Here is a 56,977-nt window from a genome sequence, read left to right as displayed (position 1 = left end):
GCGCAAAGTTTGCTGCATTCAGCGACAGGTATTGCGTCATAAATGGCAGCGTAAAACCGATGAGAATCGCGTAACCGTTGAGGCCGAAAAACCAGAAAATCATCTCCAGCAGAATGATGATGAAGACCCCCCAGACGGAATCGATGCCACTGACGGCCGGCGCCAGCGCAGTCGTGAACAGTTCGGGCACAATCTGCTGGTTGAACAGGCTCTGGCTGGTAATGGTCATTGCGCAGGCTGCTATAACGACAAAAAGCAAAGGGAATATCGATTCGAAGGTTTTGGCAATCATATCTGGCAATCCGCCGATGCGGATGGTGATTTTCTTGCGATAGGCCCAACTAATAAATTCCACGGTTGCCAGTGAGGCAATAATGGCAACGAACAGGCCGCGAGAGTCTAAAAACGCAATATTAATATTACCCTCAACAATCTTGCTGTTCAGAATCATCGTTACCATCACCGAACTGATAATGGGGTAAAGGGGGGCAACGTTGATTTTTTGCGTGTGGTGGTAGCTAATGGTAATGGCACAATAAACCGAAAGCAGACCGAAGGTATAGGTAAAAGGCAGTTGAAATAAAGCCCCGTATTGCGCAAAAAAATGGCTGATAGCCGTATCGGGGGAAAACAAACTGCCTAACCCCGTAATGATTAAGCTGATGGAACCTACCATCAGAATCGCCATTAAGCTAATCATTCCATTTTTTATCGATGAGATAAAACGATTCTGCTCAATCCGGGTTGCAATATAGACCATGTGTTGCTCAAATTTCTTGAGAAACGGCTGTGAGGCTGTCATTTTACACCTTCCTTGGCAGGCCGATTAAGATGATATAAATAGAGTGCTTGTTTCAATATTAATGCGCCATCAGCAAGCCCGTAGGCCTGGCTGTCGATAACTTCAATGGGTTTAGCATATTGCCCGGCGATGGCCGCAAGCTCGGGAAATTTATGCTTCATCTGCGGGCCGACCATCACCAAATCGTAATCAGCGATATAGGTATTTAGATCGCCAGCGCTGCGGGCATCGATACGAATATTCTGGCCTTTCAGTACTTCACTGTTATCGACAACCTCGCGCATTTTACTCACCATCACGCTAGTCGATGCTCCGAGGTTACAGACGAGAAGAATGGATAAATTCTGATAGTTCATATTGGGGCCTCGATTATTTATTTTTATACAGTTCGATAAATTCGCGATAAATATTCTGCGCCAGCAGGACGTTCATTAAATGATCCTGGGCATGAACAAAAAGCAGAGAAAATGCGATCGGTTGGCCGCTGATTTCCCCTTGTAACGATTCACTTTGAATATGATGGGCCCGCTGAAGGTTAACTTCCGATTCGTGAAAATAAGCCTCAGCCTGCGTGATATCGCCGCTTTTGGCGGCCTGTAACGCGGCATTGAGCTGCGAAAAGCTTTCTCCGGCGCAGGCTATAATGCTGAACCACCGTTGTTCGTCGGTCATAGAATACTCTCCACGTTAAACACGGCATCATCCAGCAGCAGTAGCGTATTGGCGTGCTGTTTTAAGCTGGTGGCCGGGAAGTTTTCGTTCGGGGGCGTAAACAGCAGGCGCTGCACAATATTGCGTTTATGCGCGCCGCTAGCGGCAATGATAATGTGTTCACTGGCAAGAATATTACCAATGCCAAGCGTAATGCCCTGATGCAGGCGGGTGGCTGTCGGGAAATATTTCTGTGCAACGCGAATGGTTGTTTCGCTAAGGTTGGAGATGTGCGCCAGCGAGTTGAATGCGCTGCCGGGCTCATTGAGACCAAGATGGCCATTCTGACCTATCCCGAGTAGCGTCAGGCGCAGCGGCCGTTCGGCCAGCAGCTGGTTTATGCGGTGGCACTCGTGTTCCAACGCCTCTCCGGTATGCGTAGCGTCGAACTGCTGGAGTTGGCCGGGGCGCAGCGCTAAATGTTGATACAGGTCGTGATGCATTGCGTACTGGCAGCTGCCTTCATCCTGCTGACCGAGCCCGACCCACTCATCAAGCCCAACGAGCGTTGCGCGCAGCGGGAAGCGGCGACGTTGATATTCTGCGGCAACGTACTGATAGGCTCGCTGAGGCGTATCGCCCGAAGCCAGGCATACGGTGCCTTCTTGCTGAAGAGCATCAATGATGGCGTCGCCGAGCACGCGGGAAAACTGCTGTTGAGCACATATCGCCAGTTCCATTAGCGCCACTCCCCGGTGTAGGCCTGATATTCGGCGAGTAGCTCATTGAGAATCTGCGTGGCGATGGTGTAGTCATTAATCAGCGGATGTACCATGAGCGCCCGAATTGCGCTCTTTTTACAACGCTGCTCAATCGCGTGAATCGTCAGGTTTTCAAAGCGTTTGATCGTACTGATGATGTGGCTCTGATAGGCCGGCAGATCGTCGACGCGTCGCGGTATTATTTTGCCGTCATGCATATCGCAGGTTATCTCAATGACATCATCGGGATGCAACTGGCGGATGCTGTCGTTGTTTTTCACCAGAATCGTCATTGGCCACGCAGGTTTATTCTGTAATCCCCTGATAATATTCAGCGCGATTCCCGAGTAGCCGCCGGTATCTGGAGCGGCAATAAACTCCGGGAGGCTGAGTGCTTTATAGTGGTTATCCCGGCGGCCGTCGCTTTCAATCGCAAAGTAAGAGTTTTCTCGCTCCAGCAGATGGTGCGCAAAAATAGCAAATTGCTGCTCTATACTGGCTGATTGATTCGCGCGCAGCTCGTCCAGCATCCGCTGATTAATGTTTTGAATCGTCTCACCACGCGCGCAACCGTGGCGAGCTATCGAGGTAATAATGGCCTGATGGTTGAAATAAAAGTAGAGATACTCATTGGGGAGCTCTTGTTGTAAAACGTCGATGGTTGCTTCGTCGAACAGCTTCATCTCCGTCTCTTTGAACAACTGCTGATGGGCCAGGAGCTGCGCGCTGACGTCTTTACCGTCGACGGTGAAATCGCGGTAGAACGAGAGATGATTCAGACCATAGCAGGTTGCTGAGAAACGCATAATGTCGACGTCCAGCAGTTTTGCTATTTCACGCATGAAGCTCGCAGGGCCATCACAAATGCCATAAACATTGTCGTAACCGGCATTAATCAACGCCTGGGTAACCAGCCCTGATGGGTTGGTGAAATTGAAGAACAGTACCCCTTTGGCGGAAACCTGGCGGGCCAGTTCGAGATACTCTTTTAAGACAGGAATGGATCGCAGGGCCATCGCAAATCCGCCAATGCCGGTGGTTTCCTGGCCCAGAATATTGTATTTCTGAGCCAGTTTTTCATCAAAAACGCGCCCGGCATCCCCTTCAACGCGTAGCGTGGTGATAACATAATTTGCGTCGGTCAGTGCAGTCCGTGGGCTGGTGGTCAGGGAAATCGTTAAATCAGGATTTATTTTCTTTGCAATAGCCCGGGCTAGCCCGCCATAAATAGTCAGTTTCTCTTCGTTAATATCCATAAAGCATATTTCAGTCAGTGTGAGCTGCTTTGACTGTAATGCTAACGTCTTGGCAAGATATGGCGCGCGAACGCCGCCACCGCCTAATACGGTTAATTTCATTCAGGTCACTCCTTTATAATACGGTTAAATTAATTAACGGCTTATTAAAAAGGCGTGTGAGCAGGAATTGATCAAACAGCTGTAATTGATGAGTTCAGCGTCACGCCTTGTAATTCAATGGTGTATTCGAATTGACTACCGCGAGCTATTTCGACGGTGTATTCAATTGGTGTATTATCTAAAAATGCAATGCGCTCAATCTGCAAGCCAGGCGCACCAGGAGTTTCATTCAGATGTCTGGCAATATCTGGTTTAATATTTATCGCTCTGAATGTATCAATCGCCCGGCGAACGGAAATGTTATACTTTTCTTTTATAGCATTATATAAACCACACGTTTCAATATCCTCCTGCGTTAGCTCAGGGAAAAGAACACTAGTAAGATAGGTTTCTTCATATAAGATAGGCTCATAGTCGGCGGAGCGTAGACGAATAATATGATAAACAGGATTTTCAGTATTCAGTTTTTGCGCGATCCGCGTTGGCGCGCTGGTCAGACTGAAGTGGAGCAGGGTGGTGCCTGGCGTTTTATTTAAACGCATCATTTCTTCATGAAAACTATAAACGGTAATGAGGCTTTGCTTCACCGCTTGCTCGCGAACAAAAATACCTTTGCCGTGTATTTTTTTGATAAACCCTTCTTTTTCCAGCTCGGCCATCGCCTGGCGCACGGTAGTGCGGCTGATTTCATACTGCAAGCATAATTCTCGCTCAAAAGGTAATTGTTGGCCCGCCTTGAGTTCGCCAGCGTTAATTTTCTGCGTGACAATTTCAAAGAGCTGCGCATACATGGGCAATTTGCTTTTTTTATTGATCTTCATTGCACGACATCCTTAACAAGACCTGAGCTTTGATGTTGTAAGGATGTCATGATCTCTCATTGTCATGATGTTATCGCTGTCACAGTACAGCGTTATTTTTTAAGTTTTTTTCTTTTAAAACAATGCGTTAGTTGATTTCGTTAAAGCTTCAGATATAAAAAAGGCCCATGATGTCATGGGCCTTTTTCTATTGATGGCGGATTATTTCTTCGGCTCGGCCACGATATGACTTCCCACGCCGCGGTTGTTGTATTCCCACATGCGGTTGAAGTTACGGTCGTTGAGGTCGCGCTTCAGCTGACCTTTTTCGTCCTGCGCGCCGGTGTTGCCGCTGAACGGACGTTTAGAAACGGCGGCGTCAGCCCATGGTTTCGCGACGTTAAAGCCTTCGTTAATCACGCTATCGCGGATCACGACCTGGCCGTTGGTGTTGCTGTCGACGTCGAGCGAGCGGCCCAGCTGCGCTACGCCGTCACCGGAAGCGGTGAAGCGGCTGTTAGTGGCGAGGAAACCGTAGAAGATGTTGGATGACGTCGCCGGTGCGAAGACATAGCCTTCCTGCTGGGTACGCGAGTTCACTACGCGGAAATCGGTGTTGTCGAACACCACCGCGCCGCGGCCGGAAACGATATCCACATCGCCTTCGAGGTAGCTGTTGCTGACCAGCGTACGGGTCTGGCGATTGTTCTGCAGACGGTTATCAACACCGCTGTTGGTGACGAAGAACGTATTCTGACGGCCCAGCACATTGACGTTGTTAAGCTGGGTTTTATCGCCATCGGTACGCAGCGCGACCGCCTGGTGAGTCCCGGCATCGACGCTGTCGCCCAGGGTATTTTGAATCGTCAGGTTTTGCAGCTGCAGACCGTTGTTCTGCGACCAGACGACTGCCGAGCACATGACGCCAATCGTGGCGCTGCGCTTGCTCTGGCAGCTGTCAAACATGTACCACGCCGGTTTGCCCGGCATGTATTTACCGCCTGGGTTAACCAGCTTACGCCAGCTTGCCGGGTCGATTTCAGAATCGATGGCCAGACCGATTTTGACATCAATCGCTTTCTCGCCGGTACCGTAGATGGTCAGGCTGCCCGGAGCGGCCGGCACATAAACGGTGCCCTGATACTCACCTGGCAGCACGGCAATATAGATGCGTGAGCTGCTGTGGCGCGCGATAGCGGCATCAACGGCGGCCTGAATGCTGGTGTGCGTCACGCCCTGGGTACCGGCCGGGCCAACCACGAAGTCTGCTTTCGCCGGCACGGCGATAGACGACGGCGACCAGGCTGCAGCGTTAGGGTCAAGCGAAGCGAAGTAACGCGCGGCGGTAAAGTTTTGCGCTTCATCTGTCGACAGCACCGGGCGGGAAGAGGTCCCTGGCGCGGTCTGATCGGACGGACGCTGATCCGCAGGGGTTGAGCTGCAAGCCGTCAGTGTCACGCCAAAAGCCAATGCCAGCGCCAGACGAGAAACCGAGAAAGTGTTCATGTTGCTCCAGGCTAAGTAAGTGAAAGAGAATCCTGTAAAAGCAGCCTTTTTATACTAAGTTGAGCGAAACGGGAAGATGCGCTGATAAAAAAAACGCCGGTTTTTTGCCGACTTATGTCAACGAAAAGCAAAGAACTGCGGATGGCAAAGGCGAGGGCCCTATTACGGGTATTATCCATCCGCTGTCGACAGCGTTTAAAACGCTTTCTTATGCGCCAGACTGGTCACTAAATCCGTAATGCTGAGCACCAGCGTTGAGCGGACCATCTGCTGATAGCGCTGTTCCTGCATGGTTCTTAGCGCATCATCAACCACGTCTTCCGGCAGGTGTAGCGTAGGCGGCGGCGGGAGTGCTGTCATGCAGTGCAGCATATTGATAGGGCCCAGGATTTCATCGTCGGTAAAGCTGTAGATTTTGTTCTCATGCGCCAGCTCGTTATTCAGCGCCAGCAGCAGTTCGACGTCTTCGTATTCATCGCGGCTGATCACGCCCAGAGCGTAGATAAGCTTGAGCCGCACCGGCAGGTTTGCCAGCGGCCCGCTGCCTTCCAGCAGCGGCTCTACCGCGTATTTAACGGCGTAATCATCTTTACGAAAGGCCTGGAGGATGAGCTGATCCACCGCTTCGGACAGCAGCCCGACGGCGGTCTGAATAAAACCGGTCAACGTCTGGCGGGCGTTCAGCCGCTCCAGGATGCGGTTTTCCACCGCCTGATTCTGATTAAGGTGTGCGTCGTCCATTGGGGCCATCATCGTTGCGTTGCTTTTTGCAAATGGTGGCTTCTCTGGAGCCGAGTCCTTTGGGTGTGGCTTTTCGCTTTCGGGTTGCGCGTTCATGCGCAGGCGATTCAGTTTCATTTTACCCTTCTTATCGGCAGCGGCCGCCTACGGCAGCCGCGCCTGTCCTATGGGGTGACATCGTCGTTAACGTTGCATGGCGTTATACACATTCACGATCTGTGCGACAAGCTCTGGCTGGTCATGCAGCCCACAAACCTGATTAACCGTGCTTGTTACCCCTTTTTCCTCCAGCAGGTTTGCCATTTCTTGCGCCTGCGGGTCCTGGTGGCTGCGATAGCGTAACGCGGCGGCAATGCCGATTATCAGGTGCCGGTTCGGCAGCGCGTACTCCAGCGTGCCGCGCAGCGGTTTGATTAAGCGATCGTTCTCGCTCAATTTACGCAGCGGCTGACGGCCTACGCGTTCGACCTCATCGTGCAGGTACGGGTTTTCGAAGCGGGTCAGAATTTTGTCGATGTAGGCGGCATGCTGCTGCGAATCGAAGGCGTAGCGCTTAATCAGCACGTCGCCGCTTTCGGTCATGGCGTTTTTCACCACCTCACGAATAGCCGGGTCCAGAATGGACTCGCGAATGGTCCGGTAGCCGGCCAGTTGACCAAGGTAGGCCGTGATAGCGTGACCGGTGTTGAGCGTGAACAGTTTACGTTCGATGTAGGCCATCAGATTGCTGGTGGGTTCCATACCGGCAATCTCCGGTAGCGCCCCCTTGAACTGGGTGCTGTCGACGATCCACTCGCTGAAGGTTTCAACGGTGACGTCCAGTGGATCGTCGTTTGCCGCGGTCCCCGGTGGTACGATGCGATCGACCGCCGAATCGACAAAGCCAATGTGTTCTTCCACCCACCCGTGCAGCGCGATGGGCATTGCCTGCAGCACGTGCTGCTTGAGCTGGCTGGTACCGCGCACCATGTTTTCGCAGGCGATAATATTCATCGGCTGCGCGTTGCCGCGCTCAAAGCGGGCGATCAACCCCTGGGCCAGGGTGCTGGCGATTTTGCTGAGCACCTGCGGGCCTACGGCGGTGGTGATGATATCGGCCTGCGCAATCTGCGCGATAGCGTCCGGGCTGTTACTGTAGATGGCGCTAATGCGGCTGACCTGCTCGACGCGCGCATTTTCACCCACTACGTTGACCTGATAATGCTGCTGGTGCGCCAGCTGATCGACCAGCGGTTGATTAACATCGGCGAAGGTGAGCTCCGCCTGGGCGTCCGCCAGCAGTTTACCGATAAAGCCGCGGCCAATATTCCCTGCGCCAAAATGAATTGCTTTCATTGCTGTTTACCTCGAAAAAAATCCGTAGCCGGGGGCTGAGGCCCCCGAGACCTTATGCCGCTTGCTCGCCGGACAGGAGTTGTAAAATCTCCTGGACGCTGGTGGTTTGCGCCAGGCGCTCAATCACGTCCTTATCGTCCAGCGCGTTGGCCAGACGGGCGATAACCTGAACGTGCTCGTTGTTGCGTGCGGCAATGCCGATGACCAGGCGGGCGATATCGTCCGGTTCATCGCCAAAGCGGACGCCCTGCGGGTACTGGCAAATAACAATCCCGGTGCGCAGCACGCGGTCTTTGGCTTCTACGGTGCCGTGCGGCACGGCAATGGACTCTCCGAGGTAGGTGGTGGTTAACGCTTCCCGCGCCAGCATGGCGTCAACGTAATCCGGCTCGACGTAGCCGCCGGATACCAGCATTTCGCCAGCAAAACGAATGGCCTGTTCTTTATTGGCGGCGGTCAGGTTGAGGAAAATGTTATCGGCGCTGAGCTTAAACAGGTTTTCCTCGCGCTCGCCAGGCGTGAATGCATCGTCGTTGGCGGCGATAATGGTCTGATTAATCAGTCGGCTATCGTTGGCTGCGGGCGGTAGCTTCGCGGCCAGCAGACGGGTGGTGAGATCGGTGTACAGGCCGCTGTCGAGGAAGTTGCTCAGCGACATATGCATCGCCTGCGGCGCAAAGCGCATGGCGCGTTCGGTAAGGTCCTGGTGGGTGATGACCAGGTCGACATCCTCCGGCAGGCTATTGATGGCGCAGTTGGTCACCGAAATATGGTTCAGACCAGCATCCTTCACCTTTTTGCGCAGTACGCCTGCACCAAGGGCGCTCGAGCCCATTCCGGCATCGCAGGCTACGATAATTTTACGCACGTGGTGCAAATCTTTCGCCAGATCCAGCGCCGGCTGCGGGATTTCGCCAGACGGTTTGCCGCCGGTTTTAGACTGCTGTTTCAGGCTCTGCATACGGCGGGTGGCTTCCGCCAGGCCGTTGCTCTCTTCATCACCCACGCGAACGCGTTTAAGCAGCATCGAGGCCGTGAGGAAAGAGACCAGCGTTGACGCCAGAATCGACAGTACTACGCCAATCAGCGACGCTTTCGGCGTCATCAGCAGCACCGCAAAGATAGAGCCCGGAGAGGCCGGGGAAACCGGGCCTGCGTTGAACAGCGTCAGGGTAAAGACGCCGGTCATGCCGCCAAGAATGACCGCCAGAATTAAACGCGGGTTCATCAGCACGTATGGGAAATAAATTTCGTGAATACCGCCGAAGAAGTGAATGATCGCTGCACCGCCTGCCGACTGCTTGGCGCTGCCTTTACCGAAGAACATGTATGCCAGCAGAATACCCAGACCCGGACCCGGGTTGGCTTCAATCAGGAAGAAGATAGACTTGCCGGTTTCCGTTGCCTGCTGAATGCCCAGCGGTGAGAAAATGCCGTGGTTGATCGCATTATTGAGGAACAGAATTTTCGCCGGTTCGACAAAAATCGAGGTTAACGGCAGTAGGTTGTTCTGTACCATCACGTTGACGCCGGTCGCCAGTGCTTTAGACAGCAGCTCGACCATTGGCCCGATGGCCAGGAAGGAGAGCATTGCCAGCAGCATGCCGATAATCCCGGCGGAGAAGTTGTTCACCAGCATCTCAAAGCCGCTTTTGATCTTACCGTCGACCCAGCGGTCAAAGCGTTTGATTGCCCAGCCGCCCAACGGCCCGGCAATCATGGCTCCCATAAACATCGGCATATCGGCACCGACGATCACGCCCATGGTAGTAATTGCGCCAACGACGCCGCCGCGCTCGCCGCCAATCAGGCGACCGCCGGTGTAGCCGATGAGCAGCGGCAGCAGATAGGTGATCATCGGGCCGACCAGTTTGGCCAGCGTCTCATTCGGCAGCCAGCCGGTAGGAATAAACAGTGCGGTAATCAAACCCCAAGCAATGAATGCGCCAATATTGGGCATCACCATATTGCTGAGGAAGCGGCCAAAATTCTGTACCTTGACCTTGATATCTGGTGATAACATAAAAACACCCCTTGTGGTGCGCGTTAGATGTTGCGCGCGTAATAGTTGTGGTGGTTTCGCCAAAAACCATCCAGTCGTTCTGTATGCAAAATCGACTCTATCACGCCGTTTTCGTCTCGCGTACCCCAGGGGGTGTTTGTGATCTGCGTCACTATCAAGGGGTCGATTAAAGGGTGTTTTTGGTGATGTTAGTCACATAAAAAGCCTGTAAGTCGGCTACAAAGTTAAAATATCGCGCATGTTGAGCTTGGTTTTGTGACTAAAATCACTTTTTGTGTTGGCGTGTTTGTTTTTGAATTGTGATCATATTCACAAGATAATTTTACCTTCTTCTCGCCCCGTCTTTTGACTCTCCTGGTTCATCGTTTTTTCGTCAGAAAATTACACCGTGCGGCTGTCGGCATAAAAAAGCCCCGCGAGGTTTCCCTGCGGGGCTCAAAGTATAGGCCGTGAGATTAGCTAAAAAGCGCGGTCAGCGATGCGCTGCCCAAACTATGGAAATGGACGTTAAAGCCGACCATTGCGCCGCTTGCACCTTCATCGACGTCTATCTTATCTACGTCCAGCGCGTGGACGGTAAAGATATAGCGGTGAGTTTCGCCTTTCGGTGGTGCTGCGCCACCATAGCCAGCTTTACCAAAATCGGTGCGGGTTTGCAGCGCGCCGGCGGGCAGGCCGACCAGACCAGAGCCAGCGCCGGTGGGCAGTTCGCGGGTGTCCGCTGGCAGGTTGGCAACAATCCAGTGCCACCAGCCCGAGCCGGTTGGCGCGTCCGGGTCGAAGCAGGTCACAACAAAGCTTTTGGTCCCCGCCGGCACGTCATCCCATGCCAGATGCGGTGAAAGGTTTTCGCCGTCGTAGCCCATCCCGTTGAACACCTGGCGCTGGGGGAGTTTCTCGCCGTCACGCAGGTCGTGGCTGACTAATTTCATCAACTGCCTCCTTGGTTAATCTACTGATTAACCAAGGAGTGTAGCGGTTAGCCGCGCAGATTACCGCAGCTTATTGGATAAAAAATGTTTCCTGCTCGACGGCGAGGCAGACCGCACGGGTCAGGCGCGTCAGCTGCTGCGTGGTGATGAGGTACGGCGGCATCAGATAAATAAGGCGGCCAAACGGGCGAATCCACACGCCTTGCTCCACGAAGAAACGCTGAAGCTGGGCCATGTTCACCGGGTAGCGCGTTTCCACGACGCCAATAGCACCCAGTACACGCACATCGGCAACCAGCGGTGCATCGGCAGCAGGGGCCAGTTCGCGCTTAAGCTGTCGCTCGATGGCGGCGACCTGCGTTTGCCATTCGCCGCTTTCCAGCAGCGCCAGACTTTCGGCAGCCACGGCGCAGGCCAGCGGGTTGCCCATAAAGGTCGGCCCATGCATAAAGCAGCCGGCTTCGCCGTTGCTGATGGTTTCGGCCACCTCGCGGGTAGTGATGGCCGCTGACAGCGTCATCGTTCCGCCGGTTAACGCTTTGCCCAGGCACAGAATATCGGCGCTGATGCCCGCATGTTCGCAGGCGAAAAGCTTGCCGGTGCGGCCAAATCCGGTGGCGATTTCGTCAGCAATCAGCAAAATTCCCTCCCGGTCGCACATTTTACGGATCCGCTTCAGCCACTCAGGATGGTACATCCGCATGCCCCCTGCGCCCTGCACGACCGGTTCGAGGATCACTGCCGCAATTTCATGGCGATGTGCGGCCATCAGGCGGGCAAACGCCACCATATCGTATTCGTCAAATTCGCCGTCAAAGCGGCTGTGCGGTGCGGGTGCAAACAGGTTCTCCGGCAGATAGCCCTTCCACAGACTGTGCATGGAGTTATCCGGATCGCACACCGACATCGCGCCAAAAGTGTCACCGTGGTAGCCGTTACGGAAGGTGAGGAAACGCTGGCGCGGCTCGCCTTTGGCCTGCCAGTACTGCAACGCCATTTTCATCGCGACTTCGACCGCAACGGAGCCAGAGTCAGCAAGGAAAACGCACTCCAGCGGCGCGGGGGTCATCGCGACCAGTTTACGGCACAGCGCCACGGCAGCAGGGTGGGTAATGCCGCCAAACATCACATGCGACATCTGGTCAATCTGCGTTTTCATCGCCGCGTTCAGGCGCGGGTGATTGTAGCCGTGAATCGCCGCCCACCACGATGACATACCGTCAACCAGGCGTTCGCCGTCGGCCAGCTGCAGTTCGCAGCCTTCGGCAGAAACCACCGGATAAACCGGTAACGGAGTGGTCATGGAGGTATAGGGATGCCAGATGTGGCGGCTATCAAAGGCGAGATCGTCCGTTGTCATAATCGACTTGTAAACCATTTTGAAAAGTTTTAGGTTTACGAGTATAAACCGAACCGAAAATTAACAAAACCCCGGAGAAGCCAATGGCTCACCCTTTACGCTGGACAATGTCGCAGGTCACCGCTCTTTTTGAAAAACCGCTGCTGGATTTACTGTTTGAAGCTCAGCAGGTTCACCGTCAGCATTTTGATCCCCGCCAGGTGCAGGTCAGCACGCTGCTGTCGATTAAAACCGGCGCTTGCCCGGAAGACTGTAAATATTGCCCGCAGAGTTCGCGCTACAAAACGGGCCTGGAAAGCGAACGTCTGATGGAAGTGGAGCAGGTGCTGGAGTCAGCGCGTAAAGCCAAGATGGCGGGCTCAACCCGTTTTTGTATGGGCGCGGCGTGGAAGAACCCGCACGAGCGCGATATGCCTTACCTCGAGCAGATGGTACAGGGCGTGAAAGCGATGGGACTGGAAGCCTGTATGACGCTGGGGACGCTCTCCGACGGTCAGGCGCAGCGTCTGGCTTCGGCCGGGCTGGATTATTACAACCACAACCTCGATACCTCGCCGGAGTTTTACGGCAACATCATCACCACCCGTACCTACCAGGAACGCCTGGATACGCTGGATAAAGTCCGCGATGCCGGGATCAAAGTGTGTTCTGGTGGGATTGTCGGGCTGGGAGAAACCGTTACCGATCGCGCGGGCCTGCTGCTGCAGCTGGCGAACCTGCCGACGCCGCCGGAAAGCGTACCCATCAACATGCTGGTGAAGGTGAAGGGGACGCCGCTGGCCGATAACGAAGACGTCGATGCGTTTGATTTTATTCGCACCATTGCCGTTGCTCGCATCATGATGCCAACCTCGCATGTGCGTCTATCCGCTGGCCGCGAGCAGATGAACGAGCAGACGCAGGCCATGTGCTTTATGGCCGGAGCCAACTCTATTTTCTACGGCTGCAAGCTGCTGACTACGCCGAACCCGGAAGAAGACAAAGATTTACAGCTGTTCCGTAAGCTGGGCATTAATCCGCAGCAAACCACGGTGACGGCCGGTGATAATGAACAGCAGCAGCGTCTGGAACAGGCGTTGATGACGCCGGATACCGACGATTATTACAACGCGGCGGCGGTATGAGCTGGCAGCAGCGAATAGAACAGGCCGTCACTGAGCGACGCGACGCGCAGGCTTTTCGCCAGCGTCAGCCGCTGGAACAGGGGACGGGGCGCTGGCTGCTGCACGCCGGGCGTCGCTACTGCAACTTTTCCAGCAATGATTATCTTGGCCTCAGCCAGCATCCGCAGGTGATTCGCGCCTGGCAGGACGGGGCTGAACGCTACGGCGTCGGCAGCGGCGGGTCCGGTCACGTCACCGGCTATCATCTGGCGCATCAGCGGCTGGAAGAGCAGCTCGCTGACTGGCTGGGCTACGACCGCGCGCTGCTGTTTATCTCAGGCTTTGCCGCCAACCAGGCGGTCATTGCCGCGCTGGCCGGGCGTGAAGATCGGATAGTCGCAGACCGGTTAAGCCACGCTTCGCTGCTGGAGGCTGCCAGCCAGAGCCCGGCTCAGCTGCGCCGTTTTCAGCACAACGATAGCCATCATCTGGCTTCGCTGCTGGCCGCTTCTGTCAGCGGCCAGCAGTTGGTTGTGACGGAAGGTGTTTTCAGTATGGACGGCGACAGTGCGCCGTTGGCCAAAATCGCCGCCGCCGCGCGCACTGCTGATGCCTGGTTAATGGTCGATGATGCGCACGGTATTGGCACGACCGGTGAGCGCGGGCGCGGCAGTTGCCATCAGCAGGGCGTTCACCCTGAACTGCTGATCGTTACCTTCGGCAAAGCTTTTGGCCTGAGCGGCGCCGCCGTGCTCTGCAGCCATGCGGTGGCCGATTATTTTGTGCAGTTTGCTCGCCATTTGATTTACAGCACCGCCATGCCGCCCGCTCAGGCGCAGGCGCTACAAATGGCGCTGGCGGTGATTCAGAGTGACGATGGTCAGCAGCGTCGGGAAACGCTGGCGCAGCACGTGGCTGACTTTCGCCTCGGCGCCCGCGGCCTCGCTTATACGTTAACCGACTCAGCGAGCGCTATTCAGCCGCTTATCGTCGGCGATAACGGGCAAACCCTGCGGTTGGCCGAGCGTCTGCGCGAGCAGGGATGCTGGGTCACCGCGATTCGCCCGCCGACCGTTCCGGCTGGCACCGCCCGTTTGCGCCTGACCCTAACCGCAGCGCACGACGCACAGGACATCATGCATCTGCTGGAGGTGCTGCATGGCGAGCGTGGATAAACAGGCGGTCGCGGCGGCGTTTGGTCGCGCGGCAACGTCGTATCATCAACACGATGAACTACAGCGTCTTAGCGCGACGCAGCTGCTGTCCCAGCTACCAGCGCAGGCGTTTCCTCGCGTGCTGGACGTCGGCTGCGGGCCGGGCGGCTACAGCCGCTACTGGCGAGAACGCGGCAGCCACGTTACCGCGCTGGATCTCAGCGAAGAGATGCTCCAACAGGCACGCAAGCAGCAGGCCGCGGATTGCTACCTGCTCGCCGACATGGAGGCCATTCCATTGTCCGGCGACGGCTTCGAGCTGGTGTGGAGTAACCTGGCCATTCAGTGGTGCAACGATTTGCCCGCTGCGCTAGCCGGGCTTTATCGCCAGCTCGCCCCCGGCGGGACGCTGGCGTTCACCACGCTGACCGCAGGCTCGCTGCCGGAGCTGAACCAGGCCTGGCAGGCGATTGATAACCATCCGCACGCCAACCGTTTTTTGCCTGAATCGGCGCTCTCCGAGGCGCTGGCGGGGTACCGCAGCCGAAGTCGTGCAACCACCATCACGTTGTCATTCCCCAATGCGCTGAGCGCCATGCGTTCGCTGAAGGGGATTGGCGCGACGCACCTGCACCAGGGGCGCAGCCGTCAGCCGTTAACGCGCGGCAGGCTACAGCAGCTCGAGCTGGCCTGGCCATCGCAGGCGGGAAAATGCCCGCTGACTTACCACCTTTTTACTGGAGTGATTACGCGTGACTGAACGCTTTTATGTAACCGGAACCGATACGGAAGTGGGCAAAACCGTGGCCAGTACCGCGCTATTGCAGGCTGCGCGTTTGCTGGGGCGTCGAACGGCAGGCTATAAGCCGGTCGCCTCCGGCAGCGAAATGACTGAGGAAGGGTTGCGCAACAGCGACGCGCTGGCGCTACAGCGTAATAGCGTCGTGCCGCTGCGCTATGAACAGGTCAACCCCTATACCTTTGCGGAGCCGACCTCTCCGCATATCGTTAGCGCCGATGAGCAGCGGCCGATCGAGGCCAGCGTACTGTCTGCCGGGCTATGCGCGTTGGAATCGCAGGCTGACTGGGTGTTGGTCGAAGGGGCTGGCGGCTGGTTCACGCCGCTTTCCCCGACCTTGACTCTCGCCGACTGGGTGCGAGATGAACGGCTACCGGTGATTCTGGTGGTCGGGGTGAAGCTCGGCTGCATTAACCACGCGGTTCTGACTGCGCAGGCGGTACAGCAGGCAGGGCTGCGGCTGGCGGGCTGGATAGCGAATGACGTCACGCCGCCGGGACGTCGCCATGCCGAATATCTCAGCACCCTTCAGCGAATGCTGCCAGCCCCGATGCTGGGGGAAATTCCCTGGCTGGGTGAGGCGGTCGATACCCAACCGCTGGGCGGCTATCTTGACCTTAGCGCACTGTGAGTCCTGCTGTCGGGGGCGGGATTCGCGCCGGTGGTCATCTTCATTCGTAAATGCTAAACCGTGGAAAACGTAAGGGAAAAGGCGCAGAAACGAAGGAAAACAAGCGCGCTTTTTCGCTGATACATATCAAAATTGGCGAGAAAATATTTTTTTGCTCGAGCATTGACAGGATGTTGCGCAAATCGCCGCGTGGCGGGGGATAGGGGCTAGCGGCAGTTATCCACTATTCCTGTGGATAACCCTGTGTATTAGAGTTAGAAAACCCACGGTAAACGAGAGAGCATGCGGTCTGCGCCTGAATTGATGCGAAACGCGGCTTTTCTGTGTTTTTGTTGTTAATCAATAAGTTAAAATAAAGCAATGGCGTAATAAAAAGTGCCTTAGGTTGCCATAAAACTTTCATGACCTATATTGACAAATGTTAAAAGAGAAAAAATTCTGGGGATAACCCAATTTGGCCAGCGTTTTATCTTGTCACGGGTTAAATTTTCGCGGCGTGCGTCCGCCATTTCGTCGATTGTGCAAACTACAATAGGTGATTACTGTTTTTATATCCAGTATTTTTTATTGGCAATTCGGCGGGCGGCGAGTAGAATTAATTCCCAGCCCGGCCCATTCGTCATCAGGTAGCGTCGCCCATGAGTAAACCGTTTAAGTTACATTCCGCATTCAGCCCTTCCGGCGATCAGCCGGCTGCCATCGCGCGCCTTAAAGAGGGGCTTGAGGACGGCCTGGCCCACCAGACGCTGCTTGGGGTGACCGGCTCGGGGAAAACCTTCACCGTCGCCAATGTGATTGCCGACTTACAGCGCCCAACGATGGTGCTGGCGCCGAACAAAACGCTGGCTGCGCAGCTGTATGGTGAAATGAAGGCCTTCTTCCCGGAGAATGCGGTAGAGTATTTCGTTTCTTACTACGACTACTATCAGCCTGAAGCCTACGTCCCAAGCTCGGACACCTTCATCGAAAAAGACGCCTCGGTGAACGAACACATCGAGCAGATGCGTTTATCCGCCACCAAAGCGCTGCTTGAACGCCGGGACGTGGTCGTCGTGGCATCGGTGTCGGCGATTTATGGCCTGGGCGACCCGGATCTTTATCTTAAAATGATGCTGCACCTGACCGTGGGCATGATTATCGACCAACGTTCTATTCTGCGTCGTCTGGCCGAGCTACAGTACACCCGCAACGATCAGGCGTTTCAGCGCGCAACCTTCCGCGTACGCGGCGAAGTCATCGACATTTTCCCGGCCGAGTCGGACGATCTGGCGCTGCGCGTAGAGCTGTTTGACGAAGAGGTTGAACGTCTTTCGCTGTTCGACCCGCTGACCGGTCACGTCGAGTCGACGATTCAACGCTTTACCATCTACCCTAAATCGCACTACGTCACGCCGCGTGAACGTATCGTGCAGGCGATGGAAGAGATCAAAGACGAGCTGGCAGATCGCCGCAAGGTGCTGCTGGCCAACAACAAGCTGCTCGAAGAGCAGCGCCTGAGCCAGCGCACCCAGTTTGACCTGGAAATGATGAACGAGCTTGGCTACTGCTCGGGCATTGAAAACTACTCGCGCTTCCTGTCCGGGCGCGGGCCGGGCGAGCCGCCGCCGACGCTATTTGACTATCTGCCTGCCGATGGCCTGCTGGTGATTGACGAATCACACGTCACCATCCCGCAAATCGGCGGTATGTATCGCGGTGACAGGGCGCGTAAAGAGACGCTGGTCGAATACGGTTTCCGTCTGCCGTCGGCGCTGGATAACCGTCCGCTGAAGTTTGAAGAGTTTGAGGCGCTGGCGCCGCAAACTATCTACGTTTCGGCAACGCCGGGCAACTACGAGCTGGAGAAATCCGGTGGCGAAGTGATAGACCAGGTCGTGCGCCCAACCGGGCTGCTCGATCCGCTGATTGAAGTGCGGCCGGTGGCGACACAGGTCGACGACCTGCTGTCTGAAATTCGCAAGCGTTCGGTGATTAACGAACGCGTGCTGGTCACCACCTTGACCAAGCGCATGGCGGAAGACCTCACCGAATATCTCGAAGAACACGGCGAGCGGGTACGCTACCTGCACTCGGATATCGACACCGTCGAGCGCATGGAGATCATTCGCGATTTGCGCCTCGGCGAGTTTGATGTGCTGGTCGGCATCAACCTGCTGCGTGAAGGGCTGGATATGCCGGAAGTATCGCTGGTGGCGATTCTCGACGCCGATAAAGAAGGTTTCCTGCGCTCTGAACGTTCACTGATTCAGACCATCGGCCGCGCCGCGCGTAATATCAACGGTAAGGCGATTCTTTACGGTGACAAAATTACCCCGTCCATGGCGAAAGCTATCGGTGAAACTGAACGTCGTCGCGAGAAGCAGGAACGCTACAACGAAGAGCATGGCATCGTGCCGCAGGGGCTGGTGAAAGACGTCGTCGATATTCTGGCGATGGGCGAGGGGCTGGCGAAGACCAAAGCGAAGGGCCGCGGTAAGTCGCGCTCCGCGTCGCCAATCGTTGAGCCGGACGTTCAGGCGCTGACGCCGAAAGCCTTGCAGCAGCAGATTCAAACGCTGGAAGCGCAGATGCTGAAACACGCACAGAATCTTGAGTTTGAGGAAGCGGCAGACATCCGCGATCGCCTGCATCAGCTGCGCGAGCTGTTTATTGCAGCGTCATGAGTCGGTGCATGAATATCGCGTCGGCCTGATAAGCGTTGCGCTATCAAGCCGCGTGGCGGAGGGGGCGCAAAGCCTTCTCCGGCCTGCTGGCTAGAGATGGGGCACTATTTTTCTGAATTGCGGCATCCATCACGAGCCAGCAGCCAGCCTTAATGTTCACTTAATAAATTGTGCTGATACTATCTGCAAAATCATTGAGGGTAGTGTCATGTCAAAACTGAATATCCAGCAGCTGTTCACCTTACTCATCTCTGTTGCCATCGTTGCCGGTTTCCTGAGCCACTGGATGCTGACCTTCTGAGCGCGCTTTAGCGCCTGGTGAGCTGAAACTCTACCCATGCCCGCGTGCCGGTTCCGGTCTCGCGGTTTTGCAGGAAGAATGCGGCTTCATGGAGTTGGGCAATGCGCGTGACGATGCTCAGCCCAAGCCCAATTCCGCCGTAGCGGCTGTCCATACGTACAAACGCCTGGCTAAGCTCACCCACCTTCGACTCATCAATCCCCGGCCCCTCATCTTCCACAATAAGCATCGGCTTCGAATCCCTCGCCAGCGACACCGTGATGGTTGACGATGGCGGGCTATAGCGGTGAGCATTCTCAATCAGATTACGCAGCAGCAGCCGCAGCAGCGTGGCGTCACCGGCCACGGTCACCGTCGGTACGGGCTCAGCGATGGCTAATGTCTGCTCACGTGATGCGAGCATCGTTTCCAGCTCTCCCTTCAGCGGTTCAATCACATCGCTCAGCAGATTAACCTGCTGATAGCTGCCTGCTGAGAACGATTGTCCGACGCGGGCCAGCAGTAAAAGTTGCGCAACGCTTTCGGTCATCTGGTCCAGACGCTGTAGCAGCGGCGCCAGATTCAGGTGCTGGGTTTTCTCCAGTAGCTCCAGATGCAGCTTCAGGCCCGCCAGCGGCGTGCGCAGCTCGTGGGCGACATCGGCGGTAAACAGGCGTTCGCGATCGAGCGTCTGGGTCAGGTTTTCCACCAGTTGGTTGATGGCATGGGTAACTGCTTCAACCTCAACGGTGGTCTGCTGCAGGAAAATGGGCTGCAAATTCCCCGGGGTGCGCGCATCCAATTCCCGCTGCAGGTCGGCGAGCGGCTGGGTGATGCGTTTTACCGCCTGCAGACACAGATACAGCGCCAGGCCGATAATCACCACGCTCGGAACCAGCAGGCTGGCGATGGCTTCACGAACCTCATGACGGATATGTTTAACGTTATTGTGGTTGTGCATCAGCATCGCCACTTCCAGCTCAATCTGCTCTTTGCTTTCATGCCATAGCCAGAACACGCTGATGAGCTGGAACACGACCAGAATCAGGCCAATTGCCAGCAGCAGTTGGTGGCGGATCGGCCATTTACGGACGGAAAAAAGCGCCATGCGTTATTCTGCCTTACCGGTATTCACCAATTGATAGCCAAAGCCTCGTACGGTACGAATCCGTGATTTTCCCACCTTGTCGCGCAGGTTATGGATGTGCACTTCCAGCGTGTTGGTGGCCGGTTCGTTGTCCCAGTTATAGATATCGTTGTAGAGAATTTCACGATGCACCGGGCTACCGGCCTTCAGCATCAGACGCGAAAGCAGGGCGTACTCTTTCGGCGTGAGCTCCAGCAGCGCGTCATCCAGCCACACCTGACGGCGCGTAACGTTGAGGCGCAGGTTTTCCACCGTCACTTCATTATCGCCCTGGTTCAGGTTGCGGCGCAGCAGCGCGCGGATACGGGCGTTCAGTTCTTCCAACGCGAACGGCTTGATTAAATAGTCGTCGGCGCCGGTATCAAGACCGCTGACGCGGTCCTCCAGCGTATCGCGGGCGGTCAGAATCAGCACCGGCGTGGTCATTTTCTCCTGCCGCATACGGTGGAGGAAATGCAGCCCGTCTTCATCCGGCAGGCCGAGGTCCAGCACGATCAGGCTATAGTGTCCGTTGGCCAGACTCAGCGCAGCCTGCTGCGCCGTGGCGACGCCGTCACAGGCATACCCTTCACTCTGCATGGCCAGAATCAGCCCCTGCAATAATAGGGTGTCATCTTCAACGACTAATATTTTCATCTGTTCGCCTCTATTTGCACGTCGCTAATATATCATCCGCTGCGCGATACTCTTTGGTCTCTACGCCGGTCATCCCCAGCACGGTAGAAAACAGATTATCCTGCGAGTAGTCATTCTCTTTGGCCTGTTTCTGCAGGCAGTCGTAATTCACACCGTAACGCTGCTGATAATCCTTGGATAGCCATAATAACATTGGTACATGTTTTTGCGTTTCCGGAGCAATAGAATACGGTAATCCGTGCAGATAAACGCCATTTTCCCCTAGCGATTCGCCGTGGTCGGAAAGATAAACCAGGCTGGTGGTAAATTTATCCTGTCTGGATTGCAGCAGCTTGATGGCCTTATCGACAATATAATCGATATACAGAATGGTATTGTCGTAGGTATTTTTCAGCTGCTCCTGGGAACAGGATTGAATTTCGCTGGTGTCGCAGGTTGGCGTAAAGCGGCGGAACTGCGGCGGGTAGCGATTGTAATAGGTCGGGCCATGGCTACCAATGGTATGCAGCACAATGACGCCGTCGCCCTGTAGGCTATCGATGGTTTTTTCCAGATCGTGGAACAGCACTTCGTCGTAGCATTCACCGTTAATGCACTGGCCTGGCAGATTCAACGCCGTCACGTCCTGATGCGGCACGCGGTCACAGGCGCCTTTACAGCCGCCGTCGTTGTCGTTCCACTGCACCTGAATCCCCGCGCGCTGGAGGATATCCAACAGCCCTTCCTGGTGATAGGCCAGCGCTTCGTCGTAGCGTGCTCGCGGCATATTCGAGAACATACAGGGAACGGACACCGCGGTAGCGGTACCGCAAGAGGTCGTGTTAGGGAAGTAAACCACATTATCTTGTGCTAACCGCGGGTTGGTATCGCGGTCGTAGCCGCCCAGCGAGAAATTGGCGGCGCGTGACGTTTCGCCCAGTACGATAATGGTTAAATTCTTACGCGGGCCATTTTTCATCAACGCTTTTTGCTGCGCATCTTCGCCAATTTTAACCAGCGGAAGATTGGCCATTTTGTGGTGATAATACCAGGAGTTAAGCGCAACAATACTGTTTGACGGGTTCAGTGATTTTACCAGTTCTTTATTATTACGGAACAGCGATGCGTAATCTTTATAGAACAGGCCTGCAACCAGCAGAATTAATAGGGTAGAGACAATAATTGTGCCCGCGCGCGTTAGCGCACCGCGCCACAGCGTTGTGGCGGGCTTAATTTTTACCCACCAGGCCAGCGCAATAAACAGCAGTGCGGTGATCCCCAGTACGATAATCATCTGGCCGGAAAGCAGGGCATAGCTCTCGGCGGGGGTGGTATCAAAAATATTGGTGACCATCGAGCGGTCAACAATAATACCGAAATTCATCATGAAATATTGTGCGCTGGCGCCGAGCAGAATAAACAGCGTCACGAGCACTTTCTCAAGACGAACGATGGACGCGAGCGCCAGACAAATCGCCATCACCGCAAAGGCGACGATCGGCATGGTCAGAAAGACCAGCGCGTTATGCAGGCTATCAACTGGCAGCAGGGTAAACGCCTGGCGATAAAATACGACGTTGAGCGCCAGGGCAATGTAGAGCGCGAATAAAACAATGTAGGCCAAACGGCTAATCGTAGGGCGTTGACGTAACAGGCGAAGCATAGCAGTAACCTAATAAGATTGATGCTCGCTATGCTGCCCGACCTATTTTAAGACAACCTTAAGATTTTAAGGAATCGCCGCCTAAAGCCTGAAGCGCCTCTTCCAGCGCGGCGCGTAACAGGGCGCGATCGTGACGATACGGAATGTCGCTCGCTTCCAGCGCCTGCTGAATCACTACTTTATCTGCCGTACCGCTGATGTCCGCTTTCGGACTCACTACCACGGCATCAATAACCGATTTACCAATGTAATGCTCCAGCAGGCTCAGCCGGTCTCCCAGACTCAGATGACCGGCAGGGCTGTGCTCACGGCCCAGGTTTTCGATGTAAACCATTGGGGCAGGCGTGCGACGCAGCGCCTGAGCAATGTCCGGCAGCAGCAGAATCGGCAGCAGGCTAGTGTAGAAACTGCCCGGGCCGATGAGGATCAGATCGGCTTCGGCAATGGCCTGTACCGCTTCGCGAGTGGCGCTAACCGACGGCGTCAGCAGCAGCTCCTGTGGAGGCAGTGTGAGCTGGTCAATATTAACCTCGCCGTAGATTTCGTGGCCCTCGCTGTCGATTGCCATTAAATCGACCGGCTGCTCCGACATCGGGATCAAGGATGCCTCTACTTTCAGCAGGTTTCTGATTAAATTAATCGCCTCTAAAGGCCTTACGCTCAGGTGATCCAGCGCCTTTAACATCAGATTTCCGAGGTTATGCCCGGAAAGTTCGCCATTACCGCCAAAACGATACTCAAACATGGTCGATGCGACGCTGGGTTCGGTGATTAATTGATTGAGACAGTTACGCATGTCGCCCCAGGCGATACCGCCTTCCGAACGGCGAATACGCCCTGTAGAACCGCCGTTGTCGGTCGTGGTGACGATGCCGGTGAGGCGAGAACCCAACGATGACAGGGATGACATCACGCGTCCAAGGCCGTGCCCGCCGCCGAGCGCGACAACGCGGTCGAGATCGGCAAAAGTGCGATTGCGCATACAGCTTCCTTATGTCCTGAAAATGGGCTTACATTAGCCTAACTACCTCTAAAAGACGATGCCCCGTACCGGTCAAAATGACGTATATCAATGCAAAAACATGATTTTTACGTATTCTGTAGGGAAAGTGCACGATCGTCTCGTTATGTACATGTTTATATAGCGAAAGCGAAAATGGCGAAACCGTTATTCTCGCGCTACTATTCGGCATAACATGGTTCAGTATTACCGACTGAACAACACACTCTAGCCTCTGCGCCTAAGTCAAAAGATAGGGCGTTTTGGCCGCGGCAGGTTCTCCTGTCGCCAGGGCGAAGGAAGAAATGATCTCGCCTCCCGTATTTGGAAAGGTGTCTATGGCTTCACAACTCACTGATGCGTTTGCGCGCAGGTTTTTCTATCTGCGCCTGTCGATTACCGACGTATGCAATTTTCGCTGCACCTACTGCCTGCCTAACGGCTACCAGCCTAATGGGGTCACCAATAAAGGGTTTCTGTCGCTTGACGAAATTCGCCGTGTGACGCGCGCCTTTGCGGCTCTGGGGACCGAGAAAGTGCGGCTGACCGGCGGCGAACCGTCGCTGCGTCGCGACTTTACCGATGTGATTGCCGCAGTCAAAGAGAACGCCGCCATTCGCCAGATCGCGGTCACCACCAACGGTTACCGTATGGCGCGAGACGTTGCCGCCTGGCGTGAGGCAGGACTGACGGCGCTGAACGTCAGCGTCGACAGCCTTGACGCGCGCCAGTTCCACGCGATAACCGGGCAGGATAAGTTCCGCCAGGTGATGGACGGCATCGACGCCGCCTTTACCGCAGGCTTTGATAAAGTGAAGGTCAATACCGTGCTGATGCGCGATGTTAACCATCACCAGCTCGACACCTTTCTGGCGTGGATCAAACCGCGCCGTATTCAACTCCGCTTTATTGAACTGATGGAAACCGGCGAGGGCAGCGAGCTGTTCCGCAAACACCATATTTCCGGCATGGTGCTGCGCGACGCGCTGCTCAGACGCGGCTGGATCCATCAAATCCGTCAGCGCAGCGACGGCCCGGCACAGGTCTTTTGCCACCCCGACTACGAAGGGGAAATCGGCTTAATCATGCCGTATGAAAAAGACTTCTGCGCCAGCTGTAACCGCCTGCGCGTCTCGTCCGTTGGGAAGCTGCATCTGTGCCTGTTTGGCGACGGCGGCGTTGATCTGCGCGAGCTGCTGGCCGAAGACGCCCAGCAGCAGGCGCTGGAAGCGCGCATTGCCGAAGCCTTAACGCACAAAAAACAGACCCACTTCCTGCATGAGGGCAATACCGGGATTACCCAGAATTTGTCCTATATTGGTGGATAATTCGTTATCAAGGAGCTATCAAATGAGTCAGGTGAGCGCTGAATTTATCCCGACCCGCATTGCTATTCTTACCGTTTCCAACCGTCGTGGCGAAGAGGATGACACCTCCGGCCATTTCCTGCGTGACGCCGCGCACGAGGCGGGGCATCAAATCGTCGACAAGGCGATTGTTAAAGAAAACCGCTACCAGATCCGCGCTCAGGTTTCCGCCTGGATTGCTCGCGATGATGTACAGGTGGTTCTCATCACCGGCGGTACCGGCCTGACCGACGGCGATCAGGCGCCGGAAGCGCTGCTGCCGCTGTTCGATCGCGAAATTGAAGGCTTCGGCGAAGTGTTCCGCATGCTCTCGTTTGAAGAAATCGGCACGGCCACGCTTCAGTCGCGCGCCGTGGCCGGCATGGCCAACCGGACGCTGATTTTTTCGATGCCGGGTTCCACCAAAGCCTGCCGCACCGCGTGGGATAACATCATCGCGCCGCAGCTGGATGCCCGTACGCGTCCGTGTAATTTTCACCCTCATCTGAAGAAATAAACGATGTCGCAACTGACCCATATCAACGCGGCGGGCGAAGCCCATATGGTGGATGTATCCGCCAAGGCGGAAACCGTTCGTGAAGCGCGCGCGGAAGCGTTCGTTACCATGCTGCCGGAAACGCTGGCGATGATCATCGACGGCAGCCACCATAAGGGGGATGTCTTCGCAACCGCGCGTATCGCCGGTATTCAGGCCGCCAAGCGCACCTGGGATCTCATTCCGCTGTGCCACCCGCTGATGCTCAGTAAAGTGGAGGTGAATCTCCAGGCTCAGTCGGAGCATAGCCGCGTGCGCATCGAGTCTTTATGCCGCCTGACCGGCAAAACCGGCGTGGAGATGGAAGCGCTGACCGCCGCCTCGGTGGCCGCATTGACCATTTACGATATGTGTAAAGCGGTGCAAAAAGATATGGTTATCGGCCCGGTTCGTCTGCTGGCGAAAAGCGGCGGTAAATCAGGTGATTTTAAGGCGGAACATCATGATTAATGTGCTTTTTTTTGCGCAGGTGCGTGAGCTGGTGGGGACCGACTCGCTGGCATTAGCGCCGGAATTCGCCACCGTTGAAGCCATACGTCAGCACCTGGCTGCGCAGGAAGGGCGCTGGTCGTTGGCCCTGGAGGAGGGCAAACTCCTCGCGGCGGTCAACCAGACGCTGGTCAGCTTCGACCATCCGGTGACCGATGGCGATGAAGTGGCGTTTTTCCCGCCGGTAACAGGAGGTTAAAATGAGCGAAACGCGTATTTGCGTTGGGCATGAACCGTTTAGCGTCGGGGAGGAGTATCCCTGGCTTGCCGAGCGCGATGAAGACGGCGCGGTAGTGACGTTTACCGGCAAGGTTCGTAACCACAACCTCGGTGACAGCGTGAAGGCGCTGACGCTCGAACATTATCCGGGCATGACCGAGAAAGCGCTCGCCGAAATCGTAGAGGCGGCGCGTGAACGCTGGCCGCTGGGGCGTGTGACCGTGATTCACCGCATTGGTGAGATGTGGCCCGGTGACGAAATTGTGTTTGTCGGTGTGACCAGCGCGCATCGTAGCAGCGCCTTTGACGCCGGTGAATTTATCATGGACTATCTCAAGACCCGCGCGCCTTTCTGGAAGCGTGAAGCGACGCCGGAAGGCGATCGCTGGGTGGAAGCGCGCGACAGCGATAAACAGGCAGCCGAGCGCTGGTAGAGTACACTTACTGTTGATACCTATTGATTCAGGAGACTGTCATGGAACGATTCCCTCGGTCCGATTCTATCGTCCAGGCCCGTAGCGGCCTGCAAACTTACATGGCACAGGTCTACGGCTGGATGACCTGTGGGCTGCTGTTAACCGCGTTTATTGCGTGGTACGCGGCGAATACCCCTGCGGTGATGATGTTTGTCTTCTCCAGCAAAATCACCTTTTTCGGCCTGATTATCGCCCAGCTGGCGCTGGTGTTTGTGCTCTCCGGTATGGTGCAGCGTCTGAGTGCGGGCATGGCGACGACGCTGTTTATGCTCTATTCGGCGTTAACCGGGCTGACGTTATCCAGCATTTTTATCGTTTATACCTATTCTTCTATTGCCAGCACCTTCGTGGTGACGGGCGGGATGTTCGGCATCATGAGCCTGTATGGTTACACCACCAAGCGTGACCTGAGCGGGCTCGGTAGCATGCTGTTTATGGGGCTGATTGGTATCGTGCTGGCTTCGTTGGTTAACTTCTGGCTGAAAAGCGACGCGCTGATGTGGGCGATTACCTATATCGGGGTGATTATCTTCGTCGGGCTGACCGCCTACGACACCCAGAAGCTGAAAAACATCGGCGAGCAGATTGACGTGCGCGACACCTCAAATCTGCGTAAATACGCGATTCTTGGTGCACTGACGCTGTATCTCGACTTTATCAACCTGTTCCTGATGCTGCTGCGGATTTTCGGCAACCGCCGCTAAGCGCAAAAAGAAAAGCACAATCCCGGACGAGTTCCGGGGTTTTTTTTGCTTACAACCTGGATGGGTAGCCTGAAAAATGCACAAACTGCTCTCTTCCTGAGCGAAATAGTGACACGGATGTCACAAAAAGAGGCACATTTACGGAATTTTCCGTAGACTCGGGTACTCTGAATAAGCAAATAAAATTCTTCAGGAGAGAAGCCATGAAGTGGCAACAACGAGTTCGTGTCGCAACGGGGCTAAGTTGCTGGCAGATTATGTTGCATTTGCTGGTCATCGCCGTGCTGGTGATGGGCTGGATGAGCGGCGCGCTGGTGCGCGTGGGTTTGGGCCTCTGCGTTGTGTATGCCGTCACCGTTTTACTGATGCTGGCCTTACAGCGTCACCCTGAGCAGCGCTGGCGCGACGTCGCCGATGTGCTCGAAGAATTGACCACGACCTGGTATTTTGGCGCCGCAGTTATTGTCGTCTGGCTGCTGTCGCGCGTGCTGCAAAATAACTACCTGCTGGCGGTGGCCGGGCTGGCTATCCTTGCCGGGCCCGCGGTGTTCTCGCTGCTGGTGAAAGAAAAAGCCTCAGGCGATCTTGCGGCGAAACATCGCGTACGCCACTGATCCCGTCGTGGCCGCTATAAACAGTAGCGGCCACAGGCTCCCCCAGACAATCGACAGACTCGCATCCTTCAAATAAATCTGCTTGGTAATATCGGTAAAATGCCGAATCGGGTTAATCCACGTCAAATGCTGGAGCCATACCGGCATGTTTTCGACCGGTGATACATAGCCCGACAGCAGGATCGCCGGCATCATAAAGACGAACACGCCGATAAACGCCTGCTGCTGGGTCGAGCACAGCGCAGAGATTAGCAGCCCAAACCCGACCAACGACAGCCCATAAATCACCATCGTGAAGTAGAACAGCGCCAGCGAACCGGCGAAGGGAATCTGATAGGCCCAGATACCGACGGCCAGCACGATAGTGGCCTGGAAGGTGGCGACGATCAGCGCAGGCACCGCCTTGCCGACGAAAATTTGCCAGGTGGCCAGCGGCGAAACCAGTAGCTGATCCAGCGTGCCCTGTTCGCGTTCGCGGGCGACCGACAGTGAAGTGACGATCATCACACCGATGGTGGTGATCATGGCGATCAGCGACGGTACCACAAACCACTTGTAGTCGAGGTTCGGGTTGTACCAGTTACGCACCACCAGCTCGCTGTTATTGGGTTTGGCCTTGCCTTCCATGAGCTCCTGCTGGTAGTTCTTCACAATCTGCTGGAGGTAGTTAGCGGCAATCTGCGCGCTGTTAGAGTTGCGTCCGTCGAGCAGCAGCTGCATTGGCGCGGTCTGGAAGGTATCGAGGTTACGCGAGAAGTCGGCCGGGAAGCGTACCAGCAGCAGGGCCTTTTGGGTGTCGAGGGTCGGCTGAATGTCCTGCGGGCTTTTTAGCACCAGCACATGGGTAAAGGCTTTCGCGCGCGCAAAGCGTTGGGTCAGCTCGATAGCGTGTTGACCGTTGTCTTCGTTATAGACGGCGATGGTGGCGTTAGTGACCTCCAGCGTGGCGGCAAAGGGGAACAGCAGCACCTGAATCAGCACCGGCATAATCAATATGGCGCGGGTCTGCGGTTCGCGCAGCAGCGACTGTAGCTCTTTGCGGATAAGCGTCCATAAACGATAAAACATAGTACCGTCCTCATGTCGGGTGGCGCTGCGCTTACCCGACCTATAAGGCCCGTAGGCCCGGTAAGCGCAGCGTCACCGGGCAAAAAACGCGCCAGAGTTAATCCAACCGACGTTTGGTTTTCATCCACGTCAGGCCAATAAACATCACCGCCGAAGCGATTAAAAACAGCGTATTGATAATCAGCACGACCGGAATATTTCCCGCCAGGAACAGGCTTTGCAGCGTGCTGACGAAATAACGCGCCGGGATGATATAGGTCACCACGCGGATCGCGGCCGGCATACTGTCTATCTGGAAAATAAACCCGGACAGCATAATCGACGGCAGAAACGCCGCGTTCAGCGCCACCTGCGCGGCGTTAAACTGATTGCGGGTAATCGTCGAGATCAGCAGGCCCATGCCGAGGGTGCTGAGTAAAAACAGGCTGGTGATAAAAAACAACACCACCAGCGAACCGCGATACGGCACGCCGAGAATAAACACCGACACCAGCATGCACAGCAGCATGGCCAGCATACCGAGGAAATAGTAAGGAATGAGCTTGCACAGCAGCAGCTCGACGCGGGTGACTTCGGTTGAAAGCAGCGCCTCCATGGTGCCGCGTTCCCACTCGCGGGCAATCACCAGCGAGGTCAGAATTGCGCCGATCACCGTCATAATGATGGTAATGGCGCCGGGGATAATAAAGTGCTGGCTGATGGCCGCCGGGTTAAACCAGTAGCGGGTTTGTACATCGATGAGCGGTTCAAATTCCTGGCCGCGGTCTTCGGCGCGCTGTTTCTGCCAGATTTGCCAGATGCCTTCGACGTATCCCTGCACAAAGTTAGCCGTATTGGGCTCGCTGCCGTCGGTGATCACCTGAATGGGGGCGTTGTCACCCGCACGCGCCATGTGCTTATCAAAATCAACCGGAACCACGATCAGGCCGCGGATGCGTCCGGCCTGCATCATCTCAATCAACTGATGACGATTATCGCTCACGGTGGCATCAATATAGGGCGAACCGGTTAAGGTGTGGGTGAAGTCGAGCGCTTCTTTGCTCTGTTGTTCAAGCAGTACGCCGACGCGCAGCTTGCTGGAATCGAGGTTGATGCCGTAACCGAAAATAAACAGCAGCAGCAGCGGGATCACCACGGCAATCAGCCAACTGCTGGGATCGCGGACGATTTGCCGCGTCTCTTTGACGCACAGCGCGCGCACGCGCCGCCACGACAGCCCTCTAGCGCTCATTGGCGTGCTCCTTATCCCAGTCGTTGATAAGCGTAATAAAGGCCTGCTCCATGGTCGGGTCCGGCTGCTGCGCGTCGGCGGCCTGGGCTTTTAAATCGTCCGGCGTGCCGCTGGCGATAAGCTTACCGCGATACACCAGGCCAATGCGGTCACAGTACTCGGCCTCATCCATAAAGTGGGTGGTGACCATCACCGTCACCCCTTTTTCCACCATGCTGTTGATGTGCAGCCAGAACTCACGACGGGTGAGGGGGTCAACCCCTGAGGTTGGCTCATCGAGAAACAGAATGTCCGGTTCGTGCATCAGCGAGCAGGCCAGCGCCAGGCGTTGCTTAAAGCCTAACGGCAGTGAGTCGGTGGTGTGGCGAGCGATCGCTTTGAGGCCAAAGGCGTTGCTCATGCTGTCGATTTTGTCATTCTGCGCGCGGCCGCGCAGGCCGTACACGCCGGAGAAGAAACGGAGGTTTTGTTCGACCGTGAGGTTGCCGTACAGCGAAAACTTCTGCGCCATATAACCCAGATGCTGGCGCGCCTTACCCGAGCTGACCTTCAAATCCATATTCAGCACCAGCGCGTTGCCGGAGGTTGGCACCAGCAGACCGCACATCATTTTGAAGGTGGTGGATTTCCCCGCGCCGTTCGGACCCAGCAGGCCGAAGATTTCCCCGCGCTTGACCGCAAAATTGACGTGGTCCGTTGCGGCAAAGTCGCCGAATTTTTTGGTCAGCTGTTTGGCTTCGATGACCGTTTCGTCCGGCGAACCGTCAACGGTATGCAGAATGGCTCCCAGCGGCGATTCTGAGGTCCCCGCGCCGCCGAGCAGATCGATAAATGCATCTTCAAAGCGCGGCGTGGTCTCTTCTATTTCCAGCGTTGGCATGCCGGGTGCCCGGCGCAAATCATCGGCACTGGCCGATTTTTTGAGGATCACGCGCACCGAACGCCCCTGAATCATCCCGTCGCTGACCGCGCTTTGCTTCAACGCGCGCTGCAGCAGCCTGCGGTTATTTTCCTGCGGGCTGTGCATTAAAAAGCTGCGTCCGGCCATGGTACGGGTGAGGGCAGTAGGTTCGCCCTGATACAGGAGTTCGCCTTCGTTCATCAGCAGCACGTCCTGACACTGCTCGGCTTCATCAAGATAAGAGGTGCTCCAGAGGATCAGCATTCCATCACCCGCCAGCTCGTGCACCATTTCCCACAGCTCGCGGCGCGAAATGGGGTCGACGCCAACGCCGGGTTCATCCAGCAGCAGCACCTTTGGCTCGCCGACTAACGTACAGGCCAGTCCCAGCTTTTGTTTCATCCCTCCGGAGAGTTTACCCGCCAGGCGTTCGGTAAAAGGCCCCAGCGCGGTGAACTCCAGCAGCCGCGCGAAGGTCTTTTCCCGCGTTTCGCCGGTCACGCTTCGCAGGTCGGCATAGAGGTTAAGGTTCTCCATGACCGTTAAATCTTCATACAGGCCGAATTTTTGCGGCATATAGCCGAGCACCGCGTGCAGGGCGCTATCGTTGGCAATCGGGTCCAGCCCCAGCACCGTCGCGCTGCCCTCATCCGGCTTCAGCAGCCCGGCGAGCATGCGCATCAGCGTGGTTTTTCCCGCGCCGTCCGGCCCGACCAGACCGGTCACGTAGCCGGCGTTGATCGTGCAGTCCAGCCGGGCGACCGCTGGCTTATCCATGCCGGCAAACCGTTTGACCAGCCCGCGCAGCTGAATCTGGCTATCACTCATGGCGCGACTCATCGCTAAAGCGCAGCGTGACCGGCATCCCCTGGCGCAGGCTGTCGTCGGCGTCGGTGACGATAATGCGCAGGCGGTAAACCAGATCGGTACGCAGGTCCGGGGTCTCTACCGTTTTGGGCGTAAACTCGGCGGTCGGGGAAACAAAACCGATTTTACCGTGGTACGGTTTGTCCGGGCGGCCGTCGGTATAGAGCAAAATTTCGCGCCCCGGCTGGGCCTGATTGAGGTTCTTCTCGTCAACATAGGCGCGCACCCACACCGGGCGGGTCAGCGACAGCGTCAGCACGGTGCTGCCCGCGCTGAGCATACTGCCTGGCTCAACCGCGCGGGTGAGCAGGGTACCGTCGGACGGTGCGGTGAGCGTCGTGTCATGTAAATCGAGCGTTGCCTGCGCCAGCTGGGCTTGGGCCTGTTCGAGGTTGGCTTTTGCCTGAGCGATCTCCTGCGGCCGGTTACCCGCTCGGTATTGGCTGAGCTTGTCCTGTGCCGATTTCAGCGACGCCAGCGCCTGGTCACGGGAAGAACGCGCGTTGGCCAGATCGTTAGCCGACAACAGACGGCTGTTCCACAGCCCCTGCTGACGCTGGAGGAAGCTTTGCGCATAATCGTAGGCAGCCTGCGCCTGTTTTACCGCCGCGGCGGCTTGGGCTATTTCTTCTGCCCGGTAGCCGGCCATCATCAGATCGTATTGCGCTTCGGCGGTAGCGACGTTCGCCTTCGCCTGCTGCAGCGCGTTTTCATACGGCGCTTTATCCAGTTGGCCAAGCGTCTGGCCCTGCTTAATCGCATCGCCCTCGTCGACCGTCAGCGATTGCAGACGCCCGCCAACGCGGAAGCTCATGTTGACGGTACGAATATCGACGTTGCCATACAGGGTCAGGCCGTTATTCTGCCGACTCTGATACCACCACGTCCCACCGCCAATCAGCGCGACGATGAGCGCTATGGCCAGAATAAGGACCACCGGTTTTTTCATCACTTCAGGCTCCTTTGCGTTAATCCTTGCAGAATGAAATCGATATGACAGGTAACGACCGCGAAAATTTGCTCGGCTTTGTCGGCGTCAAATTGTGTCCAGCCGGTGCGCATCAGAATCGTTTCCCGCCCCAGGCGAAACGCCAGCACTTCCCCCAGCAGGGCGTGGGTGTGGAGGATCATTTGCGTGCTGCTGGCATCGCAGCCGGTATAGGCGGCAATCAGTCGGGTCAGATGCGCATGGAGCGGGGCAATCACCTGATCGTGAATCCGCTGGTAGGCGGCGGTCGGCGACAGCTGCTCGCGTGAGATGAATTTGCTCAGGTTCAGCGTGTCATCCTGAGTCAGCAGTAAAATCATGTTGCGGCAGGCGTGGAGGATCAGCGCGCGTATGGCTTCTCGGTCCGGCTGCGGTTGGGCGAATAGCTGTTCAGCGGCTTCGGCGTGAGCCCGGAAGTTTTCGCCGATAAAATCAGCAATCCATTGGGCGCAGGCCTGGTATAAATCTTCTTTTGAGCCAAAATAATAGGTGATGGCGGCAATATTCTGCCCGGCCAGCGCGGCGATATCGCGGGTGGTCGCATGCAGGCCGTACTCGCCAAACTGGGCGAGTCCGGCGGCAATCAGTTGGCTTTTCGCCTGTTCGCCTTTGCTGGTAATCGGAGTGGGATTCATGATGCCACCAGAATTAATCAAACGATTGATTAAGATTATGCCGGGTTTTCCATCTTGTCCAGCGTGGTGAATAATCTTGTTTTACCGCGTGAAGGGGATAATTTATGCGGTGCATCACAAAAACTGCTACACTCCGCCCCTTCATGACATTGTGGTTTTTGTCATTCCCCTGTTTTTCTCTCCCCTCGAAAACTACACCGCATGCGGTCGGGGTGGGTGTGGAGTACTTATGTCTTTTGATTCTCTCGGGCTGAACCCCGACATTCTGCGCGCCGTTGCTGAGCAAGGTTACCGCGAACCCACCCCCATCCAGCAGCAGGCGATTCCTGCGGTACTGCAGGGCCGCGACCTGATGGCCAGCGCCCAAACCGGCACCGGTAAAACCGCAGGCTTTACCCTGCCGCTGCTGCAGTTGCTGGTTTCCCGTGAGCCGCACGTCAAGGGCCGTCGCCCGGTGCGCGCGCTGATCCTCACGCCAACCCGTGAGCTGGCGGCGCAGATTGGTGAAAACGTGCGTGAATACAGCCGTTACCTGAACATCCGTTCGCTGGTCGTGTTCGGCGGTGTCAGCATCAACCCGCAGATGATGAAGCTGCGCGGCGGCGTTGACGTGCTGGTGGCTACGCCGGGGCGTCTGTTGGATCTCGAACATCAGAACGCCGTGAAGCTCGATCAGATAGAAATCCTGGTGCTGGACGAAGCTGACCGTATGCTCGACATGGGCTTCATCCACGACATTCGTCGTGTGCTGACCAAGCTGCCGGCGAAGCGCCAGAACCTGCTGTTCTCCGCTACCTTCTCCGACGACATTAAAGCCCTGGCAGAAAAACTGCTGACCAACCCGCTCGAGATTGAAGTGGCGCGTCGTAACACGGCTTCTGAGCAGGTAACGCAGCACGTTCACATGGTTGATAAAAAACGTAAGCGCGAGCTGCTGTCGCAGATGATCGGCGAAGGCAACTGGCAGCAGGTGCTGGTATTTACTCGTACCAAGCACGGCGCAAACCACCTGGCGGAACAGCTGAATAAAGACGGTATCCGCAGCGCGGCGATTCACGGTAACAAATCGCAGGGTGCGCGTACGCGCGCGCTGGCCGATTTTAAATCCGGCGATATCCGCGTGCTGGTGGCGACAGATATCGCCGCGCGTGGCCTGGATATTGAAGAACTGCCGCACGTCGTGAACTACGAGCTGCCGAACGTGCCGGAAGATTACGTGCACCGTATCGGCCGTACCGGCCGCGCGGCCGCGACCGGTGAAGCGCTGTCGCTGGTGTGCGTTGATGAGCACAAACTGCTGCGCGACATCGAACGTCTGCTGAAGAAAGAAATTCCGCGCATTGTGCTGCCGGGCTACGAGCCGGATCCGTCTATCAAAGCGGAGCCGATTCAGAACGGTCGCCAGCAGCGTGGCGGCAATGGCAACGGTAACGGCGGCGGCCGTGGTCGCGGCCAGGGTGGTCAGGGGCAGGGCGCAGGGCGTAGCCAACAGCAGCCGCGTCGTAACGACGGCGGCGCGCCGAAAGCCAAACCGCGCAGCGCGGAGGGTAAACCGGCAGGCGATAAGCCGCGTCCACCTCGCCGCCCGCGTAAACCTGCAGCAGCGCAGTAAACTGCGAGCCCGGCCGAAAGCCGGGCTTTCTTTTTTGCGGCGGCGTACAGAAAGTGCCACAATAGTGGCTGTTTATACAGTATCTCAGGTTTTCTCATGGCTTTGACCGCTGCGCTGAAAGCGCAAATCGCCGCCTGGTACAAGGCGCTTCAGGAACAGATCCCCGACTTTATCCCCCGTGCGCCGCAGCGGCAGATGATTGCGGACGTCGCTAAAACGCTTGCCGGAGAAGACGGGCGACATCTGGCGATTGAAGCGCCTACCGGCGTCGGGAAAACCTTGTCCTACCTGATTCCCGGTATTGCTATCGCCCGCGAAGAACAGAAAACGCTGGTGGTCAGCACCGCCAACGTGGCGTTACAGGATCAAATCTACAGTAAAGATTTACCGCTGCTGCGCAAAATTATCCCCGATTTGCGCTTCACTGCCGCCTTTGGTCGCGGCCGCTACGTATGCCCGCGTAACCTGACGGCGCTCGCCAGCAGCGAGCCAAACCAGCAGGATCTGCTGGCCTTTCTCGACGATGAGCTGACGCCCAATAACCAGGAAGAGCAGAAGCGCTGCGCGAAGCTGAAGGGCGATCTCGACAGCTACAAGTGGGACGGCCTGCGCGACCATACCGACATCGCGATTGACGATGATTTATGGCGTCGCCTGAGCACCGATAAAGCCAGCTGTTTGAACCGTAACTGCCAGTATTATCGCGAGTGCCCGTTCTTCGTCGCGCGCCGCGAGATTCAGGAGGCCGAAGTCGTGGTCGCAAACCATGCGCTGGTCATGGCGGCAATGGAGAGCGAAGCGGTGCTGCCGGAGCCGAAAAACCTGCTGCTGGTGCTGGATGAAGGCCACCATCTGCCGGACGTCGCCCGCGACGCGCTGGAGATGAGCGCCGAGATTACCGCACCGTGGTATCGCCTACAGCTCGACCTGTTCAGTAAGCTGGTGGCCACCTGCATGGAGCAGTTCCGCCCGAAAACCACGCCGCCGCTGGCGCTGCCGGAGCGACTTACCGCGCATTGTGAAGAGCTGTACGAGCTTATCGCGTCGCTGAATAACATTCTTAATCTGTATCTACCCGCAGCCCAGGAAGCCGAGCATCGATTCCCGATGGGCGAGCTGCCCGACGAAGTGATGGAAATTTGCCAGCGTTTGGCCAAGCTCACCGAAATGCTGCGCGGGCTGGCGGAACTGTTCTTAAACGATCTCAGCGAGAAAACCGGCAGTCACGATATTGTGCGCCTGCATCGGGTGATTTTGCAGATGAACCGCGCGCTGGGGATGTTTGAATCCCAGAGCAAGCTGTGGCGTCTGGCGTCGCTTTCCCAGGCATCGGGGGCGCCGGTCACCAAGTGGGCTACCCGCGATCTGCGCGATGGGCAGATGCACGTCTGGTTCCACTGCGTAGGTATCCGCGTCAGCGAACAGCTTGAGCGCCTGCTGTGGCGCAGCGTGCCGCATATTGTTGTCACCTCGGCAACGCTGCGTTCGCTTAATAGCTTCTCACGCCTGCAGGAGATGAGCGGGCTGAGAGAAAAAGCAGGCGATCGTTTCGTGGCGCTGGATTCGCCGTTTAACCACGTCGAGCAGGGTAAAATCGTCATTCCACAGATGCAGTTTGAGCCGCTAATCGATAACGAAGAGCAGCATATTGCCGAAATGGCGGCCTATTTTCGCCAGCAGGTCGAGAGCAAAAAGCATCACGGTATGCTGGTGCTGTTTGCCAGCGGCCGCGCGATGCAGCGTTTCCTTGAGCACGTGACCGATCTACGTCTGATGCTGCTGGTGCAGGGCGATCAGCCGCGCTATCGGCTGGTAGAACTCCATCGCAAGCGAGTTGAGAGCGGCGAGCGCAGCGTGCTGGTTGGGCTACAATCTTTTGCGGAGGGGCTGGATCTGAAAGGTGAGCTGCTAAGCCAGGTGCATATTCATAAAATCGCCTTCCCGCCGATCGACAGCCCGGTGGTGATCACCGAAGGCGAATGGCTGAAAAGTCTCAATCGCTACCCCTTTGAAGTGCAAAGTCTGCCCAGCGCATCGTTTAATCTGATTCAGCAGGTGGGGCGACTGATTCGTAGCCACGGTTGCTGGGGCGAAGTGATCATCTACGATAAGCGGCTGTTGACCAAAAACTACGGTAAGCGTTTACTGGATGCGTTGCCGGTTTTCCCGATTGAACGTCCGGAAGTGCCGGAAGTTAAACAGAAAGCTATCACGGCTAAGCCAAAATCACCGCGCCGTAAAAAACGCTAGCCCGGTGTGTAGGCCTGAAACGCATAGCGCCATCAGGCGGCCGCCGCACATTGCCGGATGCGCTGCGCTTATCTGGCGACGACGAGCAAAGGAGCAGTAAATGGATTATCGCAAAATCATCAAAGAAATCGGTCGTGGAAAAAATCATGCGCGTGACCTGGACCAGGACATCGCGCGCGGCCTGTACACCCAAATGCTTGATGGTGATGTTCCGGATCTGGAAATGGGCGCGATTTTGCTCTCCATGCGCATTAAGGGGGAGGGCGAAGCGGAGATGCTTGGTTTTTATGAGGCCGTGCAGCAGAAAACCATGCGCCTGACGCCGCCGGCGGGTAAACCGATGCCGATTGTCATTCCCAGCTATAACGGCGCGCGCAAGCAGGCCAACCTGACGCCGCTGCTGGCGATGCTGCTGCATAAGCTCGGTTTTCCGGTCGTGGTGCACGGGGTCAGCGAAGATCCGACGCGGGTCATCAGTGAGACCATCTTTGAGCTGCTGGGCATTGAGCCGACGCGTCATGCCGGGCAGGCGCAGGCAAAGCTGGATGGCCACCAGCCGGTCTATATTCCGGTTGGCGCGCTGTGCCCGCCGCTGGAACGGCAGCTGAATCTGCGCTGGCAGCTTGGCGTGCGCAACAGTGCGCATACGCTGGCCAAGCTGGCGACGCCGTTTGCCGAAGACGCGGCGCTGCGCTTGTCCAGCGTCTCGCATCCGGAGTACGTGGGCAAAGTCGCAAAATTCTTTGCCGATATCGGCGGGCGCAGCCTGCTGATGCATGGCACCGAGGGCGAAGTTTATGCTAATCCGCAGCGCTGCCCGCAAATCACATTGATTGATGCGCAGGGCGCACGGGTCATTAACGCGCGTCAGAGTGAGCAGTGCGAAGAGATTGTGGCGCTGCCAGCGGCGAAAGATCCGCAAACCACGGCGCAGTGGATCGAACGCTGCGTGGCGGGCGTCGAGCCGGTGCCGCAGTCGTTGAAAATTCAGCTGGCCTGTTGCCTGCTGGCGGCCGGAGAGGTCAGTTCGCTTGAAGACGGCCTTGACCGCGTCGCGCTCGCCTATTAAACCCGCTGGCTGTCCTCCCGAGCCGGGCATGGCCCGGCTCGTCTTATACCGCGCAAGCGGCCTTCCTGCGTAAATTCCACGCAAAAAAAAGCCCGGCGTGGCGGCCGGGCAAAAAAGGGTATCAACAAGTCAATGAGGGTTGGAGCACCCGCGAGAGGTCAGCTCACGGGGTATAACAGAGGGTGGCGATTATTTATAGATAACCGCAGTACCGCTAACTTTGTTGTTGGTGTTAGCAGACGTGATGGAGTAGCCGGTTGCGCCAGCAGCGGCAGCTTTCTGCGCCAACTGAGCTTCCATACCATCCAGAGTCGTCGCGCCGTCAACGGACACGGTACCCATTGCGTTCATTTTTTGTGCCTGAGCCTGGGTAACAGGCTGGGCAGCGAAAGCGCCAAAGGACAGGGCAGACAGGGCGATGGCAGCAACAGCATATTTAATGGTTTTCATAATTAATCTCTCGCAGGTTATGTCGTACAGGGGACGATGTTTTCGTCGATGTGATAAGTATCACGTTTTTATTTGGCGGAATAAATCGAAGAGAATTGATTACCATTCTCAAAAAAATTGAATGATTATTAATTTATTGATTATTAATAAAATATTCACGTCATGAATGTGTTTGCGTTGAATCCAGCGGAAGCGGGGGGATCGAAGGCACAATTTGCTACTTTTTTTGCCAAAAAGCGTGCTCGTAAAGATAATCGATTGCTCTGTATGTTGCGGTATGGATTTGTAATAAAAGCTGGGTTGTTGGGCCTGTTCTGGAATTATATTCTCATACAGGCGTTGAATGTAAACTTTTATCTGTCGTTTATCAAGTTGTCTGGCGCGGCCTTTTTCATGGCCGCCGGCGGTATTTTTTGCGGCGCGTCTTCTTCATATATTTTGAGAAATATTCGCCTGTTTAGATCTCAGACCACTCGCGCAGCAGGTTGTGATAGAGATTAAGCAGGGAAAGTGCCTCCTCCGACTCACCGTGACGGCTGTTCAGCGATTGAATATTTCGGTCCAGTTCGAACAGCATGGCGCGGCGTTTATCGTCGCGGATCATCGACTGAATCCACATAAACGATGCTACCCTCACCCCGCGCGTGACCGGCGTGACGCAGTGCAGGCTGCTGGAGGGATAAAGTACCAGGTCGCCTGCCGGAAGCTTCACCGAATGCTGCCCGAAGGTGTCGTTGATGATCAGTTCTCCACCGTCATAGCTCTCCGGATCGGATAAAAACAGGGTGGCGGACAGGTCGGTACGCATCCAGCCGCTTTCGGGGTGCTGGCGCACCGCGCCATCGACGTGAAAACCGTAGGTTTCCTGTTGCTGATAGCGGTTGAATAGCGGGCTGGAAAGGGTTTTCGGCAGCGCGGCGGCAAAGAACAGCGAATGGCGGTTTACCGCTTCTTGCACCAGGGCCTGCAGTGCCCGATAGCGCTCGCTGCGGGTATCGACCTGCTGATTATGCTTCACCTGCGCCCCCTGTGCGCCCACGGTCGCCCGGCCATCAATCCACTGCGCCTGGTTAAGTTCGGCAACAAGATGACGAACTTCATCGGTGCTCAATACGCCGGGAATACGGTACATCATGGGAGTCTCTCCTGAAAAAAGTGGGGCCTGTGCCTCAATGCCTGTCAGTTAAGCGAGATTCGTAGGCCGGATAAGCAAAGCGCCATCCGGCACACTGCGCGCTGATTGCCGGATGGCGGCGTAAACGCCTTATCCGGCCTACGGTTCCTGCTCCTGAATTCAACGCCTTAACTGACCAGCATTAGGCCAGCGCCCCACATGATGCCTTAGAAATGAACGTTCGCCGTCAGTACGAAGGTGCGTGGTTCGCCAGGATGGTAGCGATAGCCGCTCTTGTTGATGGAAGCAACATAGTCGGTATCGAACAGGTTATAGACGTTCAGCTGCAGATCGAGATTGCTGTTGACGCGATAGCCCAGTCTGGCGTCGGCCACCCAATAGCTTTCGGTGAACGACGGCGTGCCCACAGCACCATCGGAGCCGCGGTGCATGCTGCCAATATAGCGAGCGCCTGCGCCCACGGAGAGGGCATCGGTCGCCTGGTACTGGTTCCACAGCGTGAAGGCGTGTTCCGGCGTGTACGGCAGAGAAGCGCTGCCATCCTGCGCGACGTTCGCGCCTGCACGCACCGTCGCACGCTGTTGAGTAAAGCCGCCAATCACCTGCCATTCTGGAGTGATATTGCCGGCAACGGACAGCTCGTAGCCTTCTACGCGCTTAGTGCCGTACTGTGAGTAGGTGCCGTCGTCGTTAGCTTCGACATCGTTTTCAATGTCGGTACGGAACAGGGCGGCCGACAGCAGCAGGCGTTTATCCAGCACTTCCCACTTGGTGCCAATTTCGCTGGTTTTCGCCTTCTGCGGTTTAAAGTCGGTGCGGTTGGCGCTGTTGCCCGTACCGCCAGCGGCCAGGGCAAAGTTGCTGCCGCCCGGAGGCTGCTGGGAGATAGCGTAGTTAACGTAAACGTTGCCGTTCTGCGTCAGGTGATAGAGCGCACCGGCCTTCCAGTTCACGAGGTTGCCCGATTTGCTGGCGTCAACGGTGGTGACCGGTGAATTTTTCGCGACGCCCGCGGGGCAAGCTACCGCGCCGCGGGCAGTGCCGCCGCACAGCGATGCGCTGTCGTACTCGGTGCGATAGCTATCCAGACGGATACCGCCGTTCAACTCAAAATCACGGGTAATTTGCAGCGTGTCAAAGGCGTAGATACCGAAGGTATCGGTCTGACCATTCGCATTGGCGCCGCTGCGCTGGAGGCTGCCCAGAGAAATGCTGCTATCAGGGTGATAGAGGTTCACTGCCGGAGCGGTAAACGGATACACACCGTAGTTGGTCTGCTGTTCGCGGGTAAACTCTACCCCGGTACTGATATCGTGGCCGATTGCGCCGGTAGAGAACTTCGAGGTCAGGTTGGTCTGGTTAGTGAGAATTTTGTTGCTCACATCCTTGGTATTGATGTTACGTGTCCAGGTCCAGGTGTCGACGTTATTTGGATTTGGGCGAGTAATGTTCGTGGCCCCCCCCATCATCGCCGTCATCATATAGTCCTGCTTGATCTGCGACCAGCGGGTAGTGTTGCGAAGGGTGGTGGTGTCGTTGAAGTCGTGCTCAAAACGCATCGTCGCCGTATCGGTGGTCGAGTCGTCGTAGTCGGAGCGAGTGCCGTAGAAGTTATGGGTGTCCACTTTACCTGAGTGATTCAGCGCCGAAGTGGCGGCATTGGGTGCGGAGTAGCCCGGCAGCCCAACGGTTGGCACGCCGCCGTCCGGGGTGTTGTTCTGCGTCACGTGCAGGTAGTTGAGGTACAGACGGTTTTGCGTGCCGAGGCCGAACGCAATGGACGGTGCAATACCGTAGCGCTCGTTTTTAACGTTATCGCGCCCGGCATCGTGGGTTTTTTCACCCATCAGATTTAAACGCACCGCGGCGGTTTCACCGATCGCTTCATTCAGGTCCAGCGTGCCACGACGATACCATGCGCTGCCGACGCTGGCGGAGGCATCGATCCCGGAGTCCAGGCGCGGCTGTTTGCTGATCATGTTGATCGAACCGGTCGGCGCGCTGCGCCCGTAGTCGGACCCTGAGGGGCCTTTGATCACTTCCACCTGCTGGGTGTTAAATGTGTCGCGCGTCACGCTGCCAATATCGCGAATACCGTCAATATAGATACTGTTAGACGTATCGGCTCCGCGCATGTAGATGGTGTCGCCCGTTGACGAGCTGCCGTTTTCACCGGCAAAGAAAGCCCCGACGCCCGGTACGTTTTTCAGCGCATCGGTCAGGTTTGTCGCCCCTTGATCCTTCAACACCTGCTCAGAAATCACCGTGACGGTGCGGGTGGTATCCGCAATTGGACGGCTGAATTTCGGGTCGGCCGATTGAGTGGGGGCATACAGGGACGGAGTTTGGGCTTCAACAACCAGCGTATCACCCGCGTTTTTCTCTTTCCCCTCATCGGCCTGGGCGGCGGGGGTCAGGCCGATACAGATCCCGGTAAAGAAGGTGAGAGAACGAAAGCTGCCAAACGGAGTAGTGCGATTTTTTTCCATATCAATGAGCATCTTATAATTTAAAAAGCCATTAAAAAAATGACAGTAGGGATCGTCTCGTCCCCTTTGCCACTGCAGGTTGCTTAAAATTTATTAAATGAATTTGATAATGATTTTGATAAGCATTATCAAGTCGTGTGACTTTTTATCACTCATTGGCAGAAAAATAAATATATTGATTTACAGTTTCTTCATTTTTTATACATAAAGTTTACACGATTCAGTCGAATGGCCCTGAGGGAGGCGTCAAGCCATCCGCTCACGATGGCCGTTTACCGGTACAACGTCGCAGAACCGAACAGCTTGTTTTTTCCGCCGGCTACGTCAACGACAAAGGCTATCGCGCCAGCTTCGTGCGCCTTTTTGGCCAACTGCTGCTGAAGATCGTCAAGGTTGCTGGCGCCGCTGGCCGTTACGGTACCCACCGGGCGAAACGGAACGCCTGGAGCAGGAGCGGATTGGGCGCAGACGGTGGTTGTAGCGAGGAACGCGGCGGCGAAAAGCAGGTGAAAGGTGTGCATTTGTATCCCCTCCTGAAAGCAACAGGGAATACCTTAATTGTAGGCGGCGGGCAGGAAAAAGCAGCCACCGACGTGGCTGTTTTTTATTTATCGCGACGGGCATCCGGGCGAATTAAATCGAAGCGATGGCGCTCATCGATGGTGTAGTAGGCGGAGGGCCCACCCGCGCGCAGGACCGGCTGTGCGCGGGCGGTCTGATAGATTCCGTCCTCAAGCAGCGATTCATCGATATGAATACCGACCACTTCACCCAGCACCAGCCAGGTATCGACGGCGGTACCGTCGGCGCCCGTTAGCTGAATGCACTGCGAGAGGCGACACTCGAAGTTGACCGGGCTCTGCGCTACGCGCGGCGCGCTGACCAGACGGCTCGGTGCGGCGGTCAGCCCGGCGCGGGCAAATTCATCCTCGCCGTGGGGCAGGGTAGCGGAGGTTTCATTCATCGCCACCGCCAAATCACGGGTCGTCAGATTCCAGACGAACGCTTTGGTTTCCATAATATTCTGCACGCTATCTTTCCAGCCGCTGCTGGCAAAGCCGATAATCGGCGGGCGATAGTTAAAGCAGTTAAAGAAGCTGTAGGGGGCAAGGTTGCGCCGCCCTTCGACGTCAACGGAAGAGATCCAGCCAATAGGCCGTGGCCCGACGATGGCGTTTAGCGGGTCATGAGGCAGCCCGTGGCCGTGAGAAGGCTGATAAAAGTACATGACGTACCCATAATTAAGAAGCGGTAATCCAGACTCCCTTATTTACCGCGCCGCCGTCAACGGGTATCTTACGGCGCATTACGACAGGAGAAAGTCATGAGTAGCCAAAAACCGGGGTTGCACCCGCGCAACCGCCATCACAGCCGCTACGACCTGGACGCGCTGCGTCAGGCCTGCCCCGCGCTGAGCGATTTTATTATCCTCAACCCGGCCGGGGAGCAAACCGTGAATTTTGCCGACCCGCAGGCGGTGAAAACGCTGAATAAAGCGCTGCTGGCCCATTTCTACGGGGTGAAAGAGTGGGATATTCCAGACGGGTTCCTCTGCCCGCCGGTGCCGGGGCGCGCCGATTATATCCATCATCTGGGCGATCTGCTCAGCGATGAGAGCGGCAATGTGGTCAAGGGAGCCAGTATTCTGGATATCGGCGTGGGTGCGAACTGTATTTATCCGCTGATTGGTGCGCACGAGTATGGCTGGCGCTTTACCGGCAGTGAAACTCATCCTCAGGCGTTTGCCAGCGCGCAGGCTATCCTGAGCGCAAACCCGTCGCTGAACCGCATGATTCGCCTGCGTCGTCAGAAAGACGGTGCCGCGATGTTTAACGGTATCATCCACAAAAACGAACAGTACGACGCGACTCTGTGTAATCCGCCGTTCCACGATTCTGCCGCTGCCGCCCGCGCGGGTAGCGAGCGTAAGCGCCGTAATCTGGGGCAGGAGCGTGACGATGCGCTGAACTTTGGCGGCCAGCAGCAGGAACTGTGGTGCGAAGGCGGTGAGGTGGCTTTTATTAAGCAAATGATTGCTGAGAGTAAAGGCTTTGCCCGCCAGGTCATGTGGTTCACATCGCTGGTGTCAAAAGGTGAAAACCTGCCGCCGCTGTACCGGGCGTTAACCGACGTCGGTGCGGTGAAGGTGGTGAAAAAAGAGATGTCGCAGGGGCAGAAGCAGAGCCGCTTTATTGCGTGGTCGTTTATGGATGACGAACAGCGCCGCCGTTTTCTGGCGCGTAAACGCTAAAAGAAAAACGCCGTTTATCCCGGCGGGATAAACGGCGTGCTATCAGGAAACGTGCTGCAGGAACTCTTGCAGACGCTGGCTCGGTGGGTTCTTCACCAGCTCCTGCGGGTTGCCGTCTTCGGCAATCCGGCCTTTATCTATAAAGATCAGGCGCGATGCCACTTTCTCAGCAAAGCCGATTTCGTGGGTAACGATAACCATCGTCATCCCTTCCTCCGCCAGATCCTGCATGACCTTCAGCACTTCATGACGCAGCTCCGGGTCCAGCGCTGAGGTCGGCTCATCAAACAGCATCATTTTCGGCTTCACCGCCAGCGCACGGGCAATAGCCACGCGCTGCTGCTGGCCGCCGGACAGCTCGGAAGGGTAGTGGTGCGCGCGTTCCGCCAGCCCCACTTTCGCCAGCAGATCTTTCGCCAGTTTCTCCGCTTCATCTTTGTTCAGACCGCGTACGCGGGTGGGGCCAAACATCACGTTTTCCAGCGCCGTCAGGTGCGGGAACAGATAGAACTGCTGGAACACCATCCCGGCTTCCTGACGAATCAGGCGCTCGTCAACTTTGAGATCGTTGACTTTCAAACCATCAACGAACAGATCGCCGCTGGTGATTTCTTCGAGTTTGTTAATGCAGCGCAGCAGGGTGGATTTACCGGAACCGGATGGTCCGATAATGACCACCACTTCACCCTGTTTGATGTTCAGGTCAATGTTGTGCAGCACCTGGGTTTGGCCGAAGTGCTTAGAAACGTTTTTAAATTCAATCACAGGATTTTCATCCTTCTTTCAAGAATGCGGAGCACGATGTTGAGTACCTGGGTGATGATCAGGTAGATAACGCCGACGGCGGTCCAGATTTCCAGCGCGCGGAAGTTTCCGGCGATAATTTCCTGGCCGCTGCGGGTCAGCTCGGCTGCACCGATAACGATAAACAGCGACGTATCTTTGATACTGATGATCAGCTGGTTGCCTAATGCAGGCAGCATACGACGAACGGCCAGCGGCATAATCACATGGCGAATGGTTTCGCGACGCGACAGGCCGAGTGCCAGGCCTGCTTCGCTGAAGCCTTTATGGATGGACAGCACCGAGCCGCGAGTAATTTCAGCAATATACGCACCGGAGTTGATCATGATGGTGATCACTGCCGCGGTGAAGGTATCGATACGAATGTCCGGGAAGGCCATCGGCAGCGCGAAGTAGATGTACATGACCTGTACAACGATAGGCGTACCGCGGATCACTTCGATAAATACGAGGGCGATGTGGTTTGAAATCCAGCCGCCGTAAGTGCGGGCTAGACCGGCCACCAGACCGATGATGATACCGCCCGCGAGGCCGAGGATCGAAATCCACAGAGTCATTTTGGCGCCGTCCAGAAGAATTGGAATGGCAGGCCAGATGACGCTCCAGTCAAACTGCATGATGATAATCCTGTTACCGTGGTTCAAAAATAGCAGGGGCGAAAGGCCGCCCCTGAGTTTGCATCAGATTTTGGAATAATTATTTAGGTTCGGTACCGAACCATTTTTTGTAGATTTCGTTGTAGGTGCCGTTCTCTTTGAGCGTTTTCAGCGCGCCGTTCACTTTCTCACGCAGCTCGTCGCTGCCTTTAGGGAAGGCGATACCGTACTGCTGTGCTTCCAGAGACTCGCCGACCGCTTTGAACTGACCGTTACCGGCAGTTTTGATGAAGTACAGGATGTTCGGCGTATCGTGCAGCACGGCGTCAGCACGGTTTGTGCCTAACTCCATATAGGCGTTATCGATGTTCGGGAACTGGCGCAGATCTTTGGTTTTGATGTTGGCTTTCGCATAATCAACGGAGCCTGTGCCGCTTTTCACTGCGACCACTTTGCCATCGAGATCTTTCACGCTCTTGATGTCGTTATTATTGCTTTTCACCATCACCAGCAGGCCGCTTTTGTAGTAGCCGTCGGAGAAGTCGATCGCTTTTTTGCGTTCTTCGGTAATGGTGATACCGGCCAGCGCCAGATCGATGTTTTTCGTTTGCAATGCAGGGATGATACCGCTGAAGTCCATCGGCTTCAGGGTGTAATTCAGCTTCAGTTCTTTCGCAATAGCCGCCCACAGGTCAACATCAAAGCCGACATATTGATTACCCTGTTTGAATTCAAACGGGACGAATGCAGTATCGGTTGCGACGACCAGTTGTTTCTCCGCGGCCTGAGATGAAACCGCAAAAGCCAGGGTGAGTGCTGCCAGTGAAACTTTAAACATTGACTTCATAGCATTTCCTTTTATATCCACGGGGCGATCCCCTGCGAGAACAATCGTCTTATGAAAAAATCGTGCCAACTTGGCAATTAGTTGTTTCTTAACAAATAATGCTTTTCGGTCTGCACAAAAGCGGCAGGAAAAAAGTGCATTTGCACCAAAGGTGGGCACCAAAGTGGTGCGCAAAAAGTCTGTTGTTAAGTATGGCGTTTTTTAGCGCAAACGCTGGGGGGAAAACAATCTTTTATTAACGATTGTGTGAGGTGATTATTACAATTTATTTACTTCGGCGGGGATTATGCACGAACACCTGCACTTTTATGGTGCAATCCCTTCCGGCGGGGGAGCCGGAAGGTCATAAGATTTTTCTATGGTTATTCGATATTCGCTTCAATGAACCACAGGAATTTATCCAGATCGCGGGACGCGGCGGTAAAGATATCAGCGGTATCTTCATCTTTCGCTTCGCTAATGGCTTTACGCACGTCGTTCGCGACGATGGCATAGCGTTCGGCCAGCGCTTTCAGGTGATCCTGAACGCTGGAGATATCCAGCGGATAGCTTTTCAGCGGCGTCTGCGCATTAATGACCTGGGTTGTGCCGAGCGCCACGCCACCAAGCTGTACGGCGCGCTCTGCCATGGTATCCAGATGATCGGTCAGCGCAGTGCGGAAGCCATCCAGCATTTCGTGCACGGCAATAAAGTTCGCGCCGCGCATGTTCCAGTGGGCCTGTTTGGTAATCAGCGACAGATCGATAAACTGAAGAACCTGACGGTTGAGTAACGCAACGGTCGCCTGTTTTTCGCCATCCGGAACGTCGTTACGCGTATAGAGCAGTTGGGCGTTTTTTGCTTTAACCAGTTTTGCAGTACTCATAATCATATATCCTCTTGATCCGATACACATATAAAGACGGGTGTATCTGCGTCCTCATGAATTAACGAAAACAAGTATAGCACCGTGAGCGAGACGGTATTTTCTGATTCTGCCTATAGGTATGATAGTGAGCGTGATTGGATTGATTAACTTATTTAAAAACAGTTGGTTAATTGGTGTTACTGGTGCGCTATATATTTAGGAATTTATTTTAATTGATATAAAATAAGAATCCATGCAGTTTCTCTGGGATATTATGCATAGTGGCTTGCACTATGCATAATAAAAGAATTTAGCTGACGTCAACCTGTTTGATTTTACTTTCCTGTCGCATTGTCAGCGTTGATCCCATCGAAGCAATAATGATAGCGCCCAGCGCCATCGACTGGCTTAACGTCAGCGTCTCGCCGAGGAAAATCATCCCCGACAGCGCCGCGAGCGCGGGTTCCATGCTCATCAGGGTGCCAAAGGTTCGCGTCGGCAGGCGGGTCAGCGCAATCATTTCCAGCGAGTAGGGCAGCGCGGTAGACAATACGGCAATGGCTAACCCCAGCGGCAGCAGCGACCAGTGCCACAGCGCGTCGGCGGCCTGTAGTGCACCTAACGGTACAAAGACCACGGCGGCAATCAGTGACCCCATCGCGACGGTCGCCGGGCCATGTTCTTCACCCGCGCGGCGGCCGGTCAAAATGTAAACCGCCCAGCCAGCGCCTGCGCCCAGCGCCAGCAGCGCGCCGGTCAGGTCGACGTGCGCCACGTCCTGGCCGAGCGGCAGCAGGAACCACAGGCCCATCACCGCCAGGATCACCCAGATAAAGTCTACCGGGCGGCGCGATGAGAATAACGCCACCGCCAGCGGCCCGGTAAACTCCAGCGCCACGGCAATGCCTAGTGGAATGCGCTGCAGCGACAGATAGAAGAGGTAGTTCATCGCGCCAAGCGACAGCCCGTAAAACAACAGCGGCAGGCGCTGTTCGCGGGCAAAACGCAGACGCCAGGGTTTAAACACGACCACCAGAATCAGGGTGCCAAGGGCCAGACGCAGGGCGGTGACGCCCGGTGCGCCAATTAAAGGAAACAATGACTTAGCCAGCGATGCGCCGCTCTGAATAGAGATCATTGAGATCAGGAGAACGAGGATGGGTAACCATGACGGTAGCTTGCGAGGCGTGCTGGACATCTTTTTCCTGTCAGTATTTGTCAAAAGAGGTAAAAGCGGCAGTGTAATTGAAATAGTCGGCTACGGTTGAGGAATTGTTGAAAAAAAAACGCCCCGGAACGAGTAGAATTTGCATAGTCGATGATTATTTCGTCTGTCAAATTAGGAATTGTCTGGAAAATTGAGCGCAGTTTTTACCGAAGTAAACCGAAGATTTAACGTAAAAACGTGTGTGAAATGAAGGTGATAGGCGGTGATGGAAAATTTTTGTTACATCAAAGCTGCCCTTAGACATCATCAGGACCAAAGAGTTTCTTAACAATTTTTGATATATTTAAAACTTACGGACTTATTAGAAGCACATTTGAGGTGGTTATGAAAAAAATTGCATGTCTTTCAGCACTGGCCGCTGTTCTGGCTGTTTCCGCAGGTACTGCCGTAGCTGCAACCTCCACTGTTACCGGTGGTTACGCACAGAGTGATATGCAGGGCGTCGCTAACAAAGCTGGCGGCTTCAACCTGAAATATCGCTACGAAGCTGACAACAGCCCGCTGGGTGTGATCAGCTCCTTCACCTACACTGAAAAAAGTGACACCCAGAACGGCGTGTACACCAAAGGTCAGTACTACGGCATCACTGCGGGTCCTGCTTACCGTCTGAACGACTGGGCAAGCATCTACGGCGTAATCGGCCTGGGCTACGGTAAAGCACAGGGCAACCAGTTCCCGGATAACAACAGCACCAGCGACTACGGTTTCTCCTACGGCGCAGGTCTGCAGTTCAACCCGATCGAAAACGTTGCTCTGGACTTCTCCTACGAGCAGTCTCGCATTCGTAGCGTTGACGTTGGTACCTGGATCGTTGGTGCAGGTTACCGCTTCTAATCACTTCGGTGATACAAAAAGGGGTCTCAGGACCCCTTTTTTAATGCCTTTTTTACACCCCGTTCCCGTCACATTCAACAGCCCGCCGCAATATAGTCTCCGTTTGCGCTAATCGGTATCACCGTCAGAAACAGCACCGTGGCAAACAAAATCAACATGATCCCGCCGGCTATTTTCACCGCAGGAATAACCCATTGCCCGCCGAACGCGCCGCCAAACAGGGCCACCGTGCGCTCTCTGGCATAGCGCACTGCCAGCGATAGGCAGAGAATTGATAGTGCGGTCCCCAGCGCCATCGTCATCACCGCAGCGATTCCCCACGTCACAATCCCCAGCGCGTTGGCAAACATCAAAATCATGATTGCACCGCTACACGGCCGTGCGCCAATCGCCAGAATGACGCCAAGGCGCGTTTTCCAGTCGCTCTGGGTTAGCGCCGAACCCACGCCGTGGTGATGCCCACAGCCGCAGTTTTCATCATGCTGATGCTGTGGCCTGAGCGCCGTAATGGACATTTTACGGGGGCGAAGACCTTTCAGAGACTGATAGATGACGAACAGCCCGAACGCGCCAATCATCAGCGCGCTGATTTTTTCAACGTACCAGCGGCTGGTGCTGAGATCGCCTGACGCAAGGTTGAAACCGACCGCCAGAATAAAGACAAAAAGAATCGCGCTGATGCCCTGCATCAGGCTACCGAGAAACGGCACCACACGCGCGGCGAGCAGGCTCTCTTTGTTGGTGCTGAGGTAGGTTGTGACAATAAACTTACCGTGGCCCGGGCCAACGGCGTGCAGCACGCCGTAAAAAAATGCGCCAAGCAGCAGCCACAGGCCGCCGCTGTATTCATGGTTATTGAGCTGCAGCAGGTACATGACCAGGTAGCGGTGCAGGGTAATTTGCGTGGCGAGACACCACTGGATAAAGGCGTTCCAGTGCGCGTGCAGAGCGAACGTCGCGCTGAGCAACAACAGTATCATTAGCCCGGCAATAGGAAAGCGCCAGTCGCGCGTGAGGCGTTGTGCGATCATGATGAGGCCTGCTTCAGGTGGTCGTAAAGCAAGTATAGTAAGGCGATAGCGGGGGCGTTTGCTACCCGTTTACCGGGACAAAAGGTAAACGGGAAGTCAAAGAAACGTCGTGGAATTAGCTCTTTGGATCAAACAGATCGGTCTTGAGCGTGTCGTAATCCACTTTTTGTAACTGGAAGTTAGTGATGTAGACCTTCCCGGCTTTTTGCGACGAAATAAAACGATACTTCGGCGCGATCTCTTTGGTTTGGATCCCGGTCCACTGCGTGAAGAAGCTCAGAAAATCATTGGCTGAACGTCGCGCTTTGATGAGCTTGTGCGCTTTATCATCGCTGGAAAGTACCATAAACGGCACCTGGAAGTTCTGCTGGTATTTATCGTCGTGGGCCAGGTACTGCACCGCTTTGCCGCGTTCTTTAAAGGCCAGACCGTGGTCAGAGAAATAAACCATCGAGAAGCTGTCCGTCGTGCGGCGCAGCTGATCGTAGAGCTGATTCAGCAGGCTGTCGGTTTGCGTCATGCTGTGAAGGTAGCATGAGGTCTCCTTTGACTGTACGAACTGCGCGTACTTGCCCTGGGTGCGGTCACAGGCCTGCGGATGGGAGCCCATAATATGCAGCACAATCAGCTGCGGCTGACTGCGCGGAGTGGAGAGTACCTGTTCGGTCATCTTCAGCAGATCTTCATCGCGGGTATTTTTATCCGCCTCAAAGTCACCGCTTTTCAGGAAGTGCACTTCATCGGCACGCTTGGCGATACTGGCGATCGCCGTATCGTACTCGCCAATCTGCCCTTGGTTCGAGAACCACCAGGTCTGGAAACCGGCACGGTTGGCGAGGGTGACGAAGTTATCCTGATACTGCGGCTTGCCGTCGACGACGCGGTTCAGCGTCAGGCCCAGCGACTTCTGCGTCGAACCGCTGGCTGCGACGTAGTTGGTAAACAGATAGCCGTTCACCGAGCTGGCGAACGGCGTGTTGTCCCAATGGCCGCCAAAGGCACCCAGCGCATCGCGGCGCGCGCTCTCGCCAATGACCACCACGTAGGTGTGATATTTCGGCTTCACCGCCAGCACGTTCCAGGTGTCTTTCATCCCAGACAGCTCGGCCATGCGGCGCTGTTCGTCAAGCACTTCGTTATTGTTGACGATAATGTCTTTCACGAAACGGAAGGCCGGATAGCCGCTGTCTTTTAGCTTGAAGACGCCGCCGTAGGCTTTGTTTTGTATCGGCTGCACAAAAAACACGCCAATACAGAAGATGAGGCACAGGGTGTCCATCAGGTGCCAGCGCGTTTTATCGACCGCTTTACGCCGTACGGCAATGACCCCAAGCGCAAAAATAAACACCGCGACCAGATAGCTGTACCACGGGAAGATGGTAAAAATTTCCGTCGACTCTTCTACGTTAGTGGCGTGCAGCGCCAGCAGGGTGTTGAAGTTCGGTGCACCGTAGGCCTGGCTGAACGGAAAGTAGAGCGCGGCGACGAGTGAATAAAGCCCCAGTATCACCTTTTGCACGTTGGGCGACGTGCGCCACAGGAGATGCAGCACGCCGGTAAACGCGACGGCATACAGTAGGCTGAAGGGATACCCCAGCGCCAGGTTTATCAGGATTGATTGTAAAAAGTACAATCCTGTCCACGGGCTAACGGCGAGCCCACGTGCAGCAAGGGTTTCTTTCAGGGTTAGATTCATAGATTACAACTATCAAAACGCCATGTGCGGCCCCTGGCGTCAAGGGGTCTTTATTGGCCAGACCATGCGCAAAGAGGGGACGCAAAGGACAGGGCTGCAAGAAGATAAAGCGAGCTTATTATTGGGTCAACTACTGATAACGAATTGTTTTGGGAGGGCGCTTACAAAACCAGAAAATAACCGGGGTTTTTGGGCGCAAACGGGTAGATTGCCAGCCAAATATGACAACGAGATGAAGCGGCGTTTCGCACGCCGCTTAGTGGGACGGTTTGTCCTGCTGCGGCTTGTTGTTAATCAGATCGCACAGCATACCGATCAACATTAACCGTACTTTAAAAGGAGAGTGGCTAAACACGCTGATACACCTCTTGAATTCGTTCATGGTTCCTCCTGCTTTCTGGCCCATCATTCCGTGATGAGTGTTTGCATTACATACAGATATAGCACAGGCTATATTTTATAGCTATGGCTAAAACGTTAAATTTTTGTGCTTGAGTCACAATCCATTACAATGGGCGCACTTTTGATGACGCGTTCCGGCGTCGCACAGATGAGGAAGCTTTATGGGCCGTCGCGCAGGTACGCCAATAACAAAAAAAGTGACGCAGCTGGTGAATGTTGAAGAGCACGTTGAGGGGTTTCGCCAGGTACGCGAAGCGCATCGCCGCGAACTGATTGACGATTACGTTGAGCTGATTTCCGATCTAATTCGCGAAGTGGGCGAGGCGCGACAGGTGGATATGGCAGCGCGTCTGGGCGTCTCGCAGCCCACGGTGGCGAAAATGCTGAAGCGTCTGGCGGGCGTAGGGCTGATTGAGCAGATCCCGTGGCGCGGCGTGTTTTTAACGCCAGAGGGCGAAAAACTGGCTCAGGAGAGCCGTGAGCGCCATCAGGTCGTGGAGACTTTCCTGCTGGCCCTCGGCGTTAGCGCCGATACCGCGCGCCGCGATGCGGAAGGTATTGAACATCATGTCAGCGAGGAAACGCTCGACATGTTCCGTCAGTTCACCCTGAAGCACGGGCAATTCGTGGAATGAACCTCCCTTTTCTTCGGTCGCTGGCGGGCGACCGTTTTCTGCACCTGCTGATTCTCGTCGGCGTCCTGCTGAGTTTTTTTGTTCCCTTCGCCCCCGCGCGCTGGCCGGCGGCCATCGACTGGCACACCATTATTACCCTCAGCGGGCTGATGCTGCTGACCAAAGGCGTAGAGCAAAGCGGCTATTTTGATGTCCTGGGGCGCAAAATGGCGCGCCGTTTTGCCACCGAGCGTCAGCTGGCGGTGTTTATGGTTCTGGCGGCGGCGCTGCTGTCGACCTTTCTGACCAATGACGTGGCGCTGTTTATCGTGGTGCCGTTGACCCTGACGCTAAAAAAATGGTGCGCGCTGCCGATTAACCGGCTGATTATTTTTGAGGCGCTGGCGGTGAACGCCGGTTCGCTGCTGACGCCGATTGGCAACCCGCAGAACATCCTGCTGTGGGGGCGATCGGGTCTCTCTTTCCCGGCCTTTACCCTGCAAATGCTGCCGCTGGCGGTGGCAATGTTAGCCACGCTGCTGGTGCTATGCTGGTGCTGTTTCCCGGCGAAAAAGCTGGCGTTTCAAAGCAGTGAACGCACGCCTGACTGGCAGCCGCTGTTGGTATGGAGCTGCCTGGCCTTCTACCTGATTTTTCTTGCCGCGCTGGAAATGAAGCAGGAACTGTGGGGGCTTATCGTCATCGCCGTGGGTTTCCTGCTGTTGGCTCGGCGAGTGGTGCTGAGCGTGGACTGGACGCTGCTGCTGGTGTTTATGGCGATGTTCATCGATGTTCATCTGCTGACCCAACTACCGGTGCTACAGCAGGCGTTTGGCGGGGCCAGCGCGCTTTCCGGTATGTCGCTGTGGCTGACGGCGATTGGCCTATCGCAGGTGATTAGCAACGTACCGTCGACTATTTTGCTGCTGAACTATGTGCCGCCATCGACGCTGCTGGCGTGGGCGGTCAACGTTGGTGGCTTCGGGCTGCTGCCCGGCTCGCTGGCAAACCTGATAGCGCTGCGTATGGCGGCAGACCGACGCATCTGGTGGCGTTTCCACCTGTACTCTATTCCGATGCTGCTGTGGGCGGCTGTGGTGGGGTACGGTCTGCTTTTGCTTTTCTAACGCAGGCCTGACAAGCGAAGCACCTTCAGGCATTGTACGGCACGCTGCCGGATGGCGGCGTTGCCTTATCCGGCCTGCCTATCTTCTCTTCCTGTGGGAAAATTCTCTTCGATCTCACATAAAACGATCTTCCCGGTTGCGTGTTTTTTCGGCTTTACGGTATATGACTAGTCATTAAATTTAAATGACTAGTCATATAGGAGCCGAACCATGAAACCATCACTGCCCGCCCATTTCCTGTGGGGGAACTCCGTTTCCAGTATGCAGACCGAAGGCGCCTGGAATGAGGGCGGAAAAGGGATGTCGGTATACGATATTCGCGAGCCAAAAGAGTTTGCTTCTGACTGGAAGGTGGCAACCGACGCCTACCACCGCTATGAAGAAGATTTCGATCTGATGAAAGATCTGGGCATGAACTGCTACCGTTTCCAGATTGCCTGGAGCCGCGTCTGTCCGAGCGGCGATGGTGAGTTCAATGAAGAGGGCATTGCCTTCTATGAGCGTTTCATCACCGGCCTTATCGAGCGCGGTATTGAGCCGATGATCTGCCTGTACCACTTCGATATGCCGCTGGCGCTGGCCGAAAAATACAACGGTTTTACCGATCGCCGCGTGATGGAAGCGTTTATCCGCTACGGCAAAAAGATGATCGATTGCTTCGGCGATCGGGTGACCTGGTGGCTGACCTTCAACGAGCAGAATCTTTACCATATGCCGGAAACGTTCCTGATCTCCGGCTATATGCGCGGTGACAAAACGCTGCGCGAGCTGTATGAAATCCAGCATCACGTGATGATGGCGCATGCGCACCTGACGCATTACCTGCACGACACCAAACCCGGCAAACTGATGGGGGGCATGCTGGCGCACGCCCAGGTATACCCGGCCACCTGCAAGCCGCGCGACGTATTCTGCGCCCAGCAGCTCGACGAATTCTTCAATCAGAATCTCCTGCGCGCCTTTGCCGGTGAAGGCTATAGCCCGGAAGTGCTGCACTTTGTTAAGCAAGCGGGGTTCAGCGACATCTATCGCGAGGACGATCTGGCGGTGCTGGCGACCATGAAGAACGACTATATGGCGTTCAGCTACTACGCCAGCCGCACGCTGGACAGCGATCCGATCCCGGAAGGTACGCCGGTCAATAACTACATGCTGTTTGGCGACAAGCCGAACCCGCACCTGAAGGCCACCGAGTGGAACTGGCAGATAGATCCGCTCGGTTTTCGCAGTATTATTACCCGCTATTACAATGACTGGCGCCTGCCGGTGTTTCCGATTGAGAACGGCATTGGGGTGATTGAGCAGTGGGACGGCGAAAATCCGATCGCCGATGATTATCGTATCGCCTATCATCGCGACCATATCAACGCCATGAAAGCGGCGATTTTTGAGGATGGCGCCCAGGTTATTGGCTATCTGGGCTGGGGGCTGATTGATATTCTTAGCTCGCAGGGCGATATGCGTAAGCGCTACGGCGTGGTCTACGTCAATCGCGAAAACCACGATTTAAAAGACCTTAAGCGCGTGCCGAAGAAAAGCTACGACTGGCTGAAGCGGGCGATTCATAGCAACGGCGAAGAGATGTAATCACAGGAGCGGGGCATGGCAGCGAAGTACATCGCGATAGCGCGGGAAATTAAAAAACGGATCATCAGTCGGCAGTACGCTGCCGCCGATCCCTTACCTGACCAGTTTGCGCTGGCGGCGGAGTTTGGCACCAGCCGCATGACCATTCAGCAGGCGATGCGCCAGCTGATCGTGGAAGGGCTGGTCTACACCCGTCAGGGGCAGGGGACGTTTATCCGCAAAAATTTCCTCCAGCTTTCTCAGTGGGATATTCACGGCAGCGACTACGCCGGAGCGACCGAAACCTGGGGCCATCTGGGTAAAGTCGAAAGCCAGGTGATCCGCTTTGAGCTGCGTTTTCCTACCGATAAAGAGCAGGCTTCGCTGCTGATTAACGCCGATGCGCCGGTGTACGATTTTGTGCGCCTGCGCTTGCTTAACGGAGAACCGCTGTCGCTGGACACCACGGTGATGCCGGTGTCGCTGGTGCCGGGGCTGAGCAAGGCGCATCTGGAAAGCTCGGTGTTTCGCTACGTGCAGGACAACCTGGGGCTGAAGATGATGGGGTCTTATCGCGTGGTGCGCGCGCTGAAGCCGAGCGAGCTTGACCAGCAGCATCTTCACTGCGAAGCCAGCGATCCGATTCTGGAAGTTGAGCAGGTGATCTACCTGGATGACGGGACGCCGCTGGAGTATGCGCACTGCCACTA

At 55.7% G+C, this 56,977-nt stretch carries 55 protein-coding genes and 1 riboswitch (2 of these 56 cut by a window edge); of the genes, 21 read left to right on the top strand and 34 right to left on the bottom strand.

The genetic code is table 11. The features are described 5' to 3' along the window. From V6942_RS06150 to bioA, 12 genes are all read right to left on the bottom strand, one after another. On the bottom strand, positions 1–802 hold the 5' portion of the coding sequence (locus V6942_RS06150) for a PTS sugar transporter subunit IIC (RefSeq protein ID WP_333500948.1). 506 nt of this gene lie to the left of the window's left edge; the window shows 802 of its 1,308 coding nt (coding positions 1–802); its start codon is at positions 800–802; its stop codon lies beyond the left edge, outside the window. Further along, a complete protein-coding gene (locus V6942_RS06145; protein ID WP_106924606.1) occupies positions 799–1,158 on the bottom strand; it encodes a PTS sugar transporter subunit IIB in 360 nt (119 codons plus the stop codon). Before V6942_RS06145 ends, V6942_RS06150 begins: the two co-directional genes overlap by 4 nt. A 13-nt stretch (positions 1,159–1,171) precedes the next feature. Continuing rightward, positions 1,172–1,474 carry a PTS lactose/cellobiose transporter subunit IIA gene (locus tag V6942_RS06140; RefSeq protein WP_106924605.1) on the bottom strand — a complete coding sequence of 101 codons (303 nt, stop codon included), beginning with the start codon at positions 1,472–1,474 and terminating at the stop codon, positions 1,172–1,174. Beyond that, positions 1,471–2,193 carry a 6-phosphogluconolactonase gene (locus V6942_RS06135; protein ID WP_333500947.1) on the bottom strand — a complete coding sequence of 241 codons (723 nt, stop codon included), beginning with the start codon at positions 2,191–2,193 and terminating at the stop codon, positions 1,471–1,473. The genes V6942_RS06140 and V6942_RS06135 overlap by 4 nt, the downstream gene beginning before the upstream one ends. After that, on the bottom strand, positions 2,193–3,572 hold the full coding sequence (locus V6942_RS06130) for a glycoside hydrolase (RefSeq protein WP_333500946.1): 1,380 nt from the start codon (positions 3,570–3,572) through the stop codon (positions 2,193–2,195). The genes V6942_RS06135 and V6942_RS06130 overlap by 1 nt, the downstream gene beginning before the upstream one ends. 71 nt (positions 3,573–3,643) lie before the next feature. Further along, positions 3,644–4,393: a GntR family transcriptional regulator gene (locus V6942_RS06125; RefSeq protein WP_182929260.1), complete on the bottom strand. Its 750-nt coding sequence runs from the start codon at positions 4,391–4,393 to the stop codon at positions 3,644–3,646. 201 nt (positions 4,394–4,594) lie between these two features. Further along, positions 4,595–5,878, bottom strand: a complete 1,284-nt coding sequence (locus V6942_RS06120) for a putative acyl-CoA thioester hydrolase (protein WP_182929259.1) — start codon at positions 5,876–5,878, stop codon at positions 4,595–4,597. 195 nt (positions 5,879–6,073) lie between these two features. Next, positions 6,074–6,631, bottom strand: a complete 558-nt coding sequence (locus V6942_RS06115) for an MltR family transcriptional regulator (RefSeq protein WP_223878907.1) — start codon at positions 6,629–6,631, stop codon at positions 6,074–6,076. 171 nt (positions 6,632–6,802) lie between these two features. Beyond that, on the bottom strand, positions 6,803–7,954 hold the full coding sequence (locus V6942_RS06110) for a mannitol-1-phosphate 5-dehydrogenase (RefSeq protein WP_106924599.1): 1,152 nt from the start codon (positions 7,952–7,954) through the stop codon (positions 6,803–6,805). Between the two features lie 52 nt (positions 7,955–8,006). Further along, positions 8,007–9,977 carry a PTS mannitol transporter subunit IICBA gene (locus V6942_RS06105; RefSeq protein WP_333500945.1) on the bottom strand — a complete coding sequence of 657 codons (1,971 nt, stop codon included), beginning with the start codon at positions 9,975–9,977 and terminating at the stop codon, positions 8,007–8,009. Positions 9,978–10,432: 455 nt separating this feature from the next. Further along, the gene (locus V6942_RS06100) at positions 10,433–10,909 is read right to left on the bottom strand and encodes a kinase inhibitor (RefSeq protein ID WP_106924597.1); all 477 of its coding nucleotides are present in this window, start codon (positions 10,907–10,909) and stop codon (positions 10,433–10,435) included. A gap of 70 nt (positions 10,910–10,979) precedes the next feature. Further along, entirely contained in the window at positions 10,980–12,269 is a 1,290-nt protein-coding gene (gene bioA, locus V6942_RS06095) for an adenosylmethionine--8-amino-7-oxononanoate transaminase (RefSeq protein ID WP_106924596.1), read from the bottom strand. An 83-nt stretch (positions 12,270–12,352) separates the two neighbouring features. Between bioA and bioB the strand changes: the two genes are divergently transcribed. The 5 genes from bioB (at position 12,353) to uvrB (ending at position 18,619) form a co-directional block, all read left to right on the top strand. After that, positions 12,353–13,393 carry a biotin synthase BioB gene (gene bioB / locus V6942_RS06090; protein ID WP_106924595.1) on the top strand — a complete coding sequence of 347 codons (1,041 nt, stop codon included), beginning with the start codon at positions 12,353–12,355 and terminating at the stop codon, positions 13,391–13,393. Further along, positions 13,390–14,547, top strand: coding sequence for an 8-amino-7-oxononanoate synthase (gene bioF, locus V6942_RS06085; RefSeq protein WP_333500944.1), 1,158 nt, complete (start codon positions 13,390–13,392; stop codon positions 14,545–14,547). The genes bioB and bioF overlap by 4 nt, the downstream gene beginning before the upstream one ends. Beyond that, positions 14,531–15,286, top strand: a complete 756-nt coding sequence (gene bioC / locus V6942_RS06080) for a malonyl-ACP O-methyltransferase BioC (protein ID WP_333500943.1) — start codon at positions 14,531–14,533, stop codon at positions 15,284–15,286. The genes bioF and bioC overlap by 17 nt, the downstream gene beginning before the upstream one ends. Further along, positions 15,279–15,956: a dethiobiotin synthase gene (gene bioD / locus V6942_RS06075; RefSeq protein WP_106924592.1), complete on the top strand. Its 678-nt coding sequence runs from the start codon at positions 15,279–15,281 to the stop codon at positions 15,954–15,956. Before bioC ends, bioD begins: the two co-directional genes overlap by 8 nt. Before the next feature lie 638 nt (positions 15,957–16,594). After that, on the top strand, positions 16,595–18,619 hold the full coding sequence (gene uvrB, locus V6942_RS06070; RefSeq protein ID WP_106924591.1) for an excinuclease ABC subunit UvrB: 2,025 nt from the start codon (positions 16,595–16,597) through the stop codon (positions 18,617–18,619). Between the two features lie 308 nt (positions 18,620–18,927). Here uvrB and pmrB read toward each other — a convergent pair whose 3' ends face one another. From pmrB to yvcK, 4 genes are read right to left on the bottom strand one after another with little or no spacing between them, the layout of a single operon-like run. Then, a complete protein-coding gene (pmrB, locus tag V6942_RS06065; RefSeq protein WP_333500942.1) occupies positions 18,928–20,007 on the bottom strand; it encodes a two-component system sensor histidine kinase PmrB in 1,080 nt (359 codons plus the stop codon). A gap of 3 nt (positions 20,008–20,010) precedes the next feature. Next, entirely contained in the window at positions 20,011–20,682 is a 672-nt protein-coding gene (pmrA, locus tag V6942_RS06060) for a two-component system response regulator PmrA (RefSeq protein ID WP_106924589.1), read from the bottom strand. Positions 20,683–20,692: 10 nt separating this feature from the next. After that, positions 20,693–22,324, bottom strand: a complete 1,632-nt coding sequence (eptA, locus tag V6942_RS06055; RefSeq protein ID WP_106924588.1) for a phosphoethanolamine transferase EptA — start codon at positions 22,322–22,324, stop codon at positions 20,693–20,695. A 58-nt stretch (positions 22,325–22,382) separates the two neighbouring features. Beyond that, the gene (yvcK, locus tag V6942_RS06050) at positions 22,383–23,306 is read right to left on the bottom strand and encodes a uridine diphosphate-N-acetylglucosamine-binding protein YvcK (RefSeq protein WP_106924587.1); all 924 of its coding nucleotides are present in this window, start codon (positions 23,304–23,306) and stop codon (positions 22,383–22,385) included. Positions 23,307–23,536: 230 nt separating this feature from the next. Beyond that, a riboswitch (molybdenum cofactor riboswitch) is annotated at positions 23,537–23,675 on the top strand. Between yvcK and moaA the strand changes: the two genes are divergently transcribed. The 7 genes from moaA to V6942_RS06015 all read left to right on the top strand — a co-directional run bounded on the left by moaA (position 23,663) and on the right by V6942_RS06015 (position 27,728). Further along, on the top strand, positions 23,663–24,652 hold the full coding sequence (gene moaA / locus V6942_RS06045) for a GTP 3',8-cyclase MoaA (protein WP_106924585.1): 990 nt from the start codon (positions 23,663–23,665) through the stop codon (positions 24,650–24,652). It overlaps the preceding riboswitch by 13 nt. A gap of 22 nt (positions 24,653–24,674) precedes the next feature. Further along, positions 24,675–25,187, top strand: coding sequence for a molybdenum cofactor biosynthesis protein B (gene moaB, locus V6942_RS06040; protein WP_333500941.1), 513 nt, complete (start codon positions 24,675–24,677; stop codon positions 25,185–25,187). A 3-nt stretch (positions 25,188–25,190) separates the two neighbouring features. Further along, positions 25,191–25,676, top strand: coding sequence for a cyclic pyranopterin monophosphate synthase MoaC (moaC, locus tag V6942_RS06035; RefSeq protein ID WP_333500940.1), 486 nt, complete (start codon positions 25,191–25,193; stop codon positions 25,674–25,676). Then, a complete protein-coding gene (moaD, locus tag V6942_RS06030) occupies positions 25,669–25,914 on the top strand; it encodes a molybdopterin synthase sulfur carrier subunit (protein WP_106924583.1) in 246 nt (81 codons plus the stop codon). Before moaC ends, moaD begins: the two co-directional genes overlap by 8 nt. A 1-nt stretch (position 25,915) precedes the next feature. Further along, positions 25,916–26,368 carry a molybdopterin synthase catalytic subunit MoaE gene (gene moaE, locus V6942_RS06025; RefSeq protein WP_106924582.1) on the top strand — a complete coding sequence of 151 codons (453 nt, stop codon included), beginning with the start codon at positions 25,916–25,918 and terminating at the stop codon, positions 26,366–26,368. Between the two features lie 41 nt (positions 26,369–26,409). Then, entirely contained in the window at positions 26,410–27,114 is a 705-nt protein-coding gene (locus V6942_RS06020; RefSeq protein ID WP_106924581.1) for a Bax inhibitor-1 family protein, read from the top strand. 203 nt (positions 27,115–27,317) lie between these two features. Continuing rightward, positions 27,318–27,728 (top strand): YbhQ family protein, encoded by a 411-nt coding sequence (locus V6942_RS06015; RefSeq protein ID WP_106924580.1) that lies wholly within the window; start codon positions 27,318–27,320, stop codon positions 27,726–27,728. On the opposite strand, the gene V6942_RS06010 is transcribed toward V6942_RS06015, so the two are convergent. The 5 genes from V6942_RS06010 to cecR all read right to left on the bottom strand — a co-directional run bounded on the left by V6942_RS06010 (position 27,690) and on the right by cecR (position 33,418). Continuing rightward, entirely contained in the window at positions 27,690–28,796 is a 1,107-nt protein-coding gene (locus tag V6942_RS06010) for an ABC transporter permease (RefSeq protein ID WP_106924579.1), read from the bottom strand. The genes V6942_RS06015 and V6942_RS06010 overlap by 39 nt on opposite strands. A gap of 97 nt (positions 28,797–28,893) precedes the next feature. Continuing rightward, on the bottom strand, positions 28,894–30,027 hold the full coding sequence (locus V6942_RS06005) for an ABC transporter permease (protein WP_106924578.1): 1,134 nt from the start codon (positions 30,025–30,027) through the stop codon (positions 28,894–28,896). Continuing rightward, a complete protein-coding gene (locus V6942_RS06000; RefSeq protein WP_106924577.1) occupies positions 30,017–31,756 on the bottom strand; it encodes an ATP-binding cassette domain-containing protein in 1,740 nt (579 codons plus the stop codon). The genes V6942_RS06005 and V6942_RS06000 overlap by 11 nt, the downstream gene beginning before the upstream one ends. Beyond that, a complete protein-coding gene (hlyD, locus tag V6942_RS05995) occupies positions 31,749–32,744 on the bottom strand; it encodes a secretion protein HlyD (protein ID WP_106924576.1) in 996 nt (331 codons plus the stop codon). Before hlyD ends, V6942_RS06000 begins: the two co-directional genes overlap by 8 nt. Continuing rightward, positions 32,744–33,418 (bottom strand): transcriptional regulator CecR, encoded by a 675-nt coding sequence (gene cecR / locus V6942_RS05990; RefSeq protein ID WP_106924575.1) that lies wholly within the window; start codon positions 33,416–33,418, stop codon positions 32,744–32,746. Before cecR ends, hlyD begins: the two co-directional genes overlap by 1 nt. Before the next feature lie 229 nt (positions 33,419–33,647). On the opposite strand from cecR, the gene rhlE reads away from it, so the two are divergent. The 3 genes from rhlE to ybiB all read left to right on the top strand — a co-directional run bounded on the left by rhlE (position 33,648) and on the right by ybiB (position 38,349). Further along, complete coding sequence (rhlE, locus tag V6942_RS05985) at positions 33,648–35,030, top strand: ATP-dependent RNA helicase RhlE (RefSeq protein WP_333500939.1); 1,383 nt, start codon at positions 33,648–33,650, stop codon at positions 35,028–35,030. A gap of 96 nt (positions 35,031–35,126) precedes the next feature. Further along, positions 35,127–37,280, top strand: coding sequence for an ATP-dependent DNA helicase DinG (gene dinG / locus V6942_RS05980; RefSeq protein WP_182928308.1), 2,154 nt, complete (start codon positions 35,127–35,129; stop codon positions 37,278–37,280). A 100-nt stretch (positions 37,281–37,380) separates the two neighbouring features. Then, positions 37,381–38,349 (top strand): DNA-binding protein YbiB, encoded by a 969-nt coding sequence (gene ybiB / locus V6942_RS05975; RefSeq protein WP_182929249.1) that lies wholly within the window; start codon positions 37,381–37,383, stop codon positions 38,347–38,349. A gap of 189 nt (positions 38,350–38,538) precedes the next feature. Here ybiB and ybiJ read toward each other — a convergent pair whose 3' ends face one another. From ybiJ to V6942_RS05950, 5 genes are all read right to left on the bottom strand, one after another. After that, positions 38,539–38,799 carry a DUF1471 family protein YbiJ gene (gene ybiJ, locus V6942_RS05970; protein WP_106924571.1) on the bottom strand — a complete coding sequence of 87 codons (261 nt, stop codon included), beginning with the start codon at positions 38,797–38,799 and terminating at the stop codon, positions 38,539–38,541. A 457-nt stretch (positions 38,800–39,256) separates the two neighbouring features. Continuing rightward, entirely contained in the window at positions 39,257–39,934 is a 678-nt protein-coding gene (ybiX, locus tag V6942_RS05965) for a PKHD-type hydroxylase YbiX (RefSeq protein WP_106924570.1), read from the bottom strand. Positions 39,935–40,140: 206 nt separating this feature from the next. Continuing rightward, entirely contained in the window at positions 40,141–42,423 is a 2,283-nt protein-coding gene (locus tag V6942_RS05960) for a catecholate siderophore receptor Fiu (protein ID WP_106924802.1), read from the bottom strand. A gap of 272 nt (positions 42,424–42,695) precedes the next feature. Next, positions 42,696–42,944 (bottom strand): DUF1471 domain-containing protein, encoded by a 249-nt coding sequence (locus V6942_RS05955; protein ID WP_106924569.1) that lies wholly within the window; start codon positions 42,942–42,944, stop codon positions 42,696–42,698. A gap of 83 nt (positions 42,945–43,027) precedes the next feature. Further along, entirely contained in the window at positions 43,028–43,651 is a 624-nt protein-coding gene (locus V6942_RS05950; protein WP_182928307.1) for a flavin reductase family protein, read from the bottom strand. Positions 43,652–43,747: 96 nt separating this feature from the next. Here V6942_RS05950 and rlmF point away from each other — a divergent pair, with 96 nt between their 5' ends. Then, positions 43,748–44,674: a 23S rRNA (adenine(1618)-N(6))-methyltransferase RlmF gene (gene rlmF / locus V6942_RS05945; protein WP_106924567.1), complete on the top strand. Its 927-nt coding sequence runs from the start codon at positions 43,748–43,750 to the stop codon at positions 44,672–44,674. A gap of 42 nt (positions 44,675–44,716) precedes the next feature. Here the strand turns inward: rlmF and glnQ are convergent, their stop codons facing one another. The 5 genes from glnQ to rhtA all read right to left on the bottom strand — a co-directional run bounded on the left by glnQ (position 44,717) and on the right by rhtA (position 48,967). Next, on the bottom strand, positions 44,717–45,439 hold the full coding sequence (gene glnQ / locus V6942_RS05940; protein ID WP_333500938.1) for a glutamine ABC transporter ATP-binding protein GlnQ: 723 nt from the start codon (positions 45,437–45,439) through the stop codon (positions 44,717–44,719). Next, entirely contained in the window at positions 45,436–46,095 is a 660-nt protein-coding gene (glnP, locus tag V6942_RS05935) for a glutamine ABC transporter permease GlnP (RefSeq protein WP_106924565.1), read from the bottom strand. Before glnP ends, glnQ begins: the two co-directional genes overlap by 4 nt. Before the next feature lie 79 nt (positions 46,096–46,174). Next, on the bottom strand, positions 46,175–46,921 hold the full coding sequence (glnH, locus tag V6942_RS05930) for a glutamine ABC transporter substrate-binding protein GlnH (protein ID WP_106924564.1): 747 nt from the start codon (positions 46,919–46,921) through the stop codon (positions 46,175–46,177). Between the two features lie 362 nt (positions 46,922–47,283). Beyond that, positions 47,284–47,787 carry a DNA starvation/stationary phase protection protein Dps gene (dps, locus tag V6942_RS05925; protein ID WP_106924563.1) on the bottom strand — a complete coding sequence of 168 codons (504 nt, stop codon included), beginning with the start codon at positions 47,785–47,787 and terminating at the stop codon, positions 47,284–47,286. Between the two features lie 292 nt (positions 47,788–48,079). Further along, on the bottom strand, positions 48,080–48,967 hold the full coding sequence (gene rhtA, locus V6942_RS05920) for a threonine/homoserine exporter RhtA (RefSeq protein WP_106924562.1): 888 nt from the start codon (positions 48,965–48,967) through the stop codon (positions 48,080–48,082). A 354-nt stretch (positions 48,968–49,321) separates the two neighbouring features. Here rhtA and ompX point away from each other — a divergent pair, with 354 nt between their 5' ends. After that, positions 49,322–49,831 (top strand): outer membrane protein OmpX, encoded by a 510-nt coding sequence (gene ompX / locus V6942_RS05915; RefSeq protein ID WP_052284753.1) that lies wholly within the window; start codon positions 49,322–49,324, stop codon positions 49,829–49,831. A gap of 74 nt (positions 49,832–49,905) precedes the next feature. On the opposite strand, the gene V6942_RS05910 is transcribed toward ompX, so the two are convergent. From V6942_RS05910 to mntS, 3 genes are all read right to left on the bottom strand, one after another. Further along, on the bottom strand, positions 49,906–50,862 hold the full coding sequence (locus V6942_RS05910; RefSeq protein ID WP_106924561.1) for a nickel/cobalt transporter: 957 nt from the start codon (positions 50,860–50,862) through the stop codon (positions 49,906–49,908). 115 nt (positions 50,863–50,977) lie between these two features. Next, positions 50,978–52,558 carry a phosphoethanolamine transferase gene (locus V6942_RS05905; protein WP_106924560.1) on the bottom strand — a complete coding sequence of 527 codons (1,581 nt, stop codon included), beginning with the start codon at positions 52,556–52,558 and terminating at the stop codon, positions 50,978–50,980. A gap of 256 nt (positions 52,559–52,814) precedes the next feature. Next, positions 52,815–52,940 (bottom strand): manganase accumulation protein MntS, encoded by a 126-nt coding sequence (gene mntS, locus V6942_RS05900; protein WP_106924559.1) that lies wholly within the window; start codon positions 52,938–52,940, stop codon positions 52,815–52,817. 181 nt (positions 52,941–53,121) lie between these two features. Here mntS and mntR point away from each other — a divergent pair, with 181 nt between their 5' ends. From mntR to V6942_RS05880, 4 genes are all read left to right on the top strand, one after another. Further along, complete coding sequence (gene mntR / locus V6942_RS05895; protein ID WP_106924558.1) at positions 53,122–53,595, top strand: manganese-binding transcriptional regulator MntR; 474 nt, start codon at positions 53,122–53,124, stop codon at positions 53,593–53,595. Next, positions 53,592–54,701 carry an anion transporter gene (locus tag V6942_RS05890; protein WP_106924557.1) on the top strand — a complete coding sequence of 370 codons (1,110 nt, stop codon included), beginning with the start codon at positions 53,592–53,594 and terminating at the stop codon, positions 54,699–54,701. Before mntR ends, V6942_RS05890 begins: the two co-directional genes overlap by 4 nt. A 210-nt stretch (positions 54,702–54,911) precedes the next feature. After that, the gene (locus V6942_RS05885) at positions 54,912–56,288 is read left to right on the top strand and encodes a glycoside hydrolase family 1 protein (protein ID WP_106924556.1); all 1,377 of its coding nucleotides are present in this window, start codon (positions 54,912–54,914) and stop codon (positions 56,286–56,288) included. Positions 56,289–56,303: 15 nt separating this feature from the next. Then, positions 56,304–56,977, top strand: partial view of a GntR family transcriptional regulator gene (locus V6942_RS05880; RefSeq protein WP_106924555.1) — the 5' portion only. 43 nt of this gene lie beyond the right edge of the window; only the first 674 of its 717 coding nucleotides appear in the window; the start codon lies at positions 56,304–56,306; the stop codon falls past the right edge of the window.

Source organism: Kluyvera genomosp. 2 (assembly GCF_036759865.1).
Lineage (GTDB): Bacteria > Pseudomonadota > Gammaproteobacteria > Enterobacterales > Enterobacteriaceae > Kluyvera > Kluyvera ascorbata_B.
This window is presented reverse-complemented; position numbering and strand designations above follow the sequence as displayed.

Coding starts and splice junctions, on each gene's coding strand:
- cecR (WP_106924575.1), bottom strand. CDS start 33,418: ATGAATCCCACTCCGATTACCAGCAAAGGCGAACAGGCGAAAAGCCAA.
- V6942_RS05885 (WP_106924556.1), top strand. CDS start 54,912: ATGAAACCATCACTGCCCGCCCATTTCCTGTGGGGGAACTCCGTTTCC.
- V6942_RS06120 (WP_182929259.1), bottom strand. CDS start 5,878: ATGAACACTTTCTCGGTTTCTCGTCTGGCGCTGGCATTGGCTTTTGGC.
- hlyD (WP_106924576.1), bottom strand. CDS start 32,744: ATGAAAAAACCGGTGGTCCTTATTCTGGCCATAGCGCTCATCGTCGCG.
- rhlE (WP_333500939.1), top strand. CDS start 33,648: ATGTCTTTTGATTCTCTCGGGCTGAACCCCGACATTCTGCGCGCCGTT.
- yvcK (WP_106924587.1), bottom strand. CDS start 23,306: ATGCGCAATCGCACTTTTGCCGATCTCGACCGCGTTGTCGCGCTCGGC.
- pmrB (WP_333500942.1), bottom strand. CDS start 20,007: ATGGCGCTTTTTTCCGTCCGTAAATGGCCGATCCGCCACCAACTGCTG.
- V6942_RS05950 (WP_182928307.1), bottom strand. CDS start 43,651: ATGTACTTTTATCAGCCTTCTCACGGCCACGGGCTGCCTCATGACCCG.
- rlmF (WP_106924567.1), top strand. CDS start 43,748: ATGAGTAGCCAAAAACCGGGGTTGCACCCGCGCAACCGCCATCACAGC.
- glnH (WP_106924564.1), bottom strand. CDS start 46,921: ATGAAGTCAATGTTTAAAGTTTCACTGGCAGCACTCACCCTGGCTTTT.
- V6942_RS06140 (WP_106924605.1), bottom strand. CDS start 1,474: ATGACCGACGAACAACGGTGGTTCAGCATTATAGCCTGCGCCGGAGAA.
- bioF (WP_333500944.1), top strand. CDS start 13,390: ATGAGCTGGCAGCAGCGAATAGAACAGGCCGTCACTGAGCGACGCGAC.
- ompX (WP_052284753.1), top strand. CDS start 49,322: ATGAAAAAAATTGCATGTCTTTCAGCACTGGCCGCTGTTCTGGCTGTT.
- V6942_RS05890 (WP_106924557.1), top strand. CDS start 53,592: ATGAACCTCCCTTTTCTTCGGTCGCTGGCGGGCGACCGTTTTCTGCAC.
- V6942_RS06130 (WP_333500946.1), bottom strand. CDS start 3,572: ATGAAATTAACCGTATTAGGCGGTGGCGGCGTTCGCGCGCCATATCTT.
- bioB (WP_106924595.1), top strand. CDS start 12,353: ATGGCTCACCCTTTACGCTGGACAATGTCGCAGGTCACCGCTCTTTTT.
- V6942_RS06000 (WP_106924577.1), bottom strand. CDS start 31,756: ATGAGTGATAGCCAGATTCAGCTGCGCGGGCTGGTCAAACGGTTTGCC.
- dps (WP_106924563.1), bottom strand. CDS start 47,787: ATGAGTACTGCAAAACTGGTTAAAGCAAAAAACGCCCAACTGCTCTAT.
- ybiJ (WP_106924571.1), bottom strand. CDS start 38,799: ATGAAAACCATTAAATATGCTGTTGCTGCCATCGCCCTGTCTGCCCTG.
- V6942_RS06020 (WP_106924581.1), top strand. CDS start 26,410: ATGGAACGATTCCCTCGGTCCGATTCTATCGTCCAGGCCCGTAGCGGC.
- V6942_RS06105 (WP_333500945.1), bottom strand. CDS start 9,977: ATGTTATCACCAGATATCAAGGTCAAGGTACAGAATTTTGGCCGCTTC.
- V6942_RS05960 (WP_106924802.1), bottom strand. CDS start 42,423: ATGGAAAAAAATCGCACTACTCCGTTTGGCAGCTTTCGTTCTCTCACC.
- ybiB (WP_182929249.1), top strand. CDS start 37,381: ATGGATTATCGCAAAATCATCAAAGAAATCGGTCGTGGAAAAAATCAT.
- moaA (WP_106924585.1), top strand. CDS start 23,663: ATGGCTTCACAACTCACTGATGCGTTTGCGCGCAGGTTTTTCTATCTG.
- bioA (WP_106924596.1), bottom strand. CDS start 12,269: ATGACAACGGACGATCTCGCCTTTGATAGCCGCCACATCTGGCATCCC.
- moaE (WP_106924582.1), top strand. CDS start 25,916: ATGAGCGAAACGCGTATTTGCGTTGGGCATGAACCGTTTAGCGTCGGG.
- uvrB (WP_106924591.1), top strand. CDS start 16,595: ATGAGTAAACCGTTTAAGTTACATTCCGCATTCAGCCCTTCCGGCGAT.
- V6942_RS06110 (WP_106924599.1), bottom strand. CDS start 7,954: ATGAAAGCAATTCATTTTGGCGCAGGGAATATTGGCCGCGGCTTTATC.
- moaD (WP_106924583.1), top strand. CDS start 25,669: ATGATTAATGTGCTTTTTTTTGCGCAGGTGCGTGAGCTGGTGGGGACC.
- V6942_RS06115 (WP_223878907.1), bottom strand. CDS start 6,631: ATGATGGCCCCAATGGACGACGCACACCTTAATCAGAATCAGGCGGTG.
- moaB (WP_333500941.1), top strand. CDS start 24,675: ATGAGTCAGGTGAGCGCTGAATTTATCCCGACCCGCATTGCTATTCTT.
- moaC (WP_333500940.1), top strand. CDS start 25,191: ATGTCGCAACTGACCCATATCAACGCGGCGGGCGAAGCCCATATGGTG.
- pmrA (WP_106924589.1), bottom strand. CDS start 20,682: ATGAAAATATTAGTCGTTGAAGATGACACCCTATTATTGCAGGGGCTG.
- V6942_RS05955 (WP_106924569.1), bottom strand. CDS start 42,944: ATGCACACCTTTCACCTGCTTTTCGCCGCCGCGTTCCTCGCTACAACC.
- eptA (WP_106924588.1), bottom strand. CDS start 22,324: ATGCTTCGCCTGTTACGTCAACGCCCTACGATTAGCCGTTTGGCCTAC.
- glnP (WP_106924565.1), bottom strand. CDS start 46,095: ATGCAGTTTGACTGGAGCGTCATCTGGCCTGCCATTCCAATTCTTCTG.
- mntS (WP_106924559.1), bottom strand. CDS start 52,940: ATGAACGAATTCAAGAGGTGTATCAGCGTGTTTAGCCACTCTCCTTTT.
- V6942_RS06010 (WP_106924579.1), bottom strand. CDS start 28,796: ATGTTTTATCGTTTATGGACGCTTATCCGCAAAGAGCTACAGTCGCTG.
- V6942_RS06125 (WP_182929260.1), bottom strand. CDS start 4,393: ATGAAGATCAATAAAAAAAGCAAATTGCCCATGTATGCGCAGCTCTTT.
- V6942_RS06005 (WP_106924578.1), bottom strand. CDS start 30,027: ATGAGCGCTAGAGGGCTGTCGTGGCGGCGCGTGCGCGCGCTGTGCGTC.
- V6942_RS06145 (WP_106924606.1), bottom strand. CDS start 1,158: ATGAACTATCAGAATTTATCCATTCTTCTCGTCTGTAACCTCGGAGCA.
- V6942_RS06015 (WP_106924580.1), top strand. CDS start 27,318: ATGAAGTGGCAACAACGAGTTCGTGTCGCAACGGGGCTAAGTTGCTGG.
- bioC (WP_333500943.1), top strand. CDS start 14,531: ATGGCGAGCGTGGATAAACAGGCGGTCGCGGCGGCGTTTGGTCGCGCG.
- ybiX (WP_106924570.1), bottom strand. CDS start 39,934: ATGATGTACCGTATTCCCGGCGTATTGAGCACCGATGAAGTTCGTCAT.
- V6942_RS05905 (WP_106924560.1), bottom strand. CDS start 52,558: ATGAATCTAACCCTGAAAGAAACCCTTGCTGCACGTGGGCTCGCCGTT.
- V6942_RS06135 (WP_333500947.1), bottom strand. CDS start 2,193: ATGGAACTGGCGATATGTGCTCAACAGCAGTTTTCCCGCGTGCTCGGC.
- V6942_RS06100 (WP_106924597.1), bottom strand. CDS start 10,909: ATGAAATTAGTCAGCCACGACCTGCGTGACGGCGAGAAACTCCCCCAG.
- mntR (WP_106924558.1), top strand. CDS start 53,122: ATGGGCCGTCGCGCAGGTACGCCAATAACAAAAAAAGTGACGCAGCTG.
- rhtA (WP_106924562.1), bottom strand. CDS start 48,967: ATGTCCAGCACGCCTCGCAAGCTACCGTCATGGTTACCCATCCTCGTT.
- dinG (WP_182928308.1), top strand. CDS start 35,127: ATGGCTTTGACCGCTGCGCTGAAAGCGCAAATCGCCGCCTGGTACAAG.
- V6942_RS05910 (WP_106924561.1), bottom strand. CDS start 50,862: ATGATCGCACAACGCCTCACGCGCGACTGGCGCTTTCCTATTGCCGGG.